Source organism: Pseudomonas sp. HP_14, from assembly GCF_055283875.1.
This window is the reverse complement of sequence record NZ_JBTOQI010000043.1, coordinates 1-57,671: the sequence shown is the minus strand read 5'-3', so window position 1 is coordinate 57,671 and position 57,671 is coordinate 1. Positions and strand designations below refer to the sequence as shown.

The 57,671-nt window shown below is 57.0% G+C and carries 51 protein-coding genes (1 of these 51 running past the window's edge); 26 read left to right on the top strand and 25 right to left on the bottom strand.

The window, feature by feature from the left end; genetic code table 11:
• Both ACYASS_RS22055 and ACYASS_RS22050 read left to right on the top strand, forming a co-directional pair.
• A protein-coding gene (locus tag ACYASS_RS22055) for a PilZ domain-containing protein (RefSeq protein WP_463587681.1) crosses the window boundary here: on the top strand, window positions 1-95 show its 3' portion. 487 nt of this gene lie to the left of the window's left edge; 95 of the gene's 582 nt are visible here — the last part of the coding sequence; the start codon falls outside the window, past its left edge; it ends in the stop codon at window positions 93-95.
• A gap of 180 nt (window positions 96-275) precedes the next feature.
• Window positions 276-998 (top strand): glycerophosphodiester phosphodiesterase, encoded by a 723-nt coding sequence (locus ACYASS_RS22050; protein ID WP_463587680.1) that lies wholly within the window; start codon window positions 276-278, stop codon window positions 996-998.
• Between the two features lie 42 nt (window positions 999-1,040).
• Here ACYASS_RS22050 and sthA read toward each other — a convergent pair whose 3' ends face one another.
• Window positions 1,041-2,435, bottom strand: a complete 1,395-nt coding sequence (sthA, locus tag ACYASS_RS22045; RefSeq protein WP_122666457.1) for a Si-specific NAD(P)(+) transhydrogenase — start codon at window positions 2,433-2,435, stop codon at window positions 1,041-1,043.
• Between the two features lie 548 nt (window positions 2,436-2,983).
• On the opposite strand from sthA, the gene tcuC reads away from it, so the two are divergent.
• On the top strand, window positions 2,984-4,276 hold the full coding sequence (gene tcuC / locus ACYASS_RS22040; protein WP_463587679.1) for a tricarballylate/proton symporter TcuC: 1,293 nt from the start codon (window positions 2,984-2,986) through the stop codon (window positions 4,274-4,276).
• 179 nt (window positions 4,277-4,455) lie between these two features.
• Here the strand turns inward: tcuC and ACYASS_RS22035 are convergent, their stop codons facing one another.
• A complete protein-coding gene (locus tag ACYASS_RS22035) occupies window positions 4,456-5,919 on the bottom strand; it encodes a glyceraldehyde-3-phosphate dehydrogenase (RefSeq protein WP_463587678.1) in 1,464 nt (487 codons plus the stop codon).
• A 216-nt stretch (window positions 5,920-6,135) separates the two neighbouring features.
• Here ACYASS_RS22035 and mfd point away from each other — a divergent pair, with 216 nt between their 5' ends.
• The 3 genes from mfd (at window position 6,136) to ACYASS_RS22020 (ending at window position 12,937) form a co-directional block, all read left to right on the top strand.
• Entirely contained in the window at window positions 6,136-9,588 is a 3,453-nt protein-coding gene (gene mfd, locus ACYASS_RS22030; protein WP_463587677.1) for a transcription-repair coupling factor, read from the top strand.
• Window positions 9,589-9,599: 11 nt separating this feature from the next.
• On the top strand, window positions 9,600-10,124 hold the full coding sequence (locus tag ACYASS_RS22025; protein WP_243245708.1) for a CsiV family protein: 525 nt from the start codon (window positions 9,600-9,602) through the stop codon (window positions 10,122-10,124).
• 71 nt (window positions 10,125-10,195) lie between these two features.
• The gene (locus ACYASS_RS22020; RefSeq protein ID WP_463587676.1) at window positions 10,196-12,937 is read left to right on the top strand and encodes a DEAD/DEAH box helicase; all 2,742 of its coding nucleotides are present in this window, start codon (window positions 10,196-10,198) and stop codon (window positions 12,935-12,937) included.
• Between the two features lie 119 nt (window positions 12,938-13,056).
• Here ACYASS_RS22020 and ACYASS_RS22015 read toward each other — a convergent pair whose 3' ends face one another.
• The 3 genes from ACYASS_RS22015 to ACYASS_RS22005 all read right to left on the bottom strand — a co-directional run bounded on the left by ACYASS_RS22015 (window position 13,057) and on the right by ACYASS_RS22005 (window position 15,607).
• Complete coding sequence (locus ACYASS_RS22015) at window positions 13,057-13,797, bottom strand: S-methyl-5'-thioinosine phosphorylase (RefSeq protein ID WP_243245710.1); 741 nt, start codon at window positions 13,795-13,797, stop codon at window positions 13,057-13,059.
• 8 nt (window positions 13,798-13,805) lie between these two features.
• On the bottom strand, window positions 13,806-14,804 hold the full coding sequence (gene nagZ / locus ACYASS_RS22010; protein WP_463587833.1) for a beta-N-acetylhexosaminidase: 999 nt from the start codon (window positions 14,802-14,804) through the stop codon (window positions 13,806-13,808).
• Window positions 14,805-14,890: 86 nt separating this feature from the next.
• Complete coding sequence (locus ACYASS_RS22005; protein WP_463587675.1) at window positions 14,891-15,607, bottom strand: TetR/AcrR family transcriptional regulator; 717 nt, start codon at window positions 15,605-15,607, stop codon at window positions 14,891-14,893.
• Between the two features lie 247 nt (window positions 15,608-15,854).
• Here ACYASS_RS22005 and lexA point away from each other — a divergent pair, with 247 nt between their 5' ends.
• A complete protein-coding gene (lexA, locus tag ACYASS_RS22000; protein ID WP_243245712.1) occupies window positions 15,855-16,463 on the top strand; it encodes a transcriptional repressor LexA in 609 nt (202 codons plus the stop codon).
• A 9-nt stretch (window positions 16,464-16,472) separates the two neighbouring features.
• Entirely contained in the window at window positions 16,473-16,943 is a 471-nt protein-coding gene (sulA, locus tag ACYASS_RS21995; RefSeq protein WP_463587674.1) for an SOS-induced cell division inhibitor SulA, read from the top strand.
• A gap of 20 nt (window positions 16,944-16,963) precedes the next feature.
• On the opposite strand, the gene ACYASS_RS21990 is transcribed toward sulA, so the two are convergent.
• From ACYASS_RS21990 to ACYASS_RS21960, 7 genes are all read right to left on the bottom strand, one after another.
• On the bottom strand, window positions 16,964-17,197 hold the full coding sequence (locus tag ACYASS_RS21990; RefSeq protein ID WP_027900631.1) for a hypothetical protein: 234 nt from the start codon (window positions 17,195-17,197) through the stop codon (window positions 16,964-16,966).
• A 78-nt stretch (window positions 17,198-17,275) separates the two neighbouring features.
• On the bottom strand, window positions 17,276-17,797 hold the full coding sequence (locus ACYASS_RS21985) for a DUF6586 family protein (RefSeq protein WP_463587673.1): 522 nt from the start codon (window positions 17,795-17,797) through the stop codon (window positions 17,276-17,278).
• Between the two features lie 401 nt (window positions 17,798-18,198).
• Window positions 18,199-20,808 carry a type I DNA topoisomerase gene (topA, locus tag ACYASS_RS21980; protein ID WP_463587672.1) on the bottom strand — a complete coding sequence of 870 codons (2,610 nt, stop codon included), beginning with the start codon at window positions 20,806-20,808 and terminating at the stop codon, window positions 18,199-18,201.
• Window positions 20,809-20,922: 114 nt separating this feature from the next.
• Window positions 20,923-21,159, bottom strand: a complete 237-nt coding sequence (locus ACYASS_RS21975; RefSeq protein ID WP_122666444.1) for a DUF1653 domain-containing protein — start codon at window positions 21,157-21,159, stop codon at window positions 20,923-20,925.
• A 103-nt stretch (window positions 21,160-21,262) separates the two neighbouring features.
• On the bottom strand, window positions 21,263-22,438 hold the full coding sequence (gene fadA, locus ACYASS_RS21970) for an acetyl-CoA C-acyltransferase FadA (protein WP_122666443.1): 1,176 nt from the start codon (window positions 22,436-22,438) through the stop codon (window positions 21,263-21,265).
• Window positions 22,439-22,459: 21 nt separating this feature from the next.
• Window positions 22,460-24,607: a fatty acid oxidation complex subunit alpha FadB gene (gene fadB / locus ACYASS_RS21965; protein WP_463587671.1), complete on the bottom strand. Its 2,148-nt coding sequence runs from the start codon at window positions 24,605-24,607 to the stop codon at window positions 22,460-22,462.
• A 586-nt stretch (window positions 24,608-25,193) separates the two neighbouring features.
• Window positions 25,194-25,631 carry a hypothetical protein gene (locus ACYASS_RS21960; RefSeq protein WP_463587670.1) on the bottom strand — a complete coding sequence of 146 codons (438 nt, stop codon included), beginning with the start codon at window positions 25,629-25,631 and terminating at the stop codon, window positions 25,194-25,196.
• 110 nt (window positions 25,632-25,741) lie between these two features.
• On the opposite strand from ACYASS_RS21960, the gene ACYASS_RS21955 reads away from it, so the two are divergent.
• A complete protein-coding gene (locus tag ACYASS_RS21955; RefSeq protein ID WP_243245719.1) occupies window positions 25,742-26,182 on the top strand; it encodes a universal stress protein in 441 nt (146 codons plus the stop codon).
• A 263-nt stretch (window positions 26,183-26,445) separates the two neighbouring features.
• On the opposite strand, the gene ACYASS_RS21950 is transcribed toward ACYASS_RS21955, so the two are convergent.
• Window positions 26,446-28,362 carry an ATP-binding cassette domain-containing protein gene (locus ACYASS_RS21950; protein WP_463587669.1) on the bottom strand — a complete coding sequence of 639 codons (1,917 nt, stop codon included), beginning with the start codon at window positions 28,360-28,362 and terminating at the stop codon, window positions 26,446-26,448.
• Between the two features lie 215 nt (window positions 28,363-28,577).
• Here ACYASS_RS21950 and ACYASS_RS21945 point away from each other — a divergent pair, with 215 nt between their 5' ends.
• Together ACYASS_RS21945 and ACYASS_RS21940 are read left to right on the top strand one after the other, a co-directional pair.
• On the top strand, window positions 28,578-30,506 hold the full coding sequence (locus tag ACYASS_RS21945; RefSeq protein ID WP_463587668.1) for a transglycosylase SLT domain-containing protein: 1,929 nt from the start codon (window positions 28,578-28,580) through the stop codon (window positions 30,504-30,506).
• A 402-nt stretch (window positions 30,507-30,908) separates the two neighbouring features.
• Window positions 30,909-32,063: a glycerophosphodiester phosphodiesterase gene (locus ACYASS_RS21940; protein WP_463587832.1), complete on the top strand. Its 1,155-nt coding sequence runs from the start codon at window positions 30,909-30,911 to the stop codon at window positions 32,061-32,063.
• Between the two features lie 18 nt (window positions 32,064-32,081).
• Here the strand turns inward: ACYASS_RS21940 and gntR are convergent, their stop codons facing one another.
• Window positions 32,082-33,098: an HTH-type transcriptional regulator GntR gene (gene gntR / locus ACYASS_RS21935; protein WP_463587667.1), complete on the bottom strand. Its 1,017-nt coding sequence runs from the start codon at window positions 33,096-33,098 to the stop codon at window positions 32,082-32,084.
• 272 nt (window positions 33,099-33,370) lie between these two features.
• Between gntR and ACYASS_RS21930 the strand changes: the two genes are divergently transcribed.
• From ACYASS_RS21930 to ACYASS_RS21905, 6 genes are all read left to right on the top strand, one after another.
• Window positions 33,371-33,865, top strand: a complete 495-nt coding sequence (locus tag ACYASS_RS21930; protein WP_463587831.1) for a gluconokinase — start codon at window positions 33,371-33,373, stop codon at window positions 33,863-33,865.
• Window positions 33,866-33,976: 111 nt separating this feature from the next.
• Complete coding sequence (locus tag ACYASS_RS21925) at window positions 33,977-35,329, top strand: GntP family permease (RefSeq protein WP_122666435.1); 1,353 nt, start codon at window positions 33,977-33,979, stop codon at window positions 35,327-35,329.
• 577 nt (window positions 35,330-35,906) lie between these two features.
• Window positions 35,907-36,095, top strand: coding sequence for a carbon storage regulator CsrA (csrA, locus tag ACYASS_RS21920; protein WP_002554157.1), 189 nt, complete (start codon window positions 35,907-35,909; stop codon window positions 36,093-36,095).
• 284 nt (window positions 36,096-36,379) lie between these two features.
• On the top strand, window positions 36,380-37,123 hold the full coding sequence (locus tag ACYASS_RS21915) for a hypothetical protein (RefSeq protein WP_463587666.1): 744 nt from the start codon (window positions 36,380-36,382) through the stop codon (window positions 37,121-37,123).
• A complete protein-coding gene (locus ACYASS_RS21910; RefSeq protein WP_463587665.1) occupies window positions 37,124-37,531 on the top strand; it encodes a phage holin family protein in 408 nt (135 codons plus the stop codon).
• Complete coding sequence (locus ACYASS_RS21905; RefSeq protein WP_463587664.1) at window positions 37,528-38,373, top strand: DUF3618 domain-containing protein; 846 nt, start codon at window positions 37,528-37,530, stop codon at window positions 38,371-38,373. Before ACYASS_RS21910 ends, ACYASS_RS21905 begins: the two co-directional genes overlap by 4 nt.
• Window positions 38,374-38,651: 278 nt before the next feature.
• On the opposite strand, the gene ACYASS_RS21900 is transcribed toward ACYASS_RS21905, so the two are convergent.
• Both ACYASS_RS21900 and ACYASS_RS21895 read right to left on the bottom strand, forming a co-directional pair.
• Complete coding sequence (locus ACYASS_RS21900; protein ID WP_243245726.1) at window positions 38,652-38,888, bottom strand: DUF465 domain-containing protein; 237 nt, start codon at window positions 38,886-38,888, stop codon at window positions 38,652-38,654.
• A gap of 81 nt (window positions 38,889-38,969) precedes the next feature.
• On the bottom strand, window positions 38,970-39,905 hold the full coding sequence (locus ACYASS_RS21895; RefSeq protein WP_463587663.1) for a ketopantoate reductase family protein: 936 nt from the start codon (window positions 39,903-39,905) through the stop codon (window positions 38,970-38,972).
• Between the two features lie 200 nt (window positions 39,906-40,105).
• Here ACYASS_RS21895 and ACYASS_RS21890 point away from each other — a divergent pair, with 200 nt between their 5' ends.
• The 3 genes from ACYASS_RS21890 (at window position 40,106) to ACYASS_RS21880 (ending at window position 44,056) form a co-directional block, all read left to right on the top strand.
• Complete coding sequence (locus ACYASS_RS21890) at window positions 40,106-40,636, top strand: sigma-70 family RNA polymerase sigma factor (RefSeq protein WP_463587662.1); 531 nt, start codon at window positions 40,106-40,108, stop codon at window positions 40,634-40,636.
• The gene (locus ACYASS_RS21885) at window positions 40,633-41,571 is read left to right on the top strand and encodes a FecR domain-containing protein (protein ID WP_463587661.1); all 939 of its coding nucleotides are present in this window, start codon (window positions 40,633-40,635) and stop codon (window positions 41,569-41,571) included. Before ACYASS_RS21890 ends, ACYASS_RS21885 begins: the two co-directional genes overlap by 4 nt.
• An 82-nt stretch (window positions 41,572-41,653) precedes the next feature.
• Window positions 41,654-44,056, top strand: coding sequence for a TonB-dependent siderophore receptor (locus ACYASS_RS21880; protein ID WP_463587660.1), 2,403 nt, complete (start codon window positions 41,654-41,656; stop codon window positions 44,054-44,056).
• A gap of 19 nt (window positions 44,057-44,075) precedes the next feature.
• Here the strand turns inward: ACYASS_RS21880 and ACYASS_RS21875 are convergent, their stop codons facing one another.
• Window positions 44,076-45,491 carry a pyridine nucleotide-disulfide oxidoreductase gene (locus tag ACYASS_RS21875; protein ID WP_463587659.1) on the bottom strand — a complete coding sequence of 472 codons (1,416 nt, stop codon included), beginning with the start codon at window positions 45,489-45,491 and terminating at the stop codon, window positions 44,076-44,078.
• Window positions 45,492-46,134: 643 nt separating this feature from the next.
• Here ACYASS_RS21875 and ACYASS_RS21870 point away from each other — a divergent pair.
• Complete coding sequence (locus ACYASS_RS21870) at window positions 46,135-46,464, top strand: hypothetical protein (RefSeq protein WP_463587658.1); 330 nt, start codon at window positions 46,135-46,137, stop codon at window positions 46,462-46,464.
• A gap of 274 nt (window positions 46,465-46,738) precedes the next feature.
• Here the strand turns inward: ACYASS_RS21870 and ACYASS_RS21865 are convergent, their stop codons facing one another.
• Together ACYASS_RS21865 and ACYASS_RS21860 are read right to left on the bottom strand one after the other, a co-directional pair.
• Window positions 46,739-47,008, bottom strand: a complete 270-nt coding sequence (locus ACYASS_RS21865) for a DUF1652 domain-containing protein (protein WP_463587657.1) — start codon at window positions 47,006-47,008, stop codon at window positions 46,739-46,741.
• A 331-nt stretch (window positions 47,009-47,339) separates the two neighbouring features.
• The gene (locus tag ACYASS_RS21860; RefSeq protein ID WP_243245734.1) at window positions 47,340-47,822 is read right to left on the bottom strand and encodes a GNAT family N-acetyltransferase; all 483 of its coding nucleotides are present in this window, start codon (window positions 47,820-47,822) and stop codon (window positions 47,340-47,342) included.
• A gap of 404 nt (window positions 47,823-48,226) precedes the next feature.
• On the opposite strand from ACYASS_RS21860, the gene ACYASS_RS21855 reads away from it, so the two are divergent.
• On the top strand, window positions 48,227-49,168 hold the full coding sequence (locus ACYASS_RS21855; RefSeq protein ID WP_463587656.1) for a hypothetical protein: 942 nt from the start codon (window positions 48,227-48,229) through the stop codon (window positions 49,166-49,168).
• Between the two features lie 145 nt (window positions 49,169-49,313).
• On the opposite strand, the gene ACYASS_RS21850 is transcribed toward ACYASS_RS21855, so the two are convergent.
• Window positions 49,314-50,153: a DMT family transporter gene (locus ACYASS_RS21850; protein WP_463587655.1), complete on the bottom strand. Its 840-nt coding sequence runs from the start codon at window positions 50,151-50,153 to the stop codon at window positions 49,314-49,316.
• 184 nt (window positions 50,154-50,337) lie between these two features.
• On the opposite strand from ACYASS_RS21850, the gene ACYASS_RS21845 reads away from it, so the two are divergent.
• Window positions 50,338-51,204 carry a LysR substrate-binding domain-containing protein gene (locus ACYASS_RS21845; protein ID WP_463587654.1) on the top strand — a complete coding sequence of 289 codons (867 nt, stop codon included), beginning with the start codon at window positions 50,338-50,340 and terminating at the stop codon, window positions 51,202-51,204.
• Window positions 51,205-51,310: 106 nt separating this feature from the next.
• On the top strand, window positions 51,311-52,303 hold the full coding sequence (locus ACYASS_RS21840; RefSeq protein ID WP_463587653.1) for an alpha/beta hydrolase: 993 nt from the start codon (window positions 51,311-51,313) through the stop codon (window positions 52,301-52,303).
• A gap of 41 nt (window positions 52,304-52,344) precedes the next feature.
• On the opposite strand, the gene ACYASS_RS21835 is transcribed toward ACYASS_RS21840, so the two are convergent.
• The 5 genes from ACYASS_RS21835 to ACYASS_RS21815 all read right to left on the bottom strand — a co-directional run bounded on the left by ACYASS_RS21835 (window position 52,345) and on the right by ACYASS_RS21815 (window position 56,039).
• Window positions 52,345-52,776 (bottom strand): DNA methylase, encoded by a 432-nt coding sequence (locus ACYASS_RS21835; RefSeq protein ID WP_463587652.1) that lies wholly within the window; start codon window positions 52,774-52,776, stop codon window positions 52,345-52,347.
• A 10-nt stretch (window positions 52,777-52,786) separates the two neighbouring features.
• On the bottom strand, window positions 52,787-52,960 hold the full coding sequence (locus ACYASS_RS21830) for a hypothetical protein (protein ID WP_463587651.1): 174 nt from the start codon (window positions 52,958-52,960) through the stop codon (window positions 52,787-52,789).
• Between the two features lie 75 nt (window positions 52,961-53,035).
• Window positions 53,036-53,440, bottom strand: coding sequence for a RidA family protein (locus tag ACYASS_RS21825; RefSeq protein WP_463587650.1), 405 nt, complete (start codon window positions 53,438-53,440; stop codon window positions 53,036-53,038).
• 173 nt (window positions 53,441-53,613) lie between these two features.
• On the bottom strand, window positions 53,614-54,984 hold the full coding sequence (locus tag ACYASS_RS21820) for a GntT/GntP/DsdX family permease (protein ID WP_243245742.1): 1,371 nt from the start codon (window positions 54,982-54,984) through the stop codon (window positions 53,614-53,616).
• Window positions 54,985-55,130: 146 nt separating this feature from the next.
• Entirely contained in the window at window positions 55,131-56,039 is a 909-nt protein-coding gene (locus ACYASS_RS21815) for a LysR family transcriptional regulator (RefSeq protein ID WP_463587649.1), read from the bottom strand.
• Window positions 56,040-56,165: 126 nt separating this feature from the next.
• On the opposite strand from ACYASS_RS21815, the gene ACYASS_RS21810 reads away from it, so the two are divergent.
• A complete protein-coding gene (locus ACYASS_RS21810) occupies window positions 56,166-56,867 on the top strand; it encodes a CoA transferase subunit A (RefSeq protein WP_243245744.1) in 702 nt (233 codons plus the stop codon).
• Window positions 56,868-56,934: 67 nt separating this feature from the next.
• Window positions 56,935-57,591 (top strand): CoA transferase subunit B, encoded by a 657-nt coding sequence (locus ACYASS_RS21805; protein ID WP_122666416.1) that lies wholly within the window; start codon window positions 56,935-56,937, stop codon window positions 57,589-57,591.
• Window positions 57,592-57,671: the final 80 nt, after the last annotated feature.

Sequence of the window (57,671 nt, the reverse complement as noted above, 5' to 3'; positions counted from 1 at the left end):
TTCCAGACTCTCAGCGCCAACTGCTGGCCCGATACATTTTGCAACGACAAGCCGCGCTGCGACGGCAGGCGCTGGAGCAGGAAAAGCCTGAATAAAGGACACGCTGATCCTGTAGGAGCTGCCGGAGGCTGCGATGGCGGTGTGTCAGGCTAAATGCTTCGCAGCCTTCGGCAGCTCCTACAGGGAATGTATTCCATCCAGAGGGTGCATTTGATAACAGCAAAGAAATGACCATCACACCAAGACCGACGCCTTGAAGGCCACCAGGAGTAAACGTGACCCTTATTTATGGCCACCGCGGCGCCAAAGGCGAAGCACCGGAAAACACCCTGACCAGTTTTCAGGAATGCCTCAAGCACGGCGTACGCCGCTGCGAACTTGATCTGCATCTGTCCCGTGACGGGGAACTGATGGTGATCCATGACCCAACCCTGAAGCGCACCACTGACAGGCGCGGCAAGGTGATTGAACACAGCGCAGCGGATCTGGTGACCTATGACGCTCGTAAAGGCGGCCCGGGCTGGATCAATCCCTGCCCGATCCCTCGCCTGGAGGAGCTGTTTGAAAAGTGCGATTTCGAGCACTGGCAACTGGAGGTCAAAAGCGCTTCTCGCACGCGGGCCGCATCAACCGTACTGGCAATTCGCGAAATGGCTCAGCGTCATGGACTACTGGACAAGATCACGATTACCTCAAGCTCTCGGGAAGTGTTGCGGGCAGCACTGGAACTGACGCCGGATATCTCACGCGGCCTTGTGGCTGAATACGCCTGGCTGGACCCGCTAAAGGTCGCCCAAAGCTACGGCTGTGAGTATCTGGCATTGAACTGGACACTCTGCACCCCTGAACGCCAACAGAAAGCCCAACGTCAGGGTTTGCATGTGTCGGTGTGGACCGTCAACGAACCCGCGCTGATGCGCAGGCTCGCCGACTTCGGCGTAGACAGCCTGATTACAGACTTTCCCGGTTTGGCCAGCGCCACCCTTGAGAATCGCTGAAATCGGTCTCCCCGGCCGGCTCAGGCCACCGGCCGGAGTCGCTTAAAAAAGCCGGTTCAGACCATCATAGGCAGCTACCCGATAGGCTTCAGCCATGGTCGGGTAGTTAAACGTGGTGTTGACGAAGTACTTCAGGGTGTTGGCTTCACCCGGCTGGTTCATGATCGCCTGCCCGATGTGCACAATCTCTGATGCCTGGTCGCCGAAACAGTGCACGCCCAGAACCTCAAGGGTTTCGCGGTGGAACAGGATCTTCAGCATGCCCACGCGCTCGCCGGAAATCTGCGCCCGCGCCATGCCCTTGAAGAACGCCTTGCCCACTTCGTACGGCACTTTGGCCTGAGTCAATTCGTGTTCGTTTTTGCCGATCGAGCTGATTTCCGGAATCGTGTAAATCCCCGTCGGCACGTCATTGACATAGCGCCAGCTGCCGTTGTCGACGACTACGCCCGCTGCCGAACGACCCTGGTCGTAAGCGGCACTTGCCAGGCTCGGCCAGCCAATCACGTCACCCGCACCATAGATGTTGGGCACGTTGGTGCGATAGCTGTCATCAACTTCAATTTGCCCGCGACCGTTCGCCTTGATGCCAACGTTCTCCAGACCCAGCTTATCGGTATTACCCGTACGACCGTTGCACCAGAGCAATGCGTCGGCTTTGATCTTCTTGCCGGATTTGAGGTGCAGGATCACACCGTTGTCCAGACCTTCGACCTTTTCATACTCTTCGTTATGGCGAACCATGACGTTGTTATTACTGAAGTGGTAACTCAACGCCTGAGAGATTTCCGAGTCGAGGAAGCTCAGCAATTGGTCGCGGTTATCGACCAGTTCGACCATTACGCCCAGACCGCTGAAGATCGACGCGTATTCACAGCCAATCACACCAGCGCCATAGATGATTAGTTTGCGCGGCGTGTGACCCAGGCTGAGGATGGTGTCGCTGTCGTAGATACGCTTGTGGGAGAAGTCGATGTCTGCGGGGCGATAAGGCCGCGATCCTGTGGCGATAATGATCTGGTTGGCGACCAGCTTCTCGACTACACCGTTGCCGCACACCACATCGATGCTGTTCTCGTCAGCAAAGCTGCCGGTACCGAAAAATACGTCGACGCGGTTACGAGCGTAGTAGCCGGTGCGCGAAGAAACCTGTTTCGAGATAACGATTTCGGCGTTCTTCAACACGTCCGGGAACGAAAACCAGCGCGGCTCGCCAATGGCCCGGAACATCGGGTTGGTGTTGAAGTGAATGATTTGCTTGACCGAATGACGCAAGGCCTTGGACGGGATAGTGCCCAAGTGTGTGCAGTTACCGCCGACCTGCCGACGGCTGTCGACCATCGCTACTTTACGCCCCGCCTTGGCGGCGTTCATTGCCGCGCCTTCCCCGGCAGGGCCGGAACCCAATACCACTACGTCGTAGTTGTAGACAGCCATGCGTACTCCTTAGAACAGGCCGAGGTACCACTCTGGCATCTCTGGCTAAATCACATCGCGGCCGGCGACATGAAGGATCGAAACCTGGCGCGCAGTCTAAACCTGCGCCAATCGGTGGAACATTAACCGTTGGTAGCGTCGCAAGCCACTTTTGTCTGCGACCAAATGACGCTGCGACCAGTCAAGGCTGCGCATGATAAAGCGCTTGGCGTAACGATTCACATCAAAAACACGACATTCCTGAAATCTTCGTCAACCACCCTTCCGTGGCATCGCCCTGATCAAGTTAGCGAGTCTGCAAATCGCAGATGAAATCACGCGCCATCGCGCGGACATTAAGTAGCAAGAGTTGTTTTTAGAACCTTTTACACATATGGTTACAATTGTGCGTTGCGTGCAGGCAGGAGCCTTGACCGATGCAGCAGGACATAACAATACAACGGATCCTTTGGGGTTACTGCCACGTCAGCACGACCGGGCCAGAGCCATCTGGCTAAGGTTGATGAAACGCAGAACCTCGACCAGATAGCCCAAGCGAGTAATTTTCAATGGCCTCGAACACCGGCAAAGGCAAAGCGATTTTTCGCGTTGTCAGCGGCAACTTCCTTGAAATGTTTGACTTCATGGTCTACGGCTTTTACGCCACTGCCATCGCCAAAACCTTCTTCCCTTCCGACAGCGCGTTCGCATCTCTGATGCTTTCGCTGGCCACCTTTGGTGCCGGCTTTCTCATGCGCCCACTGGGTGCGATCTTTCTCGGCGCCTACATTGACCGTCACGGCCGCAAAAAAGGCCTGGTCGTCACGCTGGCGATGATGGCAATGGGTACCGTGCTGATTGCCTGCGTTCCGGGTTATGCAACCCTAGGCGTCGCCGCACCGCTGCTCGTGCTGCTGGGTCGTTTGCTGCAAGGCTTCTCGGCTGGCGTTGAACTGGGTGGTGTATCGGTTTATCTGGCAGAAATTTCCACGCCGGGCCGTAAGGGCTTCTTCGTCAGCTGGCAATCCGCAAGCCAGCAGGCAGCAGTGGTCTTCGCTGGCCTGCTGGGCGTAGGCCTGAATCACTGGTTGAGCCCGGAAGAAATGGGTGAATGGGGCTGGCGCGTGCCGTTCCTGATCGGCTGCCTGATCGTACCGGTGATCTTCGTGATTCGTCGTTCCATGGAAGAAACACCGGAATTTCAGGCCCGTACTCATCGCCCCACCCTTAAAGAAGTGGTGCGCTCGATTGGCCAGAATTTCGGCCTGGTGATCGGCGGCATGGCACTGGTAATCATGACCACCGTGTCTTTCTACCTGATTACCGCCTACACGCCGACGTTTGGTAAAAACGAGCTGCACCTGTCCGATCTCGACAGCCTGATCGTGACGGTTTTTGTCGGGATATCGAACTTCATCTGGCTGCCGGTGATGGGCGCGCTGTCCGACCGTATCGGTCGCAAACCGCTATTGCTGGGGGCGACCGTGCTAGCAATTGCAACAGCCTACCCTGCCCTGTCCTGGCTGGTGGCCCACCCAAGTTTCGGCAACCTGCTGATGGTCGAACTGTGGCTGTCCTTCCTGTACGGCTCGTATAACGGCGCAATGGTGGTTGCCCTGACCGAAATCATGCCAGTGGAAGTGCGTACAACCGGTTTCTCCCTGGCCTACAGCCTTGCGACTGCGACCTTCGGTGGCTTTACCCCGGCTGCTTGTACCTACCTGATTCACGTCTTGGACAACAAGGCAGCGCCGGGCATCTGGCTGACGGGCGCCGCAGTGCTGGGTCTGGTGGCTACATTGGTGCTGTTCCGCAAAGGCGGGCAAAAGCTGCAAGCGCCTGAGGCTGTGACTGCCAGTTGAGTCACCCTGTAGGAGCTGCCGAAGGCTGCGAATGGCGGAGTATCAGATAGATCGCCTTCGCAGCCTTCGGCAGCTCCTACAGATACCAGGCAAAAAAACGCCCCGACCAGTTACCCGGTCGGGGCGTTTTTGTTTCTACTTGTAGCTTGTAGCTTGTCGCTTAAAGCCTGTAACTGCTCTTAGCGCGGGAATGCTGGCGGGTTAACGCCCGCCATGTCTTCCATCACGCGAACCACCTGGTGGCTGTAACCGAACTCGTTGTCGTACCAGACATACAGAACAACGCGGTTATCATTGGCGATGGTTGCTTCAGCATCCACTACACCGGCGTGGCGCGAGCCGACGAAGTCAGTGGAAACCACTTCCTGAGAGTTCACGAAATCGATCTGCTTGTGCAGGTCCGAGTGCAGCGCCATGTAACGCAGGTACTCGTTCATTTCTTCGCGAGTGGTCGCCTTCTCAAGGTTCAGGTTGAGAATCGCCATGGAAACGTTCGGCGTAGGGACACGGATCGCGTTACCGGTCAGTTTGCCAGCCAGTTCAGGCAGCGCCTTGGCAGCAGCAGTGGCAGCACCGGTCTCGGTGATAACCATGTTCAGCGCAGCACTACGGCCACGACGATCGCCTTTGTGGAAGTTGTCGATCAGGTTCTGGTCGTTGGTGTACGAGTGAACGGTTTCAACGTGACCATTGACGATGCCGAACTTGTCGTTGACTGCCTTGAGCACCGGCACGATGGCGTTGGTGGTGCAGGAAGCCGCAGAAACAATCTTGTCGTCAGCTGTGATTTCACCGTGGTTGATACCGTGCACGATGTTCTTCAGCTTGCCTTTGCCAGGTGCGGTCAGGACCACACGATCAATGCCCGGGCACGAAAGGTGCTGCCCAAGACCATCGGCATCACGCCATACACCGGTGTTATCCACCAGCAGCGCGTCCTTGATACCGTACTGGGTGTAATCCACCTCGGTTGGGTTCTTGGCGTAGATCACCTGAATCAGGTTGCCATTGGCGGTGATGGTGCTGTTGGCTTCATCGACGGTGATAGTGCCGTCGAAAGGACCGTGCACCGAGTCACGACGCAGCAGACTCGCACGCTTGACCAGATCGTTCTCGGCGCCTTTACGGACGACGATTGCACGCAGGCGCAGGCCGTCTCCGCCACCGGTTTTTTCGATCAGGATACGCGCCAGCAGGCGACCGATCCGGCCGAAACCGTACAGCACAACGTCGGTGCCTTTACGTGGCGAAGCGTTTTGTTGACCCACCAGCTCGGCCAGTTCTTCACGGACGAACGCTTCGGCGGTACGGCCATTGCCTTCAGTCTTGAACTTGACAGCCAGCTTGCCGAGATCCACCGAGGCAGCGCCCAGTTTCAGCTCGCTCATGGCTTTAACGAGCGGGAAAGTCTCGTGTACGGACAACTCGCTTGCATCGGACTGACGGTGACGCGCAAAGCGGTGAGCTTTGAGAATCGCGATAACCGAACGATTGATCAGGCTGCGGCCATAGATCGAACTCACCACATTGTTATTGCGGTAGAGCTGACCGATAAGCGGGATCATCGCCTCGGCGAGGGCTTCACGATCAATCCATTCACCAAGACACTGGTCGGGCTTCTGAGTCACGGGAACCTTCCACATGTAGGGGCTGAAAAAAGGGGCTACATTATGCCGCCGCCTTTGTTTAAGGGCAATGCGCCGTTGTCAGATCAGCGAGCACTACATTTTGTTCCGCTGCACTTCAGAAAATGCCCGGGCGTGCACTTCTGAATCACAGCGTAGTCTTAGACCTGACATTTGCACCCTTCCCCCGGTACAATCGCGGCCCTCGTCGCAACGCTTGGAGCTCAATCTTCCGTGCCTGTTCTGCGTCTACCGCTACTCCCTGCCGCTGCAGGCAAACAACACTGGGGCAACCTTCCCGGTGCCGCGCTGAGCCTGGCTATTGCCGAAGCAGCCAGTGCCGCCAAGCGTTTCACCCTGCTCCTGACCGCCGACAGCCAGAGCGCCGAGCGGCTCGAACAGGAACTGAAGTTCTTCGCGCCATCGTTGCCGGTGCTGCATTTCCCGGACTGGGAAACCCTGCCCTACGACTTGTTCTCGCCGCACCAGGACATCATTTCCCAGCGAATTGCGAGCCTCTATCGCTTGCCAGAGCTGGACCATGGCGTTCTGGTAGTGCCGATCACCACGGCCCTACATAGACTGGCACCGACCAAATTCCTGCTCGGCAGCAGTCTGGTGCTGGATATCGGCCAGAAACTCGATATCGAAGCGATGCGCACGCGCCTGGAAGCCAGCGGTTATCGCTACGTCGATACCGTTTATGAGCACGGCGAATTCACCGTACGCGGCAACCTGATCGACCTGTTCCCGATGGGCAGCAAACTGCCGTACCGGATCGACCTGTTCGATGACGAAATCGAAACACTGCGCACCTTTGATCCAGAAAACCAGCGCTCGATCGACAAGGTCGATTCAGTGCGCCTGCTGCCTGCACGGGAATTCCCGCTGCAGAAGGAAGAAGTCACCCGTTTCAAAGCGCGCTTTCGCGAGCGCTTCGATGTAGATTTCCGCCGCAGTCCGATCTTTCAGGACCTGAGCAGCGGCATCACACCGGCCGGTATCGAGTATTACCTTCCGTTGTTTTTCGAAGAAACCTCGACCCTGTTCGACTATCTGCCTCAAGACACGCAGGTATTTTCCCTGCCCGGCATTGAACAGGCCGCCGAAAACTTCTGGAACGACGTGCGCAACCGTTATGAAGAGCGTCGCGTCGATCCCGAGCGTCCGCTATTGCCTCCCGCCGAGCTGTTCCTGCCCGTGGAAGACTGCTTTGCCCGCCTTAAAAGCTGGCCAAGGGTTGTCGCGAGCCAGCAGGACGTCGAAACCGGCGTCGGCCGCGAGCGCTTCCCGGCGCACCTGCTGCCGGAACTGGCCATTGAGGCCAAGGCCAATCAGCCGCTGGCAGCACTGTCAAAGTTCATTGAAGAGTTCGACGGCCGCATTCTGTTCACCGCTGAATCGGCCGGTCGCCGCGAAGTGTTGCTGGAGCTCCTCGAACGCCTGAAGCTACGACCCAAAACGGTCGACAGCTGGAATGATTTCGTTGAGGGCAAGGATCGCCTGTCGATCACCATCGCGCCGCTTGACGATGGCCTGCTGCTCGAAAAACCTGCTATTGCCCTGATCGCTGAAAGCCCGTTGTTTGGCCAGCGCGTCATGCAGCGTCGACGTCGGGAGAAACGCACCGACGGCGGCAATAACGATGCAGTAATCAAGAACCTCACCGAGCTGCGCGAGGGCGCACCGGTGGTGCACATCGATCACGGCGTGGGGCGCTACCTGGGCCTTGCGACGCTGGAAGTTGAAAACCAGGTCGCCGAGTTCCTCATGCTGGCTTACGCAGAGGACGCCAAGCTGTACGTCCCGGTGGCCAACCTGCACCTGATCGCCCGTTACACCGGCAGCGATGACGCCTTGGCGCCGCTGCACCGGCTGGGTTCGGAAACCTGGCAGAAAGCCAAACGCAAAGCCGCCGAACAAGTACGCGACGTCGCCGCCGAACTGCTGGATATTTATGCCCGCCGCGCCGCCCGCGAAGGTTACGCATTTGCCGACCCCAAAGCCGACTACGCCACGTTCAGCGCGGGCTTCCCGTTTGAAGAAACGCCTGACCAGCAAACCACGATCGACGCCGTGCGCGCCGACATGCTCGCGCCAAAACCCATGGACCGACTGGTCTGTGGCGACGTGGGCTTCGGCAAGACTGAAGTGGCCATGCGCGCGGCGTTCATCGCCGTGCACGGCGGTCGTCAGGTCGCGATTCTGGTGCCGACCACCCTGCTCGCTCAACAGCACTACAACAGCTTCCGCGACCGCTTTGCCGATTGGCCGGTGAGCGTTGAAGTGATGAGTCGCTTCAAATCGGCCAAGGAAGTCAACGCAGCGGTTGCCGACCTGGCTGAAGGCAAGATCGACATCGTCATCGGCACCCACAAGCTGCTGCAGGATGACGTCAAGATCAAGAATCTGGGGCTGGTCATCATCGACGAAGAACACCGCTTTGGTGTGCGTCAGAAAGAACAGCTGAAAGCGCTGCGCAGCGAAGTCGACATTCTGACCCTCACCGCGACGCCAATCCCGCGCACGCTGAACATGGCCGTGTCTGGCATGCGCGATCTGTCGATCATCGCCACGCCGCCCGCTCGACGTCTGTCCGTACGAACCTTCGTCATGGAGCAGAACAAACCGACGGTCAAAGAGGCGCTGCTGCGTGAGCTGTTGCGCGGTGGTCAGGTGTACTACCTGCACAACGACGTAAAAACCATCGAAAAATGCGCCGCGGATCTGGCCGAACTCGTGCCGGAAGCGCGGATTGGCATCGGTCATGGGCAGATGCGTGAACGCGAACTCGAACAGGTGATGAGCGACTTCTATCACAAGCGTTTCAACGTGCTGATCGCCTCGACCATTATCGAGACTGGTATCGACGTACCGAGTGCCAACACCATCATCATCGAGCGCGCCGACAAATTCGGCCTGGCGCAACTGCACCAATTGCGCGGCCGCGTTGGTCGCAGCCACCACCAGGCTTACGCCTACCTGCTGACCCCACCACGCAAACAGATCACCCCGGATGCAGAAAAGCGTCTGGAGGCCATCGCCAATACTCAGGACCTGGGGGCCGGCTTTGTGCTGGCCACCAACGACCTGGAAATCCGTGGCGCAGGCGAATTGCTGGGCGACGGTCAAAGCGGACAGATTCAGGCCGTGGGCTTCACGCTGTACATGGAAATGCTTGAACGTGCGGTGAAGTCGATCCGCAAGGGCGAACAGCCAAACCTCGACCAACCGCTGGGCGGTGGCCCGGAAATCAACCTGCGGGTACCTGCGTTGATACCGGAAGCCTATCTGCCGGATGTGCATACACGCCTGATTCTGTACAAACGCATCGCCAATGCCGCTGACGAAGACAGCCTCAAGGATCTTCAGGTGGAAATGATCGATCGCTTTGGCCTGCTACCCGAACCAACCAAGCATCTGGTGCGCATTACCCTGCTCAAACTGCAGGCCGAGCAACTGGGTATCAAGAAGGTCGACGCAGGCCCTCAGGGCGGACGTATCGAATTTGCTGCAGACACGCCGGTTGATCCACTGACCCTGATTAAATTGATTCAGGGCCAACCCAACCGTTATAAGTTCGAAGGTGCCACGCTGTTCAAATTCATGGTGCCCATGGAGCGTCCGGAAGAACGCTTTAACACCATTGAAGCGCTGTTCGAGCGCCTGACCCCGAAAACTGCCTGAAGGATCCATCCATGCGTGTGCTCCACTCACTCATCCTGCTGCTGACGCTGATCGCGCCAGCAGCCTTTGCCGATGGCAATTTTCAGGTCGAAATGATCCTGTTCCGCCAGCAGGGCGAGCCAGCTGCGACGCGTCAGATCGCGCCTGAGCACTGGGCTGCCAACGCGCAGAAAATTGATGCGCAGAGTGAGCGCGGCATTGCCTTGAAAGACCTGGCCGACAAGCTCAACGCCAGCGGCACCTACCAAGTGCTGCTGCACCGCGCCTGGCAACAGAACCTGAGCACAGAGCCAAGCAAGGTCGCCGTGACCAGTGGCGAAGAACAGTGGGCGCACTTCCCGATTGAAGGCACCTTGAGCATAGGCATTGCACGCTTCACTGATATCGCGGCAGACTTCTGGGTCAATCAGCTTGATGCCCACGGTGTGCTGACCAGCAGCGAACGCCTGAAACAGACCACCCGGGTCAAAAACGGCGAACTGATCTATATGGACCACGGGAGCCTGGCCATGCTGGTGAAAGTATCGCCCCTGTAATTATTCAAGTAGCGCAACACGTGCTTCTTTTCCCATTCGAGCATCGCTACGGCGTAGGGCTGTCCTGAACTGTGTCGTCCAATCTTGAAAAGGTCCTCGCTTGGTCGTGGACAGATTTATTTACCAGCAGAACCGTTGAGCGGGGGTTTGACTATGCCCATGAAGACCGTATTCAGCTTGAAGAGCTCAACCTGGACTCGGCACGTACGACATGCCGAGGCTCAGGCTCGGAAGTCTATACACAGACCCTGAAATTCAGGGATCCGCTACGCTTCGCGAACGCCCTGATTTGCAAATGCACCTGCCCGGTGCGCGAGAACTGCAAGCATTGTGTGGCGGCCTTGTTTTACCTTCATGCGCCGCAGAACCGCAACGCCTTGCAGGCTGCGCTGGATACAACACCTTCGGTACAACCGCCTCGCGTCGAAAAAGCGCCCGCCCTGCCTGAACGACTGATCGATGACATCAAGCCGCATCCGCGCCTGATGCTGGCGAGCGTCGAGTTCAGCGCCTATGAACCGCGCAACGGCCGTATGCAGCGCCACATTCAGCACCGCGCCGCCCTCGCCTTTGGCTACGGCAAGCACTACGCCACCGGCACGGCCAATGTCAGCATTCTGGTCAGTTCGCTAGGCAGCGATCTGGTTAACCAGAAAAGCGACATCATTGAACACCTGGAAACCGAGACCCTGCGCATTCGTCGCCAGGGCGAGCTGGAACGACAGCAACGTCAGGTTCTGCAGGATATGGGCTTCAGGGTGGCAACCCGGCAAAGCAAAGCGCTGCCGGACACCGCTGGCGACATGTTCGACCTGCCCAACGACAAGGCATGGCTGCACTTTGTACTCAACGACCTGCCGCACCTTGAAGAGCAAGGCTGGGAAATCGTTATCACTGACGACTTTGCCTTCGACGTGACGCCTGTGGACGATTGGTACGCCGTCATCGATGAAGAGGCCGAGCGCGACTGGTTCGATCTGGAGCTGGGCATCATCGTCAACGGCGAACGCCTGAGCCTGTTGCCGATACTGATCAACCTGCTACGCAGCCACCCCGAATTAATGAGCGCTGCCGGAATTGCCAAGCGTGGCGACGACGAACAACTGCTCGTGCAACTCAATCACTTCACTCAAAATGGCGGCGGCCCAGTGCAGATCGCCCTGCCCTATGGCCGACTGAAACCCGTACTGGCCACCCTGGGCGATTTCTATTGGCGTGAAGAAGGCAGCAACTCGTTACGCCTGAACACCGCGGACGCCACACGACTCGGGCAACTCGATGACTTGCCACTGAGCTGGCAAGGCGGCGACCGCCTGCGTCAGTTCGCGGACCGGCTTGCCAACATCAAGGACGCTCCGGTTATCGTGCCCGAAGGGCTCAACGCTACCTTGCGGGGTTATCAGCATGAAGGCCTGAGCTGGATGCAATCGTTGCGCGAGCTGGAAGTCGGCGGCGTATTGGCCGATGACATGGGACTGGGCAAAACCCTGCAGACCCTGGCTCACCTGCTCATGGAGAAACAGGCAGGACGCCTGGATCGACCCGCACTGGCCGTGATGCCGACCAGCCTGATCCCCAACTGGCTGGATGAAGCCGAGAACTTCACGCCGCAGTTGCGGGTACTGGCCTTGTATGGGGCCAATCGCCACGCTGATTTCGACAACCTGAACCAATACGACCTGATTCTGACGACTTATGCCCTGCTACCCCGGGACGAGGAAGTACTGGCGAAGCTGCCCCTGCACACGTTGATCCTTGATGAAGCGCAGTACATCAAGAACCCCAACAGCAAAGCGGCTCAAGCCGCACGTAGCCTCAATGCAAGGCAACGCCTGTGCCTGAGCGGTACTCCGCTGGAAAATCATCTGGGCGAACTGTGGTCGCTGTTCCACTTCCTGATGCCGGGCTGGCTGGGCAGCAGCAAGGAATTCAACAGTAACTACCGAAACCCTATCGAGAAGCACGGCAACATGGAGCGCCTGCAGCATCTGAATGCCAGGATCAAACCGTTCCTGCTGCGTCGCACCAAAGAGCAAGTCGCCACCGAATTACCGCCCAAAACTGAAATCATCCACTGGGTCGAGCTCAATGAAGCTCAGCGGGATGTATACGAAACTGTGCGCCTGGCCATGGACAAGAAGGTCCGCGACGAGATCACCCGCAAAGGCGTAGCCCGCAGCCAGATCATCATTCTTGAAGCGCTGCTCAAGCTGCGCCAGGTCTGCTGTGATCTGCGCCTGGTCAACAGCGCGCCGGCTAATCCGCGCCAGGGCAATTCGGCCAAACTGCAAAGCCTGATGGAGATGTTCGAAGAACTGCTCTCGGAAGGACGCAAGATCCTGCTGTTCTCTCAATTCACCTCGATGCTGACCCTGATCGAAGCCGAACTGAAACAACGCGGTATCGAGTACGCCTTGCTCACCGGCTCGACACGCGATCGACGTACGCCAGTGCAGGCTTTCCAGGCGGGCAAGCTGCCAATCTTTCTGATCAGCCTGAAGGCAGGCGGCACCGGTCTTAACCTGACCGCAGCCGACACCGTGATCCATTACGATCCATGGTGGAACCCGGCAGCCGAAAATCAGGCCACCGACCGTGCTTATCGCATCGGCCAGGACAAACCGGTATTCGTCTACAAGATGATTGCCCGCGGCACGGTGGAGGAAAAAATCCAGCGCCTGCAACAAGAGAAGTCGGCACTGGCGTCCGGGGTACTGGACGGCAGAGTCACGGGTGACTGGAAGCTGGGAAGCGAAGACATTGCCGCGCTGTTCGCGCCGCTACCGGCTCAAGCGAAGAAGGGCAAGAAGTAAGAACATCACGCCCCTGTAGGAGCTGCCGATATTTGTGGGAGCCGGGCTTGCCCGCGATTCAGGCACTGCGGTGTATCAGGCCATCGCGAGCAAGCTCGGCTCCTACAGCGTGAAACCTGTCAAACGGCGCCGAGCACCCGTGCCAGGGTCGCCTTCACTTTCCCCATCCCGTCATGCAGGGCCTGTTCAATTTCAGCCATAGTGATGACCGCCGACGACTTGCCCGCCGCCGGATTCACCACCAGCGCCAGACAGGCATATTCCAGTTCCAGCTCACGAGCCAGTGCAGCCTCCGGCATACCGGTCATGCCCACGATGTCGCAGCCATCACGCTCAAGACGGATGATCTCGGCTACGGTTTCAAGACGCGGCCCTTGAGTACAGGCATAAACACCGCGCTCGCTGAACTCACAGCCTTCAGCAGCCAATGCTTCAATCAATCGCCCGCGTAACGCTTCACTGTAGGGGTAGCTGAAGTCGATATGGGTCACCTGCTCAAGGTCATCAGCGAAAAACGTATGCTGGCGACCGCTGGTGTAGTCAATCAGATCATGAGGGACACAGAAGTGGCCGGTGCCCATGGCTGGATGAATTCCACCGACCGCATTGACCGCCAGAATCGCCTCAGCGCCAGCGTGCTTCAAGGCCCAGATATTCGCCCGGTAGTTCACTTGATGCGGCGGAAAGCGATGCGGGTGGCCATGGCGAGCCAAGAACATGACCTCGCGACCGGCATAGTCACCGATCTGAATCTCACCCGACGGAACGCCATAGGGCGTATTCACCGGCAGGGACTGACGAATGTTCAAGCCCTCAAGCTGAGTCAGGCCCGTACCACCGATAATCGCGTAAACAGTCATGGAAATCCTTAATCGATCAGTTGCGCGTTGCGCAGTGCTTGAAGCGCGGCAAGCCAGCGCGGGTGTTGAGGATACTCGGTACTGGCAAACGCCTGACCGCGCATTTTGGCGATACGCGGTGACGGTTTGACCTTCAGTCGCTGGGCTGCGCTCAACGCCAGCTCTGCGGCAGCCCGATCATTACAGACCAGGCCCATGTCGCAGCCAGCGCTCAACGCTGCCTCAATACGACTGGCGGCATCGCCGACCACGTGGGCCCCGGCCATGGACAGGTCATCGCTGAAGATCACGCCGTCGAACTTCAGCTCGCCACGCAAAATATCCTGCAGCCAGCGCCGGGAAAAACCGGCAGGTTGCGGGTCAACCTGCGGATAAATAACATGCGCAGGCATCACCGCAGCAAGTTGCTGACTCAACCGCGCAAAGGGCACCAGATCATTGGCGCGAATCTGCTCCAGGCTTCGTTCATCATTGGGTATCGCCACATGAGAGTCGGCCTCAGCCCAGCCATGGCCGGGGAAATGCTTGCCCGTGGCAGCCATGCCTGCGGCGTTCATGCCTCGAATGAACGCACCGGCCAGCAACGCGGCGCGCTCCGGATCACCTTCGAAAGAGCGCGTACCGACCACTGCGCTACGCTGGTAGTCCAGATCGAGAACTGGAGCAAAACTCAGATCCAGCCCAACCGCCAACACCTCGGTCGCCATCAGCCAGCCACAATGCTCGGCCAGAGGTTCAGCATTCGGGTGATGGGCGATTGAACGCATGGGAGGCAGTCGCACGAATCCCTGACGCAAACGTTGAACACGACCGCCCTCCTGGTCCACCGCCAGAAGCAAATCAGGTCGCACCGCGCGAATCGACGCGCTTAACTCACGAACCTGACGAGGATGCTCGATATTGCGCGCGAAAATAATCAGGCCGCCCACTTCGGGCTGACGCAGAAACTGGCGATCTTCGGCGGTCAGCCAGGTGCCCGCGACATCCACCATTAAAGAGCCTTGCAGGCCAGAACTCATAAAAAAACACCATTGCCGATAACCAATCCGGGCAATGGTGCTTGATCATCGAGCCAGGCGCAATGTGCGAACGGTCAGGCCTTGGCAGTAACAGGGGCAGTCGCGCTGCTTTTAGTGCGCGGCTTGAGCTGCGCGGCAATCATGGCCGCGTCACTCACACCGGTTTCGGCGCGCATGCCCGCAGCCAGGAAGGGCACCATGAGGCGCATGACCTGCTCAATGGAGGTATTGACGCCGAAATCTGTTTCGGCGATTGCCCTTAGCGCCTTGATACCCGACATGCTGAACGCGGCAGCACCCAGCATGAAATGCACACGCCAGAACAACTCGATAGGCGGAATACGAGGTGCAGCTTCATTGACCAGCACCATGTAGCGGCGAAACACCTTGCCGTACATGTCTTCCAGATAACGTCGCAAGTGGCCCTGGCTCTGACTGAAAGCGAGGCCGAGCAGACGCATGAAAATCGACAGGTCATTGTTGCTGCGAGGCTGGACGACGAGCGCTTGCTCGACCAGCATTTCCAGCAGCTCTTCCAGCGTAGGCTTGTGATCGGGTTTGGCCTGGCGCCTCTCCAGCTCACGATCAAGGCTGATACAGAATGGCCCAAGGAACCGGGAGAACACGGCCTGGATCAACGCCTTCTTGGAACCGAAGTGATAGTTGACTGCCGCCAGATTGACCGACGCCTTGCTGGTAATCAGCCGCAACGAGGTTTCCGCGAAGCCTTTCTCCGCGAACAACTGCTCGGCAGCATCGAGAATGCGTTCAACTGTTTCCGACTGGGCCATGGTTCTCTGCCTGACAAACACTTGTTTGAAACATACGTTTCAGACTATGTATCTGTCAACCCCGTGACGCTGCATAGCCTGACAGCGGCGTATTTAACCATATAAACCGTGGGCTGTAGCCTTTCATGTGGTGATCGCCCTGCCGCTGCCGCCGGACGCCCTTGCGCCGCCGGTCAAAAGGACGATTGCCAAGTGGCGCGCACTGTATATAATCCCAGTCACTGTATAAAAAGACAGAGCGATCCACATGATTAAACTGACGCCACGCCAAGCTGAAATTCTGGGATTCATCAAGCGCTGCCTTGAAGACAACGGCTACCCGCCTACTCGTGCGGAAATCGCTCAGGAACTGGGTTTCAAATCACCTAACGCCGCTGAAGAACACCTGAAGGCACTTGCGCGCAAAGGCGCAATCGAGATGACTCCAGGCGCTTCACGGGGCATCCGTATTCCAGGCTTCGAAGCCAAGCCCGAAGAGAGCGGCCTGCCGGTCATCGGCCGAGTGGCTGCTGGCGCCCCGATTCTGGCCCAGCAACATATTGAAGAGTCCTGCAATATCAACCCTGCATTTTTCCATCCGAGTGCCGATTACCTGTTAAGGGTGCATGGCATGAGCATGAAAGATGTCGGCATCCTCGACGGTGATCTGCTCGCCGTGCATACCACCCGTGAGGCCCGAAATGGCCAGATCGTGGTAGCGCGTATCGGTGATGAAGTAACGGTCAAGCGATTCAAGCGCGAAGGCAGCAAAGTCTGGCTGATTGCCGAAAACCCGGACTTCGCACCTATCGAGGTGAATCTGAAGGATCAGGAACTGGTTATCGAAGGTTTGAGCGTCGGCGTTATCCGCCGCTGAGGAGACATCATGCAGTTCGTCCAGGCTCCGCAATCACAACTACCGCTGTTCGAGGCGTTTCTGGCACAACCTATTGCGCCCATGCTGAAAGAAGCAGCAGAACCGTCATGGAACAATGAACCTGAGGTTTTCAGTGAGCTGTCATTGCGTGGCGCAGCTGGGAACTGTTTGAACTTGCTCGCACCGATCTTGCGTGAGCTGAGCCAGGACTCCGATGCTCGCTGGCTGACACTGATTGCACCACCTTCCAGCCTGACGCAAAGCTGGCTGCGTGATGCGGGGCTTAACCGCGAGCGCATTCTGTTATTGCAACCGCGTGGTACTCAGAGTGCATTTGAGCTAGCGCGTGAGGCACTGCGACTGGGTCGCAGTCATACCGTAGTCAGCTGGATCAATCCGATCAGCACCGGGTTGCGTCAACAGCTGATCAGCGCGGCGAAACTCGGGGATGCACAGAGCCTGAACATTCGTCTGGGCTAACTCGTCCGGGCTGAGGTAACTCAGTGAAGAACTCGCGGGCCGGTATCCTTTTCCAGCTCGCCTTCAGCCAGCCGACCTGCCATTTGCACGCCAACACTCAACATTGCCTTGGCGATTTCTACGTGCTGCCCTTGCAGGAATTCTTTGGCATCAGCAGAGAAATCCAGCGTTACCAATGATCCTTCATCGTCGGCACGACGTAGCTCGATACGGCCGTCAGGCAATTCCACAATTTCAAGAAACGATGTTGGCATCAGGGCAATACTCCACGAAAGGCGGGCATTGTAGCAGCCTGTCGACTCAGCCCCTAGCCCATCCATCACTGCATTTCATCAGCACTCGCTCAACCCTTCGCGAAAGCGAATCGCCAGCCCCTTGAGCTGCTGACGCCAGCTTTCCAGCTCCTCGCGGGTCAATTCAGGCTCAGGCTCTTCATCAAGATTGACCGCCACGATGAGCGGTTGTGTTACATCGCCTTTAACTTTTTTCGGCGCACGAGGCGGCTCGAACAAGGCGTTATAGGCTGCAATCAACCGAGCCAGCCAGGTTTCGCGGTGTTGAGCCAACTCGACCAGCTCGGCCATCTCCGGGATCGCCAATGCCTCCAGCACCTCCTGCGTCAGGAGCATTTCCGCACGCAGCGCGTTGGCCTGCGGCAGGCGGTAGTAGCCGGCAATCTCATGGCACAAGCCCAGCAAGGCCCCATATAGATGGAACAACGCCGACTCGCGCTCCGCCTGTAACAGCGCCTGCGCATTCATGGCCCGGCCTTCCTGCGCCTTGCCCATGGACTCCAGGGCGAGTCCGGCGAAATATATCTTCTGGTTGGTGCGGGTATAGAGTTCGTGGGCCATGGCGGCAGCCTCCGTAGCGATGAGCAAGACCTGAAACCAAGCCTTGTCAAAATTAGCTCAATTAAATGCTTCCCGGTACAGACTGTGTGAAAACTACTGCAGGCTGGGCACCTTCGGTGCTACGCGCACAATACTGCGTTAAAAACAGGCGAAAAATGCTCATTTAGAACACTAGAGTCGGACGCGACCCCGGCCGTTTTTCGCCTGTTTTTGCCTTGTCTTGCCGTCGCTCGCTACGTTTTCACACAGTCTGGGTAGGAGCGAACTTGTTCGCGAAGCGGTGTATCAGCCACGACAGCTCGCGAACAAGTTCGCTCCTACCGGAGTTCCACCCAGCCAAAACAACAAAGCCCTCGGCACGACCAGCATACCGAGGGCTTCGGCTTCAATCAGGCGTCAGATCAACGCTTGTCTTCAACCTTCCATGCTTTGCCGTCGAAGAACGCTTTCCAGCCGGTTGGCTTGCCTTCTACTTCAGTCTGAACATATTGCTCTTTGGTCTTGCGGCTGTAACGGATTACCGCAGGGCGCCCGTCAGGATCTTTCTTCGGTGCTTCACAGAGGAAGTGATACTTCGGATCGATCTCGTCCTTGTGCGGTGCAATTTCCAGAACCAGTGGCGCGCGCGTCTCACGGTTTTTAGGGAACTGACTGGCCGCCAGAAACAACCCGGATGCGCCGTCACGCAGAATGTACGTGTCGTCAACCTTGTCGCACTTGAGCTCAGGCATCTTCACCGGATCCATCTTCGGTGGCGCTGCGTCACCGCTCTTGAGCAACTTGCGAGTGTTCTTGCATTCAGGGTTGGTGCAACCAAAGAACTTGCCGAAGCGGCCGGTCTTGAGCTGCATCTCGCTGCCGCACTTGTCGCACTCAAGGCTCGGACCTTCGTAACCCTTGATGCGGTAGTTACCCTCTTCCACTTCAAAGCCAACGCAGTCCGGGTTATTACCGCAGATGTGCAGCTTGTGCTTCTCATCCAGCAGGTAAGCGTCCATTGCCGTACTGCAAATGTGGCAGCGATGCTTGCCAAGCAGCACTCGCGACTCGGACTCACCTTCGTCATCTTCAGCGATTTCATCGCCAGGCGTCAGGTTAACGGTGGCTTTGCAGCGTTCTTTCGGCGGCAGGCTGTAACCCGAGCAGCCAAGGAACACACCGGTGGACGCAGTCCGAATCTGCATCGGACGCCCGCACACCTTGCACGGAATGTCAGTCATTACCGGCTCGTTGGCGCGCATACCACTGTCTGGCGCCTCAGCCACTTCCAGTTTTTTGCGGAAGTCGCCATAGAACTCGTCCAGCACGTTCTTCCAGTCGCGCTCACCTTGAGCCACGTCATCGAGGTTTTCTTCCATGCCTGCGGTAAAGCCATAGTCCATCAGGTTGGAGAAGCTCTCGGACAAGCGCTCGGTAACGATGTCGCCCATTTTTTCCGAATAGAAACGGCGGTTGTGCAGCGCGACGTAGCCACGATCCTGGATGGTCGAGATGATCGCCGCATAGGTCGAAGGGCGACCAATACCGCGTTTTTCCATTTCCTTCACCAGGCTCGCCTCGGAGTAACGCGCAGGCGGCTTGGTGAAATGTTGACTCGGGTCCAGCTTGATCAGCTTGAGAGTCTCGCCCTGAGCCATGTCCGGTAACACGTCGTCATCGCCCGGCTTGGTCATTTGCGGCAAGGCACGGGTATAACCGTCGAATTTCAGGATGCGGCCCTTGGCGCGCAGCTCGAAGGTCCCGGCAGCTACGCTGACGGTGGTCGACAAGTATTGCGCCGGAGGCATCTGGCAGGCCACGAATTGACGCCAGATCAGCTCGTACAGGCGCTCAGCGTCGCGCTCCATGCCGCTCAGCTTGCTCGGATGCATGTTGACGTCAGAAGGACGAATCGCTTCGTGAGCCTCTTGCGCGCCTTCCTTGCTGCTGTAGACGTTTGGCGATTCCGGCAGGTACTTCTTGCCAAACTCGGCCTCGATGTAATCGCGGGCCATGCTTACCGCATCAGCGGAAAGATTGGTCGAATCGGTACGCATATACGTGATGTAACCCGCCTCATACAGACGCTGGGCCATCATCATGGTTTTCTTCACGCCAAAGCCCAGGCGGTTACTGGCGGCCTGTTGCAGAGTAGACGTGATGAACGGAGCCGAAGGCTTGCTGCTGGTCGGTTTGTCTTCGCGCTTGGCGATGCTGTAGCTGGAAGCCTTGAGCTTTTCAAGGGCAGCCATGGCCTGGGCTTCGTTCAGCGGCTTGAACGCTTCGCCGTTTTCCCGCGCCACTTCAAAGCGCACGTTGGAACCCTTGGCAGTGCCCAGGTCAGCGTGCACTTCCCAATACTCTTCGGGATTGAACGCGCGAATCTCGCGCTCACGCTCCACCACCAGCTTCACGGCAACCGACTGCACACGCCCTGCGGACAAGCCACGAGCGATTTTCTGCCACAGCAGCGGCGACACCATGTAACCCACGACGCGATCCAGGAAACGGCGCGCCTGCTGGGCGTTGACACGGTCGATGTCCAGCTCGCCCGGCTTGGAGAATGCTTCCTGAATGGCTTTCTTGGTGATTTCGTTAAACACCACGCGCTTGTAGCGGCTGTCATCCCCACCAATGGCTTCGCGCAGGTGCCAGGCAATGGCTTCCCCTTCGCGGTCCAAGTCCGTCGCGAGATAGATGGTGTCAGCATCTTTGGCGAGGCGGCGCAGCTCTTCGATCACCTTCTCTTTACCCGGAAGGATTTCGTACTTGGCCTTCCAGCCGTGATCCGGATCGACGCCCATGCGCGCTACCAGTTGCTTCTTCGCCTTTTCTTTCGGCGTGAGCACCGGACCTTCGCCAGCAGCAGCCTTGCCACGCTTGACGGGTTCTTTATTGGCGCTAGCCGAACCGCTGGTGGGCAGGTCTCGGATATGGCCGATACTCGACTTCACCACGTATTGGTTGCCCAAGTACTTGTTGATGGTCTTGGCCTTAGCCGGGGATTCCACGATGACCAGCGATTTGCCCATGGATCAGAAAATTCCTGAATACTGAAAATGAAAGACGGTTGGAACCTGTCAAGGCCCCGCTATATATAGTGGCTACAAGAGGAGGTCAAGCACGGGATAGTGTTCGATCTCGCCTCACGGCCTGGAAAAGAGGCTAGGTTCAGCTTGAACCAAAGCAAAGCGCGGGACCTGCTCGCCGTCAACCTCGACGGACTCCAGAAACATGCTCAACGGCCGCACCCACATCCCGTAATCGCCGTACAGCGCTTGATAGAACACTACTTCTTCTTCGGTTTCGGAGTGCCTGGCAACACTGAATACGCGGTACTCGGGGCCTTTGTAATGGCGATAGAGCCCTGGCTGTAAATTCATGTTGCTCTCCTCGCGAAAAAAAACTGAAAAACCTTTCTGGAATGGCTTTTACAAAAATACAAAAGCCGGGGCACCTGGCCCCGGCTCGCATCAAACAAACGCGTCAGACGCGTTCGAAGACGGTAGCAATACCTTGCCCCAATCCGATGCACATTGTTGCAACACCAAGATTGGCGCCATTTTGCTTCATGACGTTAAGCAAGGTGCCAGAGATACGTGCTCCGGAGCAACCAAATGGGTGACCCAGGGCAATGGCACCGCCGTGCAGGTTAACCTTCTCATCCATCTTGTCGAGTACTTTCAAATCTTTCAGCACTGGCAAGGCCTGTGCGGCAAAGGCTTCGTTAAGCTCGAAGACGTTGATATCAGCGATGCTCAGACCTGCACGTTTCAAGGCTTTCTGGGTCGCCGGAACCGGACCATACCCCATAATGGCCGGGTCCACACCTGCTACCGCCATGGAACGGATCACCGCCAGAGGCTGAATACCCAGATCCTGAGCGCGCTGAGCGGACATCACGATCATGCACGAAGCACCGTCGGTGATTTGCGACGAGGTACCGGCAGTCACAGTGCCGCCTTTCGGGTTGAAAGCAGGCTTCAGAGCCGCGAGGCTTTCCAGAGTGGTCTCGGGACGGATGGTTTCGTCGTAGTCGAAAACCTTGAGGAAACCATTCTCGTCATACCCTTGCATCGGGATGATCTCGTCCTTGAACTTGCCTTCCACGGTCGCTTTGTGGGCCAACTGGTGGGAACGCACGCCAAAGGCATCCTGTTGCTCACGGGTGATACCGTGCATTTTGCCGAGCATTTCTGCCGTTAGACCCATCATGCCTGACGCCTTGGCGGCATAAAGGGACATGTGCGGGTTGGGATCAACACCGTGCATCATGCCGACGTGGCCCATGTGCTCGACGCCGCCAACCACGAATACATCACCGTTACCGGTCATGATCGCTTGCGCGGCAGTGTGCAGCGCACTCATCGACGAACCGCACAGTCGGCTGACCGTCTGGGCTGCCGAGGTGTGTGGAATCTGGGTCAACAACGAAGCCATACGGGCGATGTTCCAGCCCTGCTCCAGAGTCTGGTTAACGCAGCCCCAGATCACGTCTTCGACTTCGGCCGGATCGACTTTGTTATTGCGCTCCAGCAACTTGCTGATCAGGTGCGCGGACATGTCTTCGGCGCGGGTATTGCGGTGCATGCCGCCTTTCGAGCGGCCCATCGGTGTGCGACCGAAGTCAACAATCACCACGTCTCTTGGATTCAAACTCATACATTCACTCCTGAAAGGCGCTTAACCGAAGAAGCTCTGGCCGTTTTTGGCCATCTCACGCAGCTTCGCGGTCGGGTGGTACAGAGCGCCCAAATCAGCATATTGATCAGCCAGGGCAACGAATTCAGCGACACCAATAGAGTCGATGTAGCGCAAAGCACCGCCACGGAACGGAGGGAAACCGATGCCGTAGATCAAGCCCATGTCAGCTTCAGCGGCCGTTTCAACAATACCGTCTTCCAGGCAGCGCACGGTTTCCAGGCACAACGGGATCATCATCCAGTTGATGATGTCTTCGTCGGACACTTCACGCTGTTCGTAGATGATCGGCTTGAGCACTTCTAGCACTGCAGAGTCAGTGACCTTCTTCGGCTTGCCCTTTTTGTCAGTCTCGTAAGCGTAGAAACCCTTGCCGTTTTTCTGACCCAGGCGTTTCGCGTCATAAAGGGCATCGATAGCTGAACGGCGATCGTCCTTCATGCGATCCGGAAAGCCTTCGGCCATGACGTCACGGCCGTGGTGGCCTGTGTCGATACCGACCACATCCATCAGGTACGCCGGACCCATTGGCCAGCCGAACTTCTCCATGACTTTGTCGATACGCACGAAATCAACACCGGCGCTGACCAGTTTGGCGAAGCCGCCGAAGTACGGGAACAGCACACGGTTGACCAGGAAGCCCGGGCAATCGTTGACCACGATCGGGTTCTTGCCCATCTTCTTGGCATAAGCCACGGTGGTGGCAACTGCCAGTTCACTGGACTTCTCGCCACGAATGACTTCAACCAGCGGCATCATGTGCACCGGGTTGAAGAAGTGCATGCCGACGAAGTTTTCCGGACACTTGAGAGCTTTAGCCAGCAAGCTGATGGAAATCGTCGAGGTATTGGAAGCCAGAATCGTGTCTTCGCCTACCTGGGCTTCGACTTCAGCCAATACCGCCTGCTTGACCTTCGGGTTCTCGACAACCGCTTCGACCACCAGATCGACGTTGCCGAAATCGCCGTAGGACAGCGTCGGACGAATCGCATTCAGCGCTTCGGCCATTTTGCCCGCAGTCAGGCGGCCTTTTTCTACACGATTGCCCAGCAGTTTCGAGGCTTCGTTCAGACCCAACTGGATGGCGTCTTCACGAATGTCCTTCATCAGGATCGGCGTGCCTTTGACAGCCGACTGATAGGCAATGCCGCCGCCCATGATGCCAGCGCCCAATACCGCAGCCTGCTTCACGTCTTTAGCGACTTCATCGTAAACCTTGGCTTTGCGCTTCAGCTCCTGATCATTCAGGAACAGACCAATCAGGCTTTGCGCAGCAGAGGTCTTGGCCATTTTGACGAAGCCCGCGGCTTCGACTTCAAGCGCCTTGTCACGACCGAAGTTCGCGGCTTTCTGAATGGTCTTGATGGCTTCAACCGGAGCCGGATAGTTCGGACCAGCCTGACCGGCGACGAAACCTTTGGCTGTTTCGAAGGCCATCATCTGCTCGATGGCGTTGAGTTTGAGTTTTTCGAGTTTCGGCTGGCGCTTGGCCTTGTAATCGAACTCACCGGAAATGGCGCGCTTGATCAGGTCCAGCGCGGCTTCCTGAAGCTTTTCAGGAGCGACAACAGCATCCACAGCACCGACTTTCAGGGCGTCTTCAGCGCGATTTTCCTTGCCGGAGGCAATCCACTCAATAGCGTTGTCAGCACCGACGATACGCGGCAAACGAACAGTACCGCCGAAACCAGGATAAAGACCCAGTTTGACTTCAGGCAGGCCGATTTTGGCGCTGCTGGACATCACTCGGTAGTCTGCAGCCAGGCACATTTCCAGACCGCCACCCAAGGCGATACCGTTAATGGCTACCACGGTAGGTACGCCAAGATCTTCGAAATCACTGAAAATCCGGTTGGCTTCAAGATTGCCAGCCAGCAGCTCTGCGTCCGGCAACTTGAAGTTGTCGACGAACTCAGTGATATCAGCACCGACGATGAACACGTCTTTGCCGCTGGTGACAATTACGCCTTTGATGGAGCCATCGGCTTTGATGGTATCCACCGCCTGACGCAGGTCGTTGAGGGTGAGACGGTTGAACTTGTTGACGGACTCACCCTTGAGGTCGAAATTCAATTCGACGATGCCGCTCTCAAGAGCCGTAACCGTGATGGCTTTACCTTCGTAAATCATCAACTGATCTCCACGATATGGAAGCTGAACAATACACACCGGACGCTGAAATCTGGCGCGACTACGACGTTATCGTCGATGAAACGCTAAACCTTCAGGCACACCCGTCGATGCGGTAGCCGGGAGCTGTAAGAACTGTCTTACTACCAAACGCTCAATTCATACGCCCGTTTGATTTGGGTGCGCCTACCTTCATCCAAAACCCGGGATTTGTCAATTCGACGAATCACCAACAAAAGCGGCCTCGTCTCGAAAGCATCGCATGCTCTGGACCGCTCAAGTTCAGCGTGATCAGGCTCTATTCACTGTGTTTATAGGCGAGCCGCGTGCAAATACCCAGCCGCCTTTTTGCACCATAGATGGTCACGAATGAAAATAAATGCAAGAAAGCGCGACAAATGAGAGCAAAGGGTCTACATTCAGCGCACGACAGCACGCGGCAGAACATCAGGTTTTCGCTAAATGCACACGTCAGACGCTTTGGGCATTGCACCGCAAAGCGCTACAGAATTATCGGCCTGCCTGGCCAACCCCAGCCCGATGTTGTTATCGGGCTTTTTAATGCCTGCGATTTGACCGGGCCGCCTCAAGCCAACGCTTTCAGGACGGCTGCAATGCGCTGCAATACATCCGCCTCGCCCTTCTCGCCCCAATACAACGTGACCATCTGCTGGTCCGCCTCGATCTTGTAGACGTCCGCTGGCAGCGTATTGAAATGCCCCAGCAGCACCGCATCCTCACAAGGCTCACGCCAATGATTGAGCCAAACTCCGGGCTCTGCCTGCCAATACGCCCATACAGACGGTTTGCTGCTGCGTCGCGGCCGATGGTATTGCGCACAGGGACTCGGCGGCTCTTTGGCAAGCCAGTGCGGCCAGTCCTGAGCCACCAACTGCATCGCAAGCCCCATGCGACGTGCCTCCATGCGTAGCGCCATTCTGCCGCCCTGCTGCCGAGAGGGCCGCAGCCATACCAAAGGACTCAGCATCACACCAACGATTGACAGAATTATCCAGAACGTCATATTGCTTGCTGCCTTTTTGTCCGCTTACCTAGAACTGAAAACAATGGCCTGCCCAGATGGGTGTTAAAGAGCCATACTGAATGTATCGCAACCTTACGGAGGACTTCCTCATGAAGTATGAACACGTTCTGGTCGCCGTTGACCTGACTGACGAGTGCAACCCTGTCCTTTCCCGCGGTCGCGAAATTGCCGAGCGCAATGGGGCCAAGCTGTCGCTGGTTCATATCGTCGAGCCCGTGGCCATGGCCTTTGGCGGCGACGTACCAATGGACCTGTCGCAGCTTCAACAGCAGCAGTTTGACCAAGCCAAGGACAAGCTTGCCGTACTGAAAGCTCAGTATCCGGATACTAATATCGGTGACGCTCATTTGGTGTACGGTCAGCCTCGCCAGGAAATTCATCAGCTGGCAATCACGGAAAAATGCGATTTGATTGTTGTGGGCAGCCACGGCCGTCATGGTTTGGCTTTATTGCTGGGCTCAACGGCTAACGACGTATTGCATGGTGCGCCTTGTGATGTGCTCGCAGTACGCCTGAAAAAGGCGGAGTGATCCAACAACAGGATTAACAAGCACACTTCCTGTCCGTGGCACAGCGCTGTCTCACCACGAACATCGACCTGTAGGAGTGAGCTTGCTTGCGATTCTGTTTCTTGGGTGACCAATTTATTGGCTGAACTGACGCTATCGCGAGCAAGCTCACTCCTACAAGATTTTGGTCACTCAGAGAATCGTGCGTTGCTTGATAAAAGCCGTGCTAATTGCACAATAAAAAGCCCGGATCACTGATCCGGGCTTTTTATTTGCCTTGAGTATCAGGCGTCCAGTTCGGCCCAGCGCTCCAGCAAACCGTCCAGCTCAGCCTGGCGATTTTCCAGTTGCGCCAACACGGCCGCAGTCTGCTCTGCGGGACGCTGGTAGAAGCCAGGCTCGGCCATTTCAGCGGTCAATGCGGCAATCTGTGCTTCGACTTCATCGATCTGCTCTGGTAGCGCTTCAAGTTCACGCTGCAGCTTGTAGCTGAGCTTCTTCTTGGCGCTCGCCACTGGCATTTCTTTAGCCTCTACCGGAGCGGCCTCTACCACGGCAGTGGCCAGCTCGGCTTTACCCGACTTGGAGTCGGTGACACCCAACAGTTTTGGCGAACCACCCTGACGCAACCAGTCCTGATAACCACCGACGTATTCACGAACCTTGCCTTCACCCTCGAAGACCAGAGTACTGGTGACCACGTTGTCGAGGAATGCCCGGTCGTGACTAACCATCAATACAGTGCCCTTGAAGGTCAACAGCACTTCTTCAAGCAACTCCAGGGTTTCCACGTCCAGGTCGTTGGTCGGTTCGTCGAGAACCAGCAGGTTAGCAGGCTTGCTGAACAGCTTGGCCAGCAACAGACGCGCACGCTCACCGCCTGACAACGCCTTGACCGGCGTACGGGCACGTTGCGGGCTGAACAGGAAGTCGCCCAGATAGCTCAGTACGTGACGGCTCTGACCATCGATATCAATAAAGTCGCGACCTTCGGCGACGTTATCGATCACGGTTTTCTCGAGGTCCAACTGGTGACGCAACTGGTCGAAGTAAGCCACGTCCAGACGCGTGCCGACATCTACCGAACCACTGGTTGGCTGCAGGTTGTCGAGCATCAGCTTGAGCAGCGTGGTCTTGCCGGTACCGTTGGCACCCAGCAGACCGATACGGTCTTCGCGCTGCAGGACCATGGAGAAGTCCTTGATCAGCATAGGCCCACCCGGGTGAGCGAAGCTGACGTTGTCCAGCACCATGACCTGCTTGCCTGACTTGTCGGCTGTATCCAGCTGGATATTCGCCTTGCCGGTACGCTCACGACGCTCGCCGCGCTCAACGCGCAACGCTTTCAGAGCGCGTACGCGACCTTCGTTACGGGTGCGACGGGCCTTGATGCCCTGACGGATCCAGACTTCTTCCTGGGCCAGACGCTTATCGAACAAGGCATTGGCCGTTTCTTCGGCAGCCAGTACAGCTTCCTTGTGCACCAGGAAGCTTGCGTAGTCGCCGTTCCAGTCAATCAGGCCGCCACGATCCAGCTCAAGGATGCGCGTCGCGAGGTTCTGCAGGAAAGAACGGTCGTGCGTAATAAACAGCACAGCCCCCTGGAACTCCTTGAGGGCGTCTTCCAGCCAGGCAATCGCACCGATGTCCAGGTGGTTGGTTGGCTCGTCGAGCAGCAGCAGGTCTGGTTCGGACACCAATGCCTGGGCCAGCAACACGCGGCGGCGCCAGCCACCGGACAACTCGGCGAGGGTCTTGTCGGCAGGCAGCTGCAGACGACTCAAGGTGCTATCAACCAGTTGCTGCAGGCGCCAGCCATCACGGGCCTCAAGGTCCTGCTGAACATGCATCAGCTTGTTCAGGTCTTCCTCGGTCACGCAGTTCTGCGCCAGGTGGTGATACTCGGCCAGCAAGGCGCCCACACCGTCCAGACCTTCAGCGACCACGTCGAACACTGTCCGGTCGTCGGCCACTGGCAACTCCTGGGGCAATTCACCGATTTTCAGGCCCGGCGCACGCCAGACGGCCCCGTCATCGGGCTTCTGTACGCCCTTGACGAGCTTCAACATGCTGGACTTGCCAGTACCGTTACGACCGATGATGCACACCCGCTCACCACGGGCGATCTGCCAGGATACCTTGTCCAACAACGGCATAGCGCCGAAAGCAAGGGACACATCGCTGAATTTGAGCAGGGTCATGAGCTTCTCCAAAAACCGGGGGCGCATTCTACCTGAGATAGCAGCCATATGTCGGGTTTCAATGACAAGCGCGCCGCCGCGAATGCGCAATCGCGCACCTTTGGCCTGCTTCATTTGTTTCCAGTTGCGAAACCCCGGTCCGCAACGCTTTCAACCAGAGCTGGCAAAAGGCTAAGCTAGCGACACTTTTCACGATTCATCTGCTCGGAAGTCTCATGCGCAGTCGCTTGTTCAGCCTTTTTTCCTGCATGCTCCTCTCTGCTACTGCGGCTCAAACTGTTTACGCCGCAGATCTCAACCAACAGCGTCAGTATTACGATGTGGCCAAAAGCGCATTGGCCAAAGGCGACACGGGCCCTTATCGAGCTTATGCCGCAGCACTCGCGGATTATCCGCTGGAACCCTATCTGGCCTACGACGAGCTGACCGCCCGCCTGAAGACTGCGAGCAATCCGGAAATCGAAAAATTCCTGGCCGAGCATGGTGATCTGCCACAGGCCAACTGGATGAAGTTGCGCTGGTTGCGCTGGCTTGCTGAACGGGGCGATTGGGCAACCTTCGTCAAGTATTACGACCCGAAGATGAACTTCGTTGAGCTCGACTGCCTTTACGGTCAGTACCTGCTGGGGCACGGCAAAAAAGCCGAGGGTTATGCCAGCGCCGAGAAACTGTGGATGACGGGCAAGAGCCTGCCAGGTTCCTGCGATGGATTCTTCGCCCAGTGGGCCGCTGACGGCCAGCTTCCGGAACAGAAACGCTGGCAGCGGGCCAAGCTCGCCGCACAGGCAGGCAACTACCCCTTGGCAACCACACTGGTTAACAGCCTCAACAGCCTTGCACCGCAGGGCAAGTTGCTGCTGGAAATCGCCAAAAAACCGGAGATGCTCAACAACCCGGCGCAGTTCGTTCCCGTCGATGAGGCGATGTCTGACGTAGTCGGCCTCGGCCTGCGCCGACTGGCCAGGCAAGATCCTCAGAAAGCCATGGATATGCTCGACGGCTACTCGGCCAAGATGCATTTCTCCCATGAGGAGCAAGTACAGATCGCCAAAGAGATCGGCCTGACCCTCGCACGTCGCTATGACGGGCGCGCACTGGAGGTCATGACCAAATACGACCCGGACCTGCGCGACAACACGGTCACCGAATGGCGCCTGCGCCTGCTGCTGCGCCTCGGCCGCTGGGAAGATGCTTACGAGCTGAGTCGTCGCCTGCCCAAGGATCTTGCTGACACCAATCGCTGGCGCTACTGGGAAGCCCGCTCTCTGGAGCTCGCCCAACCGCACAGTCCGCTGATCCCGGCGCTCTACAAAGACGTGGCCAAGGAGCGTGACTTCTATGGTTTCCTGGCGGCCGACCGGACCCAAAGCGCTTATCAGATCAACAACAAGCCACTGGTGCTCAGCCAGGCTTTGATCAACAAGGTACGCAATACACCGGGCGTACGTCGCGCGCTGGAGTTTCATGCCCGTGGGCAGATCGTGGATGGACGACGCGAGTGGTACCACGTCAGCCGTCATTTCAACCGCGACGAAATGGTTGCCCAGGCGAAACTGGCTTACGACCTGAAATGGTACTTCCCGGCCATTCGGACTATCAGCCAGGCGCAGTATTGGGACGATCTGGATATCCGCTTCCCGATGGCACACCGCGACACGCTGGTTCGTGAAGCCAAGGTTCGCGGCCTGCATTCAAGCTGGGTGTTTGCAATTACCCGCCAGGAAAGTGCCTTCATGGACGATGCTCGCTCGGGGGTCGGTGCGAGCGGCCTGATGCAGTTGATGCCAGCCACCGCCAAGGAAACCGCACGCAAATTCAGCATCCCGCTGGCGTCCCCTCAGCAAGTGCTGGATCCGGATAAAAATATTCAGTTGGGCGCGGCCTATCTGAGCCAGGTCCACGCCCAGTTCAATGGCAATCGGGTGCTCGCCTCCGCTGCTTATAACGCAGGCCCCGGCCGCGTCAGACAGTGGCTCAAGGGTGCCAATCACCTGGCCTTTGATGTGTGGGTGGAAAGCATTCCATTCGACGAAACCCGCCAGTACGTGCAGAACGTGCTGTCCTACTCAGTCATCTACGGCCAGAAGCTGAACTCGCCACAACCGCTGGTGGATTGGCATGAACGGTTCTTTGATGATCTGTGATTAGCCCGTGCAATAGCCAATGCCAGTCAGCGACCCTGACTGGCATTTTTGTTTGTGGAACCGGACTTCATTGCGCTGCAACAAAAGACTGATCAACTGGTGCCTGTTATTTGGCCCGCCAACCTTCTGATTTGAAAAATGCCGCCGCATGACCCTGTAGGAGTGAGCTTGCTCGCGATAGGGGTAGATCTGTTAAGAAAATATCGTCTGACGTGACGCTATCGCGAGCAAGCTCACTCCTACAGTGATATGCATGATGTGTTGGGTAACGACATCAACGATCACAGAACGACGCAGCACTTGCCGGGTCAACCAGAGGCTGCTAAAGCTCTGCCTCAGGTTTTTCGGCAATGAACGACCTGATCGTCAACGATCACAAAAAGAAGGATTATCGAGACCATGCTGAAAGGAATATCAAAAACGCTGCTTCTCAAGACGCCGTTGAGCAGCATTCTGACCGGCAGCGTGCTGGCAGGCTTGATGATGGCCTCCGGGGTAGCCGTCTCGGCCGAGCCGCCTGGCAAGGCACTGAGTGCAAAAATCGGCTTGCCGTGGCCCGCAGTGATCGCCCACCGCGGCGCATCTTATGATGCACCCGAGGAAACCATTCCCGCCTACACAGTGGCGCGGGATCAGGGCGCAGACTATCTGGAAATGGATATTCAGCGCACAAAAGACGGCGTACTGATCGCCTTGCACGATGACACTCTGGAGCGCACGACCAACATCGCGCAAGTCTTCCCCAAGCGAATCAAAGACCCGCTGAACACCTTTACCCTCGATGAAATCAAACAGCTGGATGCAGGCAGCTGGTTCAACAAGGCTCACCCGGACCGCGCCCGTGAGGCTTACGCCGGTCTGCAGATCCTGACGCTGGAGGAAGTGATCGATATCGCCGAAGGCGGCAAAAACAAGCCCGGGCTGTACATCGAAACCAAAGCGCCGAGCCAATTCCCCGGTATCGAAGCAGACCTCAAGAAAGTACTGGCCAAACGTGGCTGGCTCACTAGTCGCCCCGCTGCTGCTGCCGGTTATGTAAGCGTCGCGCAGATGCCCGGTCGCGTTGTTCTGCAAACATTCGAGAAACCAAGCCTGGTATTGTTGCAGAAAGAGATGCCACAAGTGCCGAAAGTATTGCTGCTGTGGATCGGTAAAGGCTCCATCGAACCCGAGTCCGATGTGGCCTTCGCAGACTCGGGCGCCAAAGACAAAGCCACTTACTACGGTGCTCAGAAGCCGAAAACCCAGGAAGAGTTTGTCGCTTGGGTCGACTGGGCCAAAGCGCATGGCGCGATTGGTACGGGCCCTTCAGCGAAGCTCACCAACGGTGGCGACCAGAGCTACATGGACCTGGTCAAACCATGGATGAACAACGTGGCTCATGAACGAGGCATGGTTGTGCATCCTTACACTGTCGATGAGGAAGTGGACTTCAAACAGATCAGTCATGACGGCGTTGATGGTTTCTTCACCAACCGTACTTCGGAACTGCTGAAGTTCTATGGTCGTCCAGCCAAAGAAAGCCTGGATACCATCCTCAAACGCAACGGTTACTGATCCGTCTGGAGCCCTTGCTCAAGAGCTCTCCCGTACGACCAGCTCAAACCCCAGGTCCACCTGGGGTTTCTGCGCAACTCCATCGATAAGCCCCAGCAATAATTGCGCAGCCCGCTGCCCGACCTCTTCACGCGGGGTGCGGATCGAGGTCAGGCGCGGAACCATATGCGCCGACCCGGGCAAATCATTGAAGCCCACCAACGACACCTGCTGCGGAATCTCGATGCCGCGACGCAACGCCTCAAGTGCCGCGCCCTGGGCAAGGTCATCGTTGCAGAAGAACACGCCATCCACGTCGGGATGTTGCGTTATCAATTGCATGAACAACTCACCTCCCAGACCGATGGAAGACGGTTGCGGCGTCATCATTTGCAAGCCTGGATCGTAAAGCCCTTGCTCCTCCAGCACCTGACGAAACCCTTCTCCGCGCTGCATCACGCGAGGGTCAAGTTGCGCGGCGATGTACGCCAGGCGTTTGCGACCGCGCCCCAGCAAATGTCGAGCCGCCTCGGCACCGGCCTGTATTTGCGAGAACCCCACGCAATAGGAACCGCGCACGGTGTCCAGCTCCATCATGTGTACGCACGGTATACCGCTCGCCGCCAATAGCTGACGCAGAGCCGGAGTGTGGTCGAAACCGGTGAGCAGCAACCCTCGCGGGCGGTTCACCAGGTGATTACGCAGGAGGTTTTCTTCTTCCTCAGGCGAATAGTGATAGTTACCGATCACGACATCCAGACCGCGAGTGCGCAGCACATTCTGAATCGCTTCAAGCGTTTCAATGAACAACTGGTTAGACAGTGAAGGCACCAGCACCACGACGGTCTGGCTTTGCGAAGACGCCAGCGCTCGCGCTGCCGGGTTGGCAACATAGCCCAAGGCAAGGGCCGCCGCGCGGACTCGCTCTACCGACTCGGGCGTAACGGTACTGATACCCCGCAGAGCGCGAGAAGCGGTGATGGGTGAAACGCCAGCCTGGCGTGCAACTTCATTGAGGGTCGGACGGCCAGTAGAGCGGGAACCAATGCGTGTCATGCGTTGCCAACTACACAGGGATAAACAGCGGGGGTTGCCAAAGGTGGCGTATGGGCTCTAAGGTAGCGCTGTCTCATGGACCCTGCCAATGCTTTCAGTCATTTTATTGACTTGGAGTAACGTCCGATGAAGACCGATTCATTCAAAACAATGACAAGAACTGGAACCAGCTCTTGCTGTGCTTATGTCCAAGCCGACAAAGACAGCGCTGTCTCCAGCTAAGGTGGCCTACTGTGACAACTGCGAACTCTGCTATTTCCGCCCTCGTGATCATGGGCGTTTCGGGCTGCGGCAAGAGCGCCGTCGGTGCCGAGATTGCCGCCAAGAGCGGAGGCCGCCTGATCGAAGGTGACGCCTTCCACCCCCCCGCCAACATCAAGAAGATGAGTGAAGGCCACCCTCTCAACGACGAAGATCGCGCCGGCTGGCTCGAGACGCTGGGCAAAGAAATGGCCGCAGCATTGAGTAAAGGCGAACGTCCGGTACTGACCTGCTCCTCCCTCAAACTCATTTATCGCGAACGCCTGCGCAAAGCTGTGCCTGGTCTAGGCTTTGTGTTCCTGGAACTGACCAAGGAGGTGGCAGTTGATCGCTGCTCCCATCGCCCCGGCCACTTCATGCCAGCCAGCCTGGTTGACAGCCAGTTCGCAACGCTTGAACCACCCTATGGCGAAGATCGTACGTTGGTCGTGGATGCAGGCAATGCATCGATTGACGAGATCAGCACTCAAGCAGCGAACTGGTGGAAAGCGTCAAAAGCCAGCTAAAGGCGTGAGCGCGAAAGACAGCGCTGTCTTGCACTGAAATGTGCTGAAAATGTGGAACGACAGCGTTTAGCCGAAGCTCCATAAACAATAAAGATAACCGGAGAGACACCCATGTTCGGTATGACACACGAGACGTACCTGTTGGTCGATGCGGTGGTTACGATCATCGGCCTGATTCTGCTGATCACCAAATTCAAGGTTCACCCTTTCGTCGCCCTGACGATTGCCGCAGGCTTCCTTGGCCTGACGTCCGGCATGCCGGTGGAAAAAGTCATGAAAGCCTTCCAGGATGGCTTCGGCGGTGTGCTGGGCTTCGTCGGTATCATCCTTGGCCTGGGCACAATGCTCGGCAAGCTGATGGCCGATTCCGGTGGCGCTGACCAGATCGCACAAACGCTCATCCGCTCATTCGGTAAACAGCGTGTGCATTGGGCAATGATGTTTGCCGCCTTTCTGGTAGGCATTCCTTTGTTCTTCGAGATCGGCTTTGTTCTGCTGATTCCGCTGGTCTACATCGTCGCTCGTCGCACTGGCGTGTCCATCGTCAAAATCGGCATCCCGTTGCTGGCCGGTCTGTCCGCCGTTCACGGTCTGGTTCCGCCACACCCGGGCCCGCTGCTGGCCATCGGTATCTTCGGCGCTGATATCGGCAAGACTATTTTCTACGGCCTGTTGGTGGCACTGCCGACTGCAATCATTGCCGGCCCTATCTACGGCAAATGGATTTCCAAATACGTACCAGGCACGCCTTCGCAGGAGTTGATGGAGCAGATTGGCAAAGAGTCGAGCGCGACCAACCTGCCAAGTTTTGGTATCACCCTGGTGACCATCCTGCTGCCAGTGTTCCTGATGTTGCTGAAGACCTTCGCTGATGTGGTCCTGCCTGAAGGCAATACCTTCCGCATCTGGATGGACTTCATCGGCCACCCGATCACCGCTCTGCTCGCTGCTTTGCTGCTGGCCTTTTACACCTTCGGTTCAGCGCGTGGTTTTGATCGCACTAAAATCATGAAATTGCTCGATCAGAGCCTGACGCCGGTAGCCGCTATCGTGCTGATCGTAGGTGCGGGCGGTGGCTTCAAGCAGATGCTGGTAGCCAGCGGCGTAGGCGACCTGATTGGTAACATGGCAGTGCAGGCGCAGATCAATCCGATCATGCTGGCCTGGCTGGTAGCGGCGGTGATTCGCGTTGCAACAGGTTCGGCGACGGTGGCGACTATTACCGGTGCGGGCATCGTGGCACCCGTCATTGGTCTGATCCCGGGCGTTAACCGTGAGTTGCTGGTGTTGGCGACAGGCGCAGGTTCGTTGATTCTGTCTCACGTGAACGATGCTGGTTTCTGGCTGGTGAAGCAGTATTTCAATATGACAGTGGCCGAGACGTTCAAGACCTGGACGGTGATGGAAACCATTCTGTCGGTGGTGGGTTTGATCTTCATCATGCTGTTGTCGATGGTGATTTGATCTAGCACCCTGTTGTTGGGCCAACCCACTCAGTTGGCCCAACAGCGACACTGCTGTGCAACACATGTCCCGATCTTCCCGCCCCTGCCCTCTCTAGCCACGTTTAGTTTTCGTGGACTCCAGCCGTGTTATCCGACACTCCCCCACTCTCAAATTCAGACGTGTCCGACCTGACAAACACTGCAGTCCTACGTGTTTTGTCACGATTTCCATGAATATTTTCAGAAGTCTCCAGCGTATCTCTGGAGTTACGCCTACGCTGATATTCGATCAGGGATGAACCGTGGTGGCCTGCATTGTGCTGCGTGAAAACACTGCCAGTGAGGTACGTGCTTCACGCTCTGCAAAGAAAGGTGTCCGTCTGTGCAGCTAAATACGGGCTTTTGCCAACAAAAACAGGCAGAATTGGCGCGCTCATCGGGTCGGCAACCGCTCTTGATGACAGAAAAATGTACCGAGGGAATTAAATTCACACCTGTAACGTCATATTGATGGACGCATTTGGATGTACTCGGCAACTATTACCACGCAAAGGCAAACGCCAGCCTCCTGCTGAGAGGCCATCAAGGAAACGATTATGTTGATACTCACCCGCAAAGTAGGCGAAAGCATAAACATTGGTGACGAGATTACCGTCACGATTTTGGGCGTTCAGGGCCTTCAGGTACGCCTGGGCATCAACGCACCAAAAAATGTTTCTGTGCACCGCGAAGAAATCTACAAACGCATTCAGGCAGAACTCGCTCCAAATCAAGACCCACAATGATCTGATCGTTTCCTCCCCCGTATTCAAACCGGGCTGCCTGCTATCAGGCAACCCGGCCACGGCGTCTTTGGACGCCGTTTTTTATGCCTCGCTTTTATTCTGCCTGCCGCGAGCGCAGTTCAGGTATGGCGATTGGCCGCTGGAGACCGCCTGTCAGCCACCTAGAACTCTTGCAAAAAATCCCCACTCCACCTCATTGAACGCAGGATCGATGCGAAGCCCGTAGTCAGTTGTGAGCCCAGCACGCTCTTCATTTTTTATGAACAGCAAAAGCGGTGACAACAATGGACACAACGTCACAAACCCAGGCCAGCAACGCTGACCAAAACAACGACACGCCGCAGGATCACCTGCACCAGCTGCAAGACGACGCCGTAGCAGCCATTGCCAGCGCCAGACAGCAGGGCTCGGCGCACTTCGAACAGTATCGCGACACAGCCGTCGATCAGATTGAAAACCTTGCGAACACCGCTCAGTCGGCCGCCGAGCAGATGCAGGACGGTGACACGCTGGGGCTTTCACATTACGTCACTGACCTTGCCCAGAACATGACGACCCTGGCAGGCAGCCTGCGTGGCAAGAGCATTGATGAGCTGCTGCAGCAGGCAGGCAAACTGGCGCGGGATAATCCAGCTCTTTTCGTCACTGGCAGCGTGGCGCTGGGCTTTGGTTTGTCGCGGTTTCTCAAGGCGTCCAGCGCCGATCAGAGCCCCGACGACAACGCCCCTCCGGCCCCGGCCAGTCGTCAGCCCGCAAGCACGGGCCCCGTCAGGCCCGATGATGAACTGGGAAGCAATTACCAGACAGAGTCGAGCCCGGTGGTTGCAGCGGATCACGTGCCTCCCGTCAGCCATCCCCATATGGGCGACGTTTACCACAGTGGCAGGCCCGGCGTAGTAGACCGCAGCTCAACGCCGGATGCAGCGTCAAGTACACCGAAGCCTCGCGAGCCGGGTAATCATCTGTCTGATGAGGGCCTGCCCGGAGAGACCCAGCGCAAAGATGATCTTTCCAGAGGAGACGTGTAAATGAGCACTACTCCCAATACGCCACCCGAAGGCGATACCTCGGCACTGGGCCTGATCCGCCAGTTGGCGCATGAAGTGCCCGCCCTGCTCAGCAAAGAACTCGCGCTGGCCAAAGCCGAAGTCCGAGAGTCTATCCACTCCGCCAAAGCGGGTGTTGCGGCCGTTGGCGGCGGAGCGGTGGTCATGTTTGCGGGCCTGGTCATTGTGCTACTCGCTGCCGTTTATGCGTTGGCCAATATCATGCAGCCGTGGCTTGCCGCACTCATCGTCGGCGTGATCGCCATGGTCATCGGATTCGTCATGATCCAGTCAGGCAAAAAGCAGTTCGACGCATCCAACATGACCCCGGAACGCACCGTCAGCTCCCTGCAAAAGGACAAGGACGCCATCCAGAGGAAAGTATCATGAGCATCGACAGCACATTTGAAACCCCTGAAAGCTTTGATAGCGACTCACGTAAAAGCCCGGAAACCCTTGAGCGGGAAATCGACGCGCAACGCTCCAGCATTGGCAATATCGTCGACGCGCTTGAAGGAAAATTCTCCCCAGGGCAATTACTTGATCAGGCCTTGAGCTATGGCAAGGGTACCGGCGGTGAGTTTTTCAGCAATCTGGGCAACACGGTCAAGACCAACCCTTTACCCACGGTGCTGACGTCGGTTGGACTGTTATGGCTGATGATGGGACAGAACCACAGCCCTTCTGTCTCTTCGGGATCATCAGGGCTTGATCACTTGGGCAACCGCATCAGCACAATGGCGCACAGCGTGACGGACACGTTTGACAGTGCCAAATCGAGGATCGAGGAAACCGCGCAGCGCATGAAAGAAAAAGCCGGTCAGCTTTCCGAGGGGGTCGGCGAAAAACTCTCGTCCACTGGCGATAGCTTGAACAGAAGCAGTCATGACGCCCGTGACGTGTTGCACGAGCAAACCCGTAACGTGCAGTCGGGTCTCGATTACATGCTGCGCGAGCAACCTTTGGCCCTGGCGGCGATCGGGATTGCACTGGGCGCGGCACTGGGTGCGGTATTACCGTCAACCCAGCGTGAAAACCAGATGATGGGACAGGCCAGTGATTCGCTGACCGAGAAGGTAAAACAGACCGCAAGCGAGGGGTATGAAAAGGTCGCGCAGGAAGCGAAGGGTGCAGTCGGTGAAGTGAAATCGGCGGTGCAGTCTCCACCGGGTGCAGGTCCGAGCAACAGCCCTGCTCAACCGGGTGTAGATATGTCCTCAGGCCTCGGTTAGGCAGATGAACGTCGGCCGGCAAGAAACTTGATAACTATCGGAGCCAGGAGCTTTTATCTTGCCGAGATAGTGGGCACACCGCCGAATCGAGCGTCGGAAGGAAGGTATCCCTGCGAAGCGGGGGCCATACGTCACCGATAAATGGTTTCCCCCCTTTGCCGAAACAAAGGGGGTCGACCGTCAGGGCGAAACCAGACTAAATCGCGCCGCGATACAGGCAACGTCCCCCGTCATTCAAAGCACCGGTTGCTTTTGTCCTCAAAGAACAAAACTCTGGCCTACTCCGGAGATTCGATGCGCTGCACAATCTTGTCCTTGATCAGAAGCCGCTTCTCCTTGAGTTTCTTCAAGTCATCGTCATTGATACCGGAACCGGACTCGGCCGTCAGCACCTCGCTATCAATCTGACCGTAGTCGCTCAGCAACTGAGTGAGCTTCTTGTCTTTGCTGCTGCGCTCCGTGACCTGCTCACGAGTGAGTTTGAGATCCGCGTATAAATCGTGCTTGACCGGCATGGCATACCTCTTTGACGGCAATGACTCGTAGATTTATGAAGCCAGGCATTAGCGAAGGTTCGCAGTTTTTTATTTTGGCCATCATGATTGCTCACGCAAACGACGTGCCTCGTACGCTTTTAAATTCGTATAGACAAAGCCCAATACCGACAACTGCGCCATCGGCTCCTCAGAATCGCGACGGACTACCAGTTCACCCAGCACATGCTCAACTTCAATCGGCATGCTGCGCTCCATGTCGCGCAGCATGGAAGCACTCAACGGTGACCCCGCCGTTGTCAGCATCGCCAGATAACGCTGACGAGTCGCCTCTTGCACCGGATACCCCTGAGCACTCGCAATGGCACAACATTCAGCGAACAACTTCAGCACCAGTGGCAAACCCTGTGCGTCCAGCACGTCTCCAAGGCAGGCACGCATCGACGCCGTGATCCCGGCGAGGGTTGCGATAAAGCACCACTTATCCCACATGTCCTGAGCAATATGCTGACTGAGGCTGGCCTCAAATCCGGCATCGGCAAGGGCTTCTGCCACTCGCAGAATACGCGCAGTAGACTCGCCATTGAGTTCGCCGAACGACAGCTGATGCTTGTCGTTAAGGTGCAAAATGGCACCCGATGCATCACGATCCACAGAAATAAGACACTGGCCACCCAGCACATTGGCCGCATCGAAACGCTCGGCGAGGCGCGTCAGATGCGCCATACCGTTAAGCAACGGCAGTATCAACGTCTCGGGCCCTACCGCTGCCGCAAAATCCTCCATGGCATCATCGAGGTTGTAGGCCTTACAGCTCAGCACAATCAGATCGTATGGGCCGTCAAGCATAGGGGCCAGCACGCAAGGCGGTGAGGGGTAGACAACATTGCCCTGTGGGCTGCGGATGACCAGGCCATCGCGCTGTAACTCATCCGCCCGGGCCGCGCGCACCAGGAAGTTGACATCGCGTCCAGCCTCCAGCAAGCGTCCGCCAAAATAGCCGCCAATTGCCCCGGCTCCCACGATCAGGATACGCATTGATATCAACCTCCTGTGATGCAATTGCACGCTTGCAAAACTGCACGCGTCAGTGGGTTCACAGCACCAGAAACACTCAGCGTAGAAGATGTTACAGCGAGTCTCAATGCGAGTCGCACGCCGCACAACGTAGACACGGGTTGCATTGACGATAGCTAATCGTCATCATTTGATAATAATTGTCATTAGCACCTTTACCCATGACTCTCTCTTCTCCAGACGCCCAGCAACTGACGATGCGTAATCGTGTCCTGCGCCAATTGTTCGGTGAACATCACAGCTGGTTACTGTCCCGACTTCGCGCGCGACTGGGCTGCCGTCATGATGCAGACGACATGGCGGCGGAGACTTTCGCTCAAGTCGTGGCGCTGCCCGACCCATCCGGTATCAACGAACCCCGTGCATTGCTGACAACCATCGCCAAACGGCTGGTGTTCGCCAGTTGGCGTCGCCGGGATCTGGAACGTGCTTATCTGGAAAGCCTGGCCGGGCAACCATTCGCCTATGAACCGTCTGCGGAAGAACAGGCTCAGGCACTGGAAGCCCTCAGTGCGCTGGATCAGATTCTGGACGGGCTGTCGCCGATCGGACGCAGTGCATTTCTGTACAGCCAGCTCGACAATCTGACCTATGCCGAAATTGGCCAGCGTCTGGGCATTTCTGCGCCTCGGGTTCACCAGTACATCGTTAAAGCGCTGGGCCTGTGCTATCTCGCAATGGAAAGCCGATGAGCAGCAGCGCTTTGCCCCCCGCAGTCAAACAGGCCATTGAATGGGCTGCACTGCAACGCTCCGGGCATATAAGCGAGGCTGACCAGCAACATTTCCAGCAATGGTTACTGCACAGCGATGAAAACCGTCAAGCCTGGCACAAGCTGGAGCAGCGACTAGGGACTCTATTCAGCGACCTGCCTGACGTGTCGCATCAGGTACTGAGCAACGTAGGCACGAGTCGCCGTCACCTGCTGCGGGGAGCACTGGGCGTGGCGGGCATCGGACTGGGCGCCTGGTGGCTACAGCGAGCCGGACTGCTTCCGGGGATGGGCAATGATCTGCAAAGCGGTTTCGCTCAGCGCCGCCCATTCGTACTGGAGGATGGCAGCCGGGTTGTGCTCAACGCACAGAGCCGTGTCGATCTGGCCCTGAGTGCTCGCGAGCGCAGGCTGATCCTTCGTGAAGGCGCTTTAAGCATTCAGGTGGCAACAGACCCGTCCCGCCCGCTGGTGGTGCAGACAACCTTCGGGGAAATCCGTGCATTGGGCACACGCTTCAGCGTCACGCAGCGCGAACAGAACGTTCACGTATGGGTTCAGGAATCCCGCGTGCTGCTCACCACACCTGGAGGTGCCCGCCTGGAACTTGCCGCCGCTCAGGGCGCATTGCTTGACCATTCAGGCGTGCGGCAGCTTGACCCGCGTCAGGCTGGCGAAGGGGTTTGGGAAGACGGTCTGCTGGAAGTTCATGATCAGCCGCTTGGCGAAATAATCGAAGCATTGCGCCCTTACCGACGGGGCGTCTTGCGCATCAGCAACGACGCTGCGGCCTTACGGGTCAGCGGCGTCTTCCCGCTGGACAATAGCGATCAGGCATTGCGTTCACTGCAAGAGGTCCTACCCATCAAGGTCGAGCAGCATTTCAACTGGTGGACACAGTTGAGCCTGCGTTAAAAATATTTTAGCGGCCCCTTAATATCGACCTCGCTCGCGTCACATAGCTGACATCGACTATCCCAGAGGGGAAATTGCTGTCATGCACCGCCCACTTCGCCTGACCCTGACGCCGTTGACGCTAGCCCTGAGCCTGACTGCCTTGCACAGCATGGCCGAGCCCGCACAAAGCCCGGCGGTACAACAGCAACTTATCGACTTCGCCCTGCCGGCCGGTCCTCTTGATGCAAGCTTGACCGCCATCGCCCGACAGAGTGGCCGTGGCATCGCGTTCAATGCGCAACTGACCCGCGACCTGCGCGCACCCGCGCTCAATGGCCGATACAGCACCGAGCAAGCATTAAGTCAGGTCCTGCAAGGCTTGCCCTTACGACTGCACACCACCGCGAGCGGGACTTTCAGCATCGAGCCGGTGGTCGCCAGTCAGGCAGTAGAGCTGGAAGACATCAACGTTAATGGCCAGGGCTATGGCCAGAATGCGTGGGGCCCGGCCCATAGCAAAGTAGCGACCAACAGCGCCACCATGAGCAAGACTGATACGCCGTTGCGGGAAACACCTCAATCCATCTCGGTCATCACTCGCGAAGAGCTGACATCACGCCAGCACGACAGTCTGGCCGATGTCCTCAACTACACCGCAGGGCTGGTCAGTCAGCCAAATGGTTACAGCCGGGTTGCCGACGACTATCGGCTGCGGGGCTTCGATATTGGCCCGCGCACTGGCAGCGTGTTGCGCGACGGGATGAAGATGCAGAGCACCCAGTTTGAGGGTGGGCAGGAACCTTATGGGCTTGAACGTGTGGAAGTACTCAAGGGCGCGTCTTCCGTACTCTATGGCCAGCTCGCGCCTGGCGGGATGGTCAATACCACCAGCAAACGACCGACGCTGCAGCCCTTGCACGAAATCAACGTCGAATATGGCAACAACAACCGTAAACAGATTTCCACCGACCATAGCGGCCAACTCGATACTGAAGGTCGCTTCAGCTATCGCCTGACAGGACTGTGGCGTGACAGCGGTACGCAGTTCGACGAAATTGATGACGACAAACAATACATCGCCCCGGCCCTGACCTGGCAAATCGACGACGACACTCGCCTGACGCTGCTCGCCACCCACCAGCGGACACAGACAACCCTGACGCCGCCCATCCAGTACAACCTGACCACCTTCAGCGCTACTCCGGGCTACAAAGTACCTTACGATCTGTTCCCGGGCGAGCCGGGGTACGACGACTACGATGGCACGCTGCAAACCTTCGGGTATCTGTTCGAACGTCGCCTCAGTGACGATCTGCAGTTGCGTCACGCCTTGCGCTATTACGAATCACGCGCCGACTACGACTACATCACCCTGAACAGTAGCCGTATCACCGGACCGAACCTTTCCAGCCTGTCACGCACCTATAATTCTCGCGAAGATGTATCCACCGGCTGGACCAGTGACACCAGCGTGCAATGGAATATCGACAGTGGTCGTTGGCAGCACACGCTGCTGGGTGGCGTGGACCTTTACCGCAAGACCTATGACAGCCATCGCTTCAGCGGCAATGCACCGGCATTGAACCTGGCCAACCCGGTTTACGGCAATTTGCCGCAAGTCAACACCACCACCGATCGCGGCTCGGATCTGCACAGCGAGCAGTTCGGGGTCTACCTGCAGGAGCAGGTCAAGTTTGACGAGCATTGGGTCGGGCTGTTCGGGATACGCCAGGACTGGGCCGAAAACAACACGCTGAACTACAGCAATAAGTCCCGGGCCAGGGTGCGCGACAACAAGACGACAGGCCGTATTGGCTTCGTTTACCTGGCCGACAACGGTCTGGCGCCCTATATAAGCTACAGCCAGTCCTTCCTGCCCTCGGCCGGAACCGATAGCGAAGGCCAGGCATTCTTGCCTACCGAAGGCGAGCAGTACGAAATCGGCATCCGCTACCAGCCTCCCGGTCGCGAAATCATGATCAGCGCCGCTGTTTATCAGTTGACGCAAAAAAACGTCATCACCTCCATCCCCGGCTCGGACTTCGATGAGCAAACCGGCAAGGAGCGCAGTAAAGGCTTCGAGCTTGAAGCCAAGGCACAACTGACACCGATGCTGGCCCTGAACGCGTCTTATGCTTACACCGACGCCCATATCATTGCCGACAACGATCAGAGCCTGGAGGGCTCACGTATTGAAGGGACGCCTTATCACAGCGCAGCACTCTGGCTCGATTACCGTCTCGCCGCGCTCGGTCTGCCCAAGGTGACCGTCGGCTCTGGCGCCCGCTACAACGGCACCACACACACCACGCCCAGCATCAGCGATCGCAAGATCCCGGCTTACACATTGTTTGATGCCAGAGTCAGCTACGAAGTGGACGCCAATTGGCAAGTCAGCGTAAGGGCGCAGAACCTCAGCAATGAGCGCTACATCTACTGCGCGAACTCCTGCCGCTATGGTGACGAACGTAGCGTGGTCAGTTCAGTGAGTTACAAATGGTAGATTTTTGCCGATAGCACTGTCAGCTTTGCGCTGCGACCAGCTCCGGAAACAGAAACGGCAAGCGCTGCGCCAGGCTGCGATCATGGCTCGCCGTTTCCGCTGGGGCTTGATGCAAGCGCGTCATGAGCGCCTCGATCACTGATCGGGACGCATCATTATGAAATTGCCAGACGCCGTAAATCCGTCCGTCAAATGAAGGCTCGCTACCCAGGCGTTCATCAGCCGCCAGGCCTGCCCCGATCCCGAACAGGTGCAGGCCATGCATCCGCTGCCCCGTCGCATCCAGGGGGCAACCCGACAGATCAGAATCAATACCACCTTTCACCTGACGCAACGTGATTGGCATACCATCCGGGTCGCTGAAGAGCGGCAAGCGAGGCTGGTACCCGGTGCATTGCACGACAACACTGGATTCAGTCAACGCCTGAGCCGCCTGCTCATATTCTCCCGGTGCCCCTCCTTGAACCTGATGAGCGCAGACCCTGACTCCGGTTTTCCCTGCCCAGCCACGGGCCAGCACTTCGCGCCCTATATCGAGAGCCCTGTAACGCAAACCGCTGGAGCGATTGACCCGCCCGGATACCGGACACACATCACGCACCGGATGAAAGGCATAACCCGCAGCCAGCGCAAGCTCGGCACTCTCAAAGAAAAGACGGATGGCAGACCTATGCACCAGAGTGATCTCTTTGAGACCTGCGAACTCCAAAGCATCAGCCAGGTTTTCCAGCATGGAAAAAGCGCTGTGAGACCCGCCGACCACGGTAATCCTGCCTGATGCGGCCAGAGCCGGGGCGAACACTTCACGCAGCTGCACCGCATTCATGCGCAGTAACATGTCGGAGCTCATGATGGGCGTCGACGCAGGCAACGTCAGCCCTTGATCTGCCAGGCCTTCGCGCAAATAGTCAGGATTCTGCTGACCACCGAAGTTCAATACCAGGGTTCTGCTGCGGATGCGGCGTGTGCGTCCTTCGTTCTCGACCCAGACCACGAACTCATCACCCTGCCGGACCACCTCGGTCACGGTAGTGCTGTGCCACAACTTCACGCCGTAGCGCTGGACAATAAAATCCAGCATCAGCTTCGACGCCTCTGCCAGCAACTCACCGACATCCGACAACTGCGGCGCGCTATGCGCCTGGCGACGAATCCGCCAGTAAGTGGGCGAATGCTCCAGTGGGCCGAAGACATCTCGCAGCGCAGGGTCACGCAGACAGTCGAGAAAGACATCGCCCACCGAGTTGGCGGTGATTCGATAATCACCCAGGCTCCCTGTCCCCGGGCTGGCACTGGAGTCGACAATAATCAGCCCGTCGCGCGCCAGATCGGGTAGTGTTCCGCTCTTCAGAGCATTGAACAACAGCCCCATGCCCGCAGGCCCTGCCCCCGCCACGACACAGCCGCAGCTGGTTTCCAGATAGTCTCTAAGCATAGTGAGGCTCCTTTAATCAATCGATGCGTGAGATCGCGTTTAACAAAACGGGCAGTGGGTCGATTCAAACGGTTGATACCCGCGTGGGCAGCACGACATTTAGAACGTACACAGCTGGAACCCCTGACTTGATAGCCGGGACGCAGGTTTTAATTGGTGCGCAGGTAGACGCTTGTCAGCACTGACGACGAAATTGTTGTAAGACAACGCTACCGCAGGGGTTCTGTCCTGACAGTGAGGGGGAAGCGAAGGAAGGCGACTTAAATGAACACCGCAGGGGTGAACGGATAATTTCAAACATCAGTCAATGTGTCAATTTTCCGATTATTATCAGAAATCTATATTTTTCTATTCCAAAGCATTGATTTAAATACTGATTATTTTTTGACGACGTTAAACAGCCAGTATTTATACCGACCATGAGAATTTACACTCATTTAATTATCAATGCCCTCGCTCACCCGCGCGTGAAAAGAGAGCGCCAGCATCTTGGCGACGCTTGCATTTACTGCACCCACCTATTCGTTGACAGCTGATGTCCGATGAGCGGTGCACACCTTGATCTGCAACGGCAGAACTTATCCGTCGCAACAGGTATCAATGTCTACAGAAGCCAACAAGCCTGATGGATGTAGAGGTCAATATGAACGCCGGAAAAAACAACCGCTCAGGCATTGCCGAGATCGATTACTCACGCGACACGCTGTTTGGCCCGGTGCCGATGCAGGCAACCTGCCGCGTCAGACTGGCGACCGTGGAGCAGGACGGGCGAACCTTGCGAGAGCTGACGATTCTGGGAGAAGTGCCAGACTATTTACTCAAGTCAGCGGTAATCAGGGTGGCACTGGAAGGAAACATCGAGGCTGGGCCGATACGGGATTATTTCGAAACCAACGGCAGCGGAATGAATGGCAGCGGTGAACAACCTTTCAGGCTATTGTTTGAGAACGAACACCGTCGATCCCTTCACTAAGTTATCGTACAACATACTTTTCCCGTGCACCGGCGTGCACGCGGGAATAGCTATATAGCTGAAATGCTAAAACTTTAATACTTTGAAAAACATTAAATTTGCATGGTAAAAAAGCATGCTGACCAAACTAGGTCTTTTGCACCCAGGCGATCTGGATCCGGAATACGTCCGCCTCAGATATTCGGGCATATAAAAGCCGCCATTCAAGACTTTGAGAAAGTCCGACAAGGCGGCTTAGCCAGCTATGACCTCAAGACACACTCACCTGACGCGTTCAGACAGCGATACGAGCCTTGGCGTGGTGGTGACGGGTATGCGCCAGATCGTAGCGCAGCTCCGCGACCAGCTCGGATATGTCACGCGTCGTGTTGAGGCGGTCCAGGGAAATCCCCGTGACTAGCAGCTCCACCCGCTCAGAATGAGGGTCGACTATCTGTACGGTCATTGCCGAATCAGGCGATACGCTGCACGTGCAACGCAGGGGCAGAAAGGCGCTCTCGACAATACTTCTTAGTTCGAGGGTGGAAAGTCTATACGCAATCATGTCCTTCTCCTTTTTCATCTTACGCGTGGCTAAATCCTGCCACGATGGACATACACATAAAGGCGGCACCGGCCTTCACTATCGCCAGACAACTGTCGTCAATTAATTGAGGGGCTGATTATTTATACGCCTCGCACCACGGTGAAGCAATAACGATTTAAATGCTCTTTTTAGCCTGCAAAGAAGCAAACCTTATATAAACAGCAGAAGAAACGTTTCACTTAACTACCTTCGTCACTCCCTGTACATGACTTGTATCAATAATACCGCCTGCGCATCGGGTACCTATGCCCGTCAGCCCCGGTTTAGCGACTGACGGACAATGTCTTCTTCAGCCATCATTACGCGGCAAACGCAAATGGATCAGCGCCACTCGTCCACCCTGCTTGTCACGTCGCTCGTCGATGGCATAGGGCCGAAAGCCAAGCTTGGGATAAAACAACAGGCCCGGCACATTATGGTTGTAGCACGATGCTGTCATTTCGCTAGCCTCATGCTTGTCAAAAGCCAATTCCATCATGCACCCGATCAGATAGCGCCCTACCCCTCGCGAGCGCGCCTTGGGTGAAATGATGACGTTGCCTAAAGAGCAACGACCACGGAAATCACAGCGTGAGAAATTGGCATACCCCACCACCTCGCCATCCATTTCGATCACCGTCGAATCAGAATGATTATGCAAGGCATCGATCAATTGTGGAGGCGTCAGCGGCCAGGTCGCGCGCGGGAACATGTAAAACAGTTCATCGACGTTTTGTGGCAAGGCACACACGGTGGGGATGTCTTTTTCTTCCAGGGGGCGGTTCAAGAACATGGGGCAGTGACCTCTTGAAGAATGAAAATAACAAGCGCTTGAATACTATATGCGAACTATCCATGCCTGCACGACTGACACTGACAAAAATCCGTCACTGGAGCCACCTGACCGCATACGTGTAACGAAGAAGATCCGGTGAACAGATAACAACGTTGACCTGCAGGTTATTACGCTTCCTGCACTTCAAGAAAATAACGCAACTCCTTGATGCATCAATAATTCCTGCTTCATGCAGAACGCCTGTAATAAAAGCTCGCGCCTTGCAAAATGCATGAATCAAAAAACACTGTTTTTCTCTAACCCCATGAATCAAATAGGATTTAATTAATTCAGCTTCTGGCATAAGCACTGCAACTGTTTGAGGGAGGCTGTAACAAAATCCTTCATGGAGCAGAAAAATAATGATTTCATCCGCTGATACTTTCCCCTCTGCCGCGCAAGAATCCTCCAACCACTCAGGTGTGTCCTGGGGGGCAATCTTTGCTGGTGCCGCCGGTGCCGCTGCGCTTTCCTTAATTCTTATATTGCTGGGCTTCGGCTTGGGCTTTTCGGCGGTGTCGCCGTGGGCCAATGAAGGCATCAGCGCCAAGAGTCTGGGTATATCGACGGTCGTCTGGTTGGCGCTGACGCAGATCATCGCTTCAGGGCTGGGTGGTTACCTCGCCGGCAGGTTGCGGGTGAAATGGGCCAATCTGCATGGTGATGAGGTGTATTTTCGCGACACTGCTCACGGCTTCCTGTCGTGGGCCATCGCGACACTGGTAGCCGCAACGCTGATTGCCAGCTCGGTCAGCAGCATTATCGGGGGTGGCGTTCAGGCGGGTGCCAGCGTGGCTTCCGGTGCTGCGGGTGCCGTGACTCAGGTCGCAGGCAGCGCTGCCAGCAACAGTAACGCCAGTGGTCAGGACTACGGCTATTACATTGACAGCCTGTTCCGCGATGATCGCCCCGCTGCCGTCAGTGATGACGCTGCGCATGGCGTAGTGCTGCGCATCTTCAGCCGCACCCTGAGCAACGATGGGCAAATGAGTGCTGAAGATCGTACCTATCTGGCGCAGATGATTGCTCAGCGTACCAACCTCAGCCAAGCGGATGCCGAGCGTCGTGTCGACCAGGTTTATGGCCAGGCTCGTCAGGCACTTGAAGATGCCAAAAAAGCTGCACAGGAAGCTGCTGATACCGCCGCCAAAGTCGCCGCAATGACTGCACTGTGGACATTCGTCTCGCTGCTTTGCGGTGCGTTCTTCGCCAGCTTCGCTGCGATTTACGGCGGCCGTCGTCGCGACGCTGTGACCTATCTGGACGACAGCGCTTACACCACTACTAGAACAACGGCTCTTTAAGCCAAGGAGAACGACTATGCCTTCCATCCTGCTGTGGTTACTCGGTGTTCCGATCCCGGTCATCATCCTGATTGCGATCCTGATGTAACGGATCAGGCCCAGGCCGCCTCCCCTCAAGGGCAGGCGGCTTTTTTATGCGCCGACGTCAGCGCCTGCGCAAGAACGGCAGACCGATCAAGGTCAGGGCTACGCCCAGCAGAGCAGCGCCATGCAGAGGATCGTCAAACTGCACAAAAGCCCACAGCATCGTTGCTGGCGGTGTCAGAAACAACGCACCGCTGACGGTCTGGACATTGAAACGCTGCACGCACAGCCAATAGAAGCCGTAGCCGCCCAAGGTGGCGAATATGACCAGCCATAACACGGCCAAACCGAAATCGCTGACCATCACCGGCACGATGCTGCCCTCCCACATCGCCAGCGCGGCGAAAACGGGCAAGGTGGCCACTGCCTGGATTAACAATGCAGTGAACGCAGGAACCGGGACTGCAGCGGACTTTTTCTGATAAATCGTCGCAGCTGTCAACGACAGCACCGCCAACACCGGCAAGCCGTACGCCCAGATCGGCGCACTGGATAGCTCGATACTCGCAGCACTGGCAATCAACATCCCGACAATGCACAGCGCAACCCCTACCCATTGCCAGCCACGGGTGCGCTGCCCGGGAATCAGCCCTGCGGACAACACAATGCTCAGTGGCAGCAAGTTGGCAATCAGCGAACTGGTCCCCGGCGCCACACCTAGCTCAATGGACAGTGCAATCGCTGCGATGAAACCGGCAATACCAAAAAGCCCTACCAGCATCTGCTGCCGCACTACTCGCCAGTTGAGCTGACGCAGCGAGCCCAGCACCAGCGGGCACAGTAACAACGCCATCAGCACAAACCTCCAGAACGTCACCAGCATGACGCCGCTGTGCTCGGAGGCATAACGGTAGCCGATGAACCCGGAGCTCCAGCTCAGCACCATCGCGGCTAATAGCAAACTGCTTACCCAGCGGGATCCAGAAGCCGCTCTTACTTGCTGCTGAGCTGTTTGAACCGATATTTCTACCGTCTGGCCGTTCATCTGGCATCCCCTGTTGCATTGAATGAGCCTGATGGTAAGAATGGCCAGGTACTTCAATCAAACGAAATGATTAGTATCACTGATGCAGGATTTATAAATCATGCAAAGCACGCTGGATATTGATCTGCTGCGCACCTTCCAGGCCGTTGTCCGTTTCGAACAGTTCCTGGCCGCAGCCACCTTTCTCAACCGCAGCCCTTCGGCGGTAAGCCTGCACATACGGCGTCTGGAGGAGATTACCGGTGGGCGATTGCTGGAACGGGACAATCAGAACGTTACGCTGACGCCTCTGGGTCGGCGTTTTGCCTTGCAAAGCGCCGAACTGTTGCAGGCACACGATCAACTGCTCGCAGGTTTCCGCTCGCCGACGATCAGCGGCCGGGTACGACTGGGTATTTCCGAAGAGTATGCGGCAGCCTTGCTCCATAGCACTCTGGCGCCACTGACCAGCGGCTATCCGCAGATCGAACTCGAAGTTGAAACCGCGTCCAGCGGCCGACTTATTGATCAACTGCAACGAGGTCAACTGGATCTGGCCCTGCTGGTAGTCCCCGTTGATGCGAGTAGCCCGGATCAACCGCTAAAAACTTTTGGCACCACTGAGCCGGTGTGGGTAGCTGCCCCTGGCTATCAGCTACGTGCCGACAAGGCCGTGCCACTGGCGCTGCACGGCGAAGGCTGCCCTTACCGCAGCGTAGCGGTCGACGCCCTGAGCCGGATCGGCCGCACGTGGCGCATGGTCGTCATGTCGGCAGGCTCCAGCGCACTGGAAACAACAATTTGCGCAGGCATGGCGGTCGGTATCATCGACCGCAGCCGGGTCAGTGCCCAGATGCGTATTCTCGGTGCAGAAGAAGGCCTGCCGCCACTGCCACTGCACCGCCTGCAACTGGTCAAGGCTGCGGGAGACTCAAGCGCCGCCTGCGACATATTGATAGGTTTGATCAGCGATCACTTCCGCCCCTGAAATATGACCGGCCGGGTCCGCAATATCCTGTAACCGATCAAACAATCGGTATCATGACAACGTCGTTACAGTCAGCCTTTAGCTTGAAAGTCGGGGGAAGTAATCCATGGCCATTTTTTCTCTGGCTCGTATCAGGGCGCGCTGGCTCACCTGGACCTGCATGCTGATGTTCATCATTGGCTTGCCCGTCGGTTGCTCCGTCTTGCAACACACGGAGCGCGAACTGGTATTCCGCATCGAGCCCGGCACTGCCAGCTGGTACAGCGGGCTGCCGGCCAACGTGCAAGAGCTGGAGCTCAAAGCCCCGCAATTCGGCGTGTCGCAAAGCATTCACGGCTGGTGGTGGCCCGCCAACCGCAAAGATGCTCCCGCCGTACTTTATCTGCATGGATCGCGCTGGAACCTGACCGGTCAGTTGTTTCGTATCGAAGAACTGCACGCCCTGGGCTTCTCGGTACTGGCCATCGATTATCGCGGTTTCGGCGAAAGTCGTGGCTCCTTGCCGTCAGAGAGCACCGTGTATGAAGATGCGCGAATTGCCTGGGAACGCCTCAAGCTCCTACAGCCCGACGCCAGCCGTCGCCTGATCTACGGGCATTCACTGGGTGGTGCGGTAGCCGTGGATCTGGCCGCCGAACTGGGCCGCGATACGCGGGACGGCACGCAACCGGCTGAGGCTCGCGGGCTTATCATCGAATCCACCTTTACCACCCTGGCCGATGTCGCTACCGCAGTCGCCAATGATTACACCTCGCTGCCGGTACGCTGGCTGCTGTCGCAGAAATTCGACTCCATCGACAAGATCGCCGACATTCACATGCCCCTGCTGATCGTGCACGGCACGGATGACCGTTATGTCCCCCCTCGCTTCAGCGAAGAGTTGTTTGCGGCCGCTCAAGAGCCGAAGAAACTCTTGCTGGTGCCCGGAGGGACTCACAACAACAGCATGCGTATCGGGCGCCAGGCCTACAGTCAGGCGATTCAGGCGTTGCTGAAATCCGGAGCGGCCCCTGCAAACGCGGCGATGCAGCACACTCTACCCGCGAAACAACCAGCGGCCAGTCAGGACAGCAGCCTGCGCAGTAGCAACGCATCGTGAGCTGCGTGCCCACTGGCCTTGTTGTCGAAGATGCACCAAGGTCAATACAGAACCTCACCGGCTTCGCGCATGAATATCTCGATGGTCTTGGGGCCTACTCCGTCAAACTCACCTAGACGCTTTTCGAAGTCTGCCCGACTGTCACTGCGAGCAGCGACTTGCGCAATCTTCCCGGCATATTCCTCGATGAGTTTTTTCGCCAACGCTGTAAGGCGCATGGCAGTGGACTCGTCGTAGCGCACATACCGAGCTTCGCCGAGCATTGCCACCAATTGACGGTGGGACTTGCCCGCAAGCTTGCGGGGCGTATCACATCCATGTTGATCGACAATCACCCGGTACGCCTGCGCAGCAATGTCGGCATGAATACGCTTACCCATCAGAAAACTGGCGATAAACCATTTGAACAAGGCAACGTCATCGCCCTGCTTCAGATCCACCGCCAACTCGCGGGCCGTAATCACCTTGCCCATAGCGCTTGCCTCAGCTCGGCTTGTCCGAAGCATCATCGCCCGCTACATCAGGGTCATCGGGCTCAACTTCGTTGATATCCGCATCGCGAACGTCGTTATCGTCGGCGCTGGATTTCCCTTCGGACTCACCGGGTTTGAGATCAGGGGTTTGCGCTGGATGGCTGTCTACAGGTCGTGTGCTCATGACTTCCTCACAGGATCATTTGATGATTGACCCTGTTTCGGCAGCAGCTTTGTCCCGAGAGTTCGGTCTATTGGATCATTGGTTCTGATCGCGTTGAACGGCGATGCACTTGATCTCAAGCAGAAGCCCCGGAACCGCCAGTTCAGATACGCCGATGGCCGTCCAGGCACAACGCTCACGAGGAAATAGGCGGTCTTTGACGTCACGAAAAACGGCGATGTGCTCGCTCATCGCCACGTGATAGGTGGTCATCTCCACCACATCCTCAAAGCTGCAACCGCCCTCGGCGAGCACCGTGCGCAGGTTTTCCCAGCAGGCAATGAATTGCTGTTCAGGGTCATGAATGACTTCAAGTTCGGGCGTACGCCCAATCTGGCCCGCACAATACAGCGTGCCTTGAACCTTGACCGCCGGAACATACCCCGCACGCTCAACGATATTGCGCATGCAGGGCGGAATGATGATTTCACGGTCTGGCATGGATTTACCTTTGAGTGTGATCGCTGGATAGCAGTGGACTATAAGGTTCGTGCAATCACACAGAACCCTGCGGGAGTAGAGCTTGCTCGCGATGAACGATTACACGATATGCCTGATACACCAAGGTGCCTGATTTGCGGGCAAGCACCGCTCCCACATAGACCGCAGCAGCCCTACGTCAACCACCACCACAACAGCAGCGTCCCCACCAACCCCACTACTGACACAATGGTCTGGAGTACCGACCAGACCCAAATAGTCTGCTTCAACTGAAGACCAAAATATTCGCGGACCATCCAGAAACCTGCGTCGTTGACGTGACAGAAGAACACTGAACCTGCGCCAATCGCCAGTGCTACCAATGAGCTCTGCGTCGCCGCAAGGCCCGCCATCATCGGCGCAAGAATGCCAGCGGTCGTAGTGGTTGCGACGGTCGCCGAGCCCGTGGCCTGACGCAACGCCACGGCGATCAGCCAGGCCAGCAGCAAATACGGGATATGTGCGCCCTCTGCCACTTTACTGATGGTCTGACTCACTCCGGCGTCAAGCAAAGTCTGCTTGAGACCGCCTCCTGCACCGATGGTCAACAGCAGCACGGCAATCGGTGCAAGGCTTTTGCGCAGCGTGCCATTCACGTGATCGCGCGTCAGGCCATTGGCCCAGCCCAGACAAACCACCGCCGCAATCACCGCAATGCTCAACGCGACGAGGGGTTCGCCGAGAAACTTTAGCGTCAACGCCAGCGAGCTGTGCGGGTCCATCAATATCTTGGCCAGCGTACTGCCCAGCATCAAGATCACCGGCAGCAGAATAATCAGCAGCGAAATACCGAACCCCGGCTGACGGGTTACGTCCGGCTTAGCCGAAAACAGCTCGCCCAACTCAGCCGGTTCCTTGATGTCCATGCGTCTGGACAACCAGTTGCCGTAAAGCGGACCGGCGAGAATCACTGCCGGGACTGCAATGCAAAAACCCAGCAGCATGGTCAGCCCAAGGTCGGCATGCAACGCGCTGACTGCGATCAATGGTCCCGGATGCGGCGGCATGAGCGCGTGCAACGTCGTCATGCCAGCGAGGGCCGGAATCGCGATTTTCAGTAAAGGCTGATCAGAACGTCGGGCCATGACAAAGATGATCGGCACCATCAGCACCAGGCCGACTTCGAAGAACAAAGGCAGGCCAATGACCATCGCCACCAGCGCCATCACCCAAGGCAATGAACGCCCTTTACCAAACCCTAATAGCGTCGTGGCAATCCGGTCAGCTGCGCCCGACTCCGCCATCAGCGCGCCGAGCATGGCCCCCAGAGCGATGATCAGGCCAGCCTCGCCCAGAATGCCACCCGCGCCTTTGCTGAAGGCCTTGGCGACTTCTTCAGCAGGCAGGCCCGCACCGATACCGGCAATGAATGTGCCGATCAGAATCGAGAGAAAAGGAGGGAGTTTAGTGGCACTGATCAGCACGATAATCGTGGCGATCGCAACCAGGCAACAAATAATCAGGCGGGTATCGTGCACAAGCCAGGCAGCAGAAGATACATCCAAGGCGCTCTTCCTTATCGTCGGTTCCGCAGTCGCATCACCACAGAAACATTTAGTTGTAATTACCCGACACGATACCGTAACGCTCTGCTTGCAAATGTGAAGTTTGTGACAGTTTCAACGCCTGACGATTGCCCCCCCCCCTTGAGCTAGACACCCGCCAAGCCCGGAATCTGGGATTGTGCGTACTCGATCAGCACCTCGCGCAGGGCCTGGGCAGCGGCAGACAACTTGTGGTCAGCGAGCATCATCAGGCCAATCGGGCGCTCTATCGTCGGTTCTGCCAAAGCGATGCAACGGGCGCCCAGTTCATGCATCTGCTGGATACAGAGCGAGGGCACCGCACTGACGCCCAGCCCACTGGCGACCATGCGACCAATCGTTGAAAGCTGGTGACTTTCAAACGCCACGGAAAGTTTGCCGTGTCGGGCCTGTAGATGATGTTCCAGCAGCAAGCGCACTGCCGATGGGCGCTGCAAGGCGATGAAGTCCTCCTGCAGCAACTCTTGCCATGTCACTTGCTGACGCTGTGCAATGGGCGAGTCCAACGGCACCACGGCGACAAAGCGATCGGTATAAAAAGGCGTGAACACCAAGGAATTGCTGGACTCCGGTTCAAAGCCGATGCCCAGTTCGACCCGGCGATGACGCACCATCTCCAGCACTTCTTCGTTGATCAGATCATGAACGGCCACGTTGACCCGTGGGTAGCGGCTGCGAAAAACCTTCAGCGCACCGGGCAGCAAGTTACCGGCAAAAGACGGCATGGCGGCCACCGACACTTTGCCCAGTTGCAGCGTAAAACGCTGACGCAGCAATTCTTCGGCGTTGTCCCAGTCAGCGAGCAGTTGCCGGGCCAGCGGCAGCAGGGTTTCGCCCTCCGGCGTCAGGCTGACCGTGCGTGTGGTACGGCTGAGCAACTGCCCGCCCAGGTCATCCTCCAGACTCTTGATGGTCAGACTCAACGCGGGTTGCGACACATGCAGCCGCTCCCCTGCCTGAGCGAAGCTCAAATGCTGCGCCACGGCCAGAAACGCCCTTAACTGTTTGACGTTCATATATTTGCTTTTCTTATTAATTGATCAGAAAAACAAAATTAACAAATCACTGCCTCCGAGAGAAGATGAGCCAACGCTCCCCCGACGGCCAGACCGTCGATCACAACTATAAAAGGCGGATCAATCATGGCTGGACTCGACAAGCGAGTGGCGACTTATCAGGAAGCCCTCGCCGGGCTGACCGACAACATGACGGTGCTGTGTGGCGGCTTCGGCCTGTGTGGCATCCCGGAAAATCTCATCGCTGAAATCAAACGTATGGGCGTCAGAGGCCTGACGGTGGTTTCCAATAACTGCGGTGTTGACGGCTTTGGCCTGGGCATCCTGCTCGAAGACCGGCAGATTCGTAAAATGGTCTCCTCCTACGTCGGCGAGAACGCCCTGTTCGAGCGTCAGTTGCTCAGTGGCGAACTGGAGGTCGAACTCACCCCTCAAGGTACTCTCGCGGAAAAAATGCGCGCAGGCGGTGCCGGTATTCCAGCCTTTTACACCGCTACTGGCTACGGCACTCCCGTGGCAGAAGGCAAGGAAACCCGTCAGTTCAATGGGCGCAACGTGATCCTCGAAGAGGCCATCACTGGCGATTTCGCCATCGTCAAAGGCTGGAAAGCCGACCATTTCGGTAATGTGATCTATCGTCATACCGCACAGAACTTCAACCCGGTCGTAGCCACAGCGGGCAAGATCACCGTGGTCGAAGTCGAAGAGATTGTTGAGCCTGGTGTGCTGTTGCCTTCGCAAATCCATACGCCAGGTATTTATGTTGACCGGGTCATTCTCGGCACTTTCGAGAAGCGCATCGAACAGCGCACCGTCAGAAAAGCCTGACGCCAGCCGGCTCCGGATGCTGCCTGGCACAGGCAGCAGCACAAAAACAACAAAGAGACTTCAGACCATGGCACTTTCCCGCGAACAAATGGCTCAGCGCGTCGCACGCGAACTCAAGGATGGCTACTACGTGAACCTCGGGATCGGCATTCCGACTCTTGTGGCCAACTACGTCCCCACCGACATCGATGTCATGCTCCAGTCGGAAAACGGCCTGTTGGGCATGGGCGAATTCCCCACTGAGGAAACCATTGATGCCGACATGATCAACGCTGGCAAGCAGACCGTTACTGCACGGATCGGCGCATCGATTTTTGATTCCTCGCAGTCCTTCGCAATGATTCGCGGTGGCCATGTGGACCTCACCGTTCTCGGCGCTTTCGAAGTCGATGTGGAGGGCAACATCGCGTCCTGGATGATCCCCGGCAAACTGGTCAAAGGCATGGGCGGCGCCATGGACCTTGTGGCCGGGGCCGACAACATCATCGTGACCATGACTCACGCCTCCAAGGACGGCGAATCCAAACTGCTCCCCCGCTGCAGCCTGCCACTCACCGGCGCTGGCTGCATTCGCAAGGTGCTGACTGATCTGGCCTATCTGGAAATCGAGAATGGCGCATTCATCCTGCGCGAGCGCGCACCGGGCGTAACTGTCGAAGAGATCATCGCCAAGACCGCCGGTAAATTGATCGTGCCGGATGACGTGGTCGAGATGAGTTTCTAATCTGCGGCCCATTGCTTTAACCACATACCCACTGTAGGAGCTGCCGAAGGCTGCGATCGCGGAGTGACTGACACACCGCG

Coding starts and splice junctions, on each gene's coding strand:
- ACYASS_RS21900 (WP_243245726.1), bottom strand. CDS start 38,888: ATGCCGGTCAAGCACGATTTATACGCGGATCTCAAACTCACTCGTGAG.
- lexA (WP_243245712.1), top strand. CDS start 15,855: ATGATTAAACTGACGCCACGCCAAGCTGAAATTCTGGGATTCATCAAG.
- ACYASS_RS22025 (WP_243245708.1), top strand. CDS start 9,600: ATGCGTGTGCTCCACTCACTCATCCTGCTGCTGACGCTGATCGCGCCA.
- ACYASS_RS22035 (WP_463587678.1), bottom strand. CDS start 5,919: ATGTGGAAGGTTCCCGTGACTCAGAAGCCCGACCAGTGTCTTGGTGAA.
- ACYASS_RS21885 (WP_463587661.1), top strand. CDS start 40,633: ATGAGCAGCAGCGCTTTGCCCCCCGCAGTCAAACAGGCCATTGAATGG.
- ACYASS_RS21815 (WP_463587649.1), bottom strand. CDS start 56,039: ATGAACGTCAAACAGTTAAGGGCGTTTCTGGCCGTGGCGCAGCATTTG.
- ACYASS_RS21870 (WP_463587658.1), top strand. CDS start 46,135: ATGAACGCCGGAAAAAACAACCGCTCAGGCATTGCCGAGATCGATTAC.
- ACYASS_RS21985 (WP_463587673.1), bottom strand. CDS start 17,797: ATGGCCCACGAACTCTATACCCGCACCAACCAGAAGATATATTTCGCC.
- ACYASS_RS21805 (WP_122666416.1), top strand. CDS start 56,935: ATGGCACTTTCCCGCGAACAAATGGCTCAGCGCGTCGCACGCGAACTC.
- sulA (WP_463587674.1), top strand. CDS start 16,473: ATGCAGTTCGTCCAGGCTCCGCAATCACAACTACCGCTGTTCGAGGCG.
- ACYASS_RS21880 (WP_463587660.1), top strand. CDS start 41,654: ATGCACCGCCCACTTCGCCTGACCCTGACGCCGTTGACGCTAGCCCTG.
- ACYASS_RS21855 (WP_463587656.1), top strand. CDS start 48,227: ATGATTTCATCCGCTGATACTTTCCCCTCTGCCGCGCAAGAATCCTCC.
- ACYASS_RS21875 (WP_463587659.1), bottom strand. CDS start 45,491: ATGCTTAGAGACTATCTGGAAACCAGCTGCGGCTGTGTCGTGGCGGGG.
- ACYASS_RS21950 (WP_463587669.1), bottom strand. CDS start 28,362: ATGACCCTGCTCAAATTCAGCGATGTGTCCCTTGCTTTCGGCGCTATG.
- ACYASS_RS21830 (WP_463587651.1), bottom strand. CDS start 52,960: ATGAGCACACGACCTGTAGACAGCCATCCAGCGCAAACCCCTGATCTC.
- ACYASS_RS21990 (WP_027900631.1), bottom strand. CDS start 17,197: ATGCCAACATCGTTTCTTGAAATTGTGGAATTGCCTGACGGCCGTATC.
- ACYASS_RS22015 (WP_243245710.1), bottom strand. CDS start 13,797: ATGACTGTTTACGCGATTATCGGTGGTACGGGCCTGACTCAGCTTGAG.
- ACYASS_RS21975 (WP_122666444.1), bottom strand. CDS start 21,159: ATGAATTTACAGCCAGGGCTCTATCGCCATTACAAAGGCCCCGAGTAC.
- ACYASS_RS21915 (WP_463587666.1), top strand. CDS start 36,380: ATGGACACAACGTCACAAACCCAGGCCAGCAACGCTGACCAAAACAAC.
- ACYASS_RS21840 (WP_463587653.1), top strand. CDS start 51,311: ATGGCCATTTTTTCTCTGGCTCGTATCAGGGCGCGCTGGCTCACCTGG.
- ACYASS_RS21810 (WP_243245744.1), top strand. CDS start 56,166: ATGGCTGGACTCGACAAGCGAGTGGCGACTTATCAGGAAGCCCTCGCC.
- ACYASS_RS21930 (WP_463587831.1), top strand. CDS start 33,371: ATGGGCGTTTCGGGCTGCGGCAAGAGCGCCGTCGGTGCCGAGATTGCC.
- ACYASS_RS21890 (WP_463587662.1), top strand. CDS start 40,106: ATGACTCTCTCTTCTCCAGACGCCCAGCAACTGACGATGCGTAATCGT.
- gntR (WP_463587667.1), bottom strand. CDS start 33,098: ATGACACGCATTGGTTCCCGCTCTACTGGCCGTCCGACCCTCAATGAA.
- ACYASS_RS21925 (WP_122666435.1), top strand. CDS start 33,977: ATGTTCGGTATGACACACGAGACGTACCTGTTGGTCGATGCGGTGGTT.
- tcuC (WP_463587679.1), top strand. CDS start 2,984: ATGGCCTCGAACACCGGCAAAGGCAAAGCGATTTTTCGCGTTGTCAGC.
- ACYASS_RS21845 (WP_463587654.1), top strand. CDS start 50,338: ATGCAAAGCACGCTGGATATTGATCTGCTGCGCACCTTCCAGGCCGTT.
- ACYASS_RS21960 (WP_463587670.1), bottom strand. CDS start 25,631: ATGACGTTCTGGATAATTCTGTCAATCGTTGGTGTGATGCTGAGTCCT.
- csrA (WP_002554157.1), top strand. CDS start 35,907: ATGTTGATACTCACCCGCAAAGTAGGCGAAAGCATAAACATTGGTGAC.
- ACYASS_RS21865 (WP_463587657.1), bottom strand. CDS start 47,008: ATGATTGCGTATAGACTTTCCACCCTCGAACTAAGAAGTATTGTCGAG.
- ACYASS_RS21955 (WP_243245719.1), top strand. CDS start 25,742: ATGAAGTATGAACACGTTCTGGTCGCCGTTGACCTGACTGACGAGTGC.
- ACYASS_RS21910 (WP_463587665.1), top strand. CDS start 37,124: ATGAGCACTACTCCCAATACGCCACCCGAAGGCGATACCTCGGCACTG.
- ACYASS_RS21835 (WP_463587652.1), bottom strand. CDS start 52,776: ATGGGCAAGGTGATTACGGCCCGCGAGTTGGCGGTGGATCTGAAGCAG.
- ACYASS_RS21825 (WP_463587650.1), bottom strand. CDS start 53,440: ATGCCAGACCGTGAAATCATCATTCCGCCCTGCATGCGCAATATCGTT.
- ACYASS_RS21905 (WP_463587664.1), top strand. CDS start 37,528: ATGAGCATCGACAGCACATTTGAAACCCCTGAAAGCTTTGATAGCGAC.
- fadA (WP_122666443.1), bottom strand. CDS start 22,438: ATGAGTTTGAATCCAAGAGACGTGGTGATTGTTGACTTCGGTCGCACA.
- ACYASS_RS21860 (WP_243245734.1), bottom strand. CDS start 47,822: ATGTTCTTGAACCGCCCCCTGGAAGAAAAAGACATCCCCACCGTGTGT.
- ACYASS_RS22005 (WP_463587675.1), bottom strand. CDS start 15,607: ATGGCCCAGTCGGAAACAGTTGAACGCATTCTCGATGCTGCCGAGCAG.
- sthA (WP_122666457.1), bottom strand. CDS start 2,435: ATGGCTGTCTACAACTACGACGTAGTGGTATTGGGTTCCGGCCCTGCC.
- topA (WP_463587672.1), bottom strand. CDS start 20,808: ATGGGCAAATCGCTGGTCATCGTGGAATCCCCGGCTAAGGCCAAGACC.
- fadB (WP_463587671.1), bottom strand. CDS start 24,607: ATGATTTACGAAGGTAAAGCCATCACGGTTACGGCTCTTGAGAGCGGC.
- ACYASS_RS21945 (WP_463587668.1), top strand. CDS start 28,578: ATGCGCAGTCGCTTGTTCAGCCTTTTTTCCTGCATGCTCCTCTCTGCT.
- ACYASS_RS21895 (WP_463587663.1), bottom strand. CDS start 39,905: ATGCGTATCCTGATCGTGGGAGCCGGGGCAATTGGCGGCTATTTTGGC.